The sequence below is a fragment of the Bifidobacterium sp. UTCIF-1 genome, assembly GCF_006408915.1.
GTDB lineage: Bacteria > Actinomycetota > Actinomycetes > Actinomycetales > Bifidobacteriaceae > Bifidobacterium > Bifidobacterium reuteri.
Genome location: NZ_JFAG01000009.1, coordinates 1 through 57671, shown reverse-complemented (window position 1 = coordinate 57671; position 57671 = coordinate 1). Strand labels below are relative to the sequence as shown.

At 60.6% G+C, this 57671-nt stretch carries 43 protein-coding genes, 1 tRNA gene and 3 pseudogenes; 39 read left to right on the top strand and 8 right to left on the bottom strand.

Features of this window, described 5'->3' with window-relative positions; all coding sequences use genetic code 11:
- Nucleotides 1-293: 293 nt before the first annotated feature.
- A complete protein-coding gene (locus tag BW09_RS05190; protein WP_081886456.1) occupies nt 294-1109 on the bottom strand; it encodes a TetR/AcrR family transcriptional regulator in 816 nt (271 codons plus the stop codon).
- A 354-nt stretch (nt 1110-1463) separates the two neighbouring features.
- Between BW09_RS05190 and BW09_RS05185 the strand changes: the two genes are divergently transcribed.
- The 9 genes from BW09_RS05185 (at nt 1464) to BW09_RS05145 (ending at nt 10848) form a co-directional block, all read left to right on the top strand.
- The gene (locus tag BW09_RS05185) at nt 1464-2165 is read left to right on the top strand and encodes a DUF4064 domain-containing protein (protein WP_140463239.1); all 702 of its coding nucleotides are present in this window, start codon (nt 1464-1466) and stop codon (nt 2163-2165) included.
- A 111-nt stretch (nt 2166-2276) separates the two neighbouring features.
- Nucleotides 2277-2753 (top strand): tetratricopeptide repeat protein, encoded by a 477-nt coding sequence (locus BW09_RS05180; RefSeq protein WP_241451193.1) that lies wholly within the window; start codon nt 2277-2279, stop codon nt 2751-2753.
- A 39-nt stretch (nt 2754-2792) separates the two neighbouring features.
- A complete protein-coding gene (locus tag BW09_RS05175; protein ID WP_044089329.1) occupies nt 2793-3209 on the top strand; it encodes a hypothetical protein in 417 nt (138 codons plus the stop codon).
- A 194-nt stretch (nt 3210-3403) separates the two neighbouring features.
- Complete coding sequence (locus BW09_RS05170; protein ID WP_258184996.1) at nt 3404-4480, top strand: SPFH domain-containing protein; 1077 nt, start codon at nt 3404-3406, stop codon at nt 4478-4480.
- An 8-nt stretch (nt 4481-4488) separates the two neighbouring features.
- The gene (locus BW09_RS05165) at nt 4489-5199 is read left to right on the top strand and encodes a hypothetical protein (protein ID WP_044089415.1); all 711 of its coding nucleotides are present in this window, start codon (nt 4489-4491) and stop codon (nt 5197-5199) included.
- 119 nt (nt 5200-5318) lie between these two features.
- Nucleotides 5319-6623, top strand: coding sequence for a signal recognition particle-docking protein FtsY (gene ftsY / locus BW09_RS05160; RefSeq protein ID WP_181161757.1), 1305 nt, complete (start codon nt 5319-5321; stop codon nt 6621-6623).
- 509 nt (nt 6624-7132) lie between these two features.
- Complete coding sequence (locus tag BW09_RS05155; RefSeq protein WP_140464788.1) at nt 7133-8428, top strand: ammonium transporter; 1296 nt, start codon at nt 7133-7135, stop codon at nt 8426-8428.
- A gap of 1 nt (nt 8429) precedes the next feature.
- Nucleotides 8430-8768, top strand: coding sequence for a P-II family nitrogen regulator (locus BW09_RS05150; protein WP_003828096.1), 339 nt, complete (start codon nt 8430-8432; stop codon nt 8766-8768).
- A 253-nt stretch (nt 8769-9021) separates the two neighbouring features.
- Nucleotides 9022-10848 carry a nucleotidyltransferase domain-containing protein gene (locus BW09_RS05145; RefSeq protein ID WP_140464786.1) on the top strand — a complete coding sequence of 609 codons (1827 nt, stop codon included), beginning with the start codon at nt 9022-9024 and terminating at the stop codon, nt 10846-10848.
- A 76-nt stretch (nt 10849-10924) separates the two neighbouring features.
- On the opposite strand, the gene BW09_RS05140 is transcribed toward BW09_RS05145, so the two are convergent.
- Complete coding sequence (locus BW09_RS05140) at nt 10925-12274, bottom strand: MATE family efflux transporter (RefSeq protein ID WP_140463272.1); 1350 nt, start codon at nt 12272-12274, stop codon at nt 10925-10927.
- A 306-nt stretch (nt 12275-12580) separates the two neighbouring features.
- On the opposite strand from BW09_RS05140, the gene dnaB reads away from it, so the two are divergent.
- The 5 genes from dnaB (at nt 12581) to BW09_RS05115 (ending at nt 18882) form a co-directional block, all read left to right on the top strand.
- Entirely contained in the window at nt 12581-14011 is a 1431-nt protein-coding gene (gene dnaB, locus BW09_RS05135) for a replicative DNA helicase (protein WP_044089337.1), read from the top strand.
- A gap of 266 nt (nt 14012-14277) precedes the next feature.
- Entirely contained in the window at nt 14278-15675 is a 1398-nt protein-coding gene (locus tag BW09_RS05130; RefSeq protein ID WP_140463275.1) for a Mur ligase family protein, read from the top strand.
- 115 nt (nt 15676-15790) lie between these two features.
- Entirely contained in the window at nt 15791-16543 is a 753-nt protein-coding gene (locus BW09_RS05125; protein WP_044089338.1) for a type 1 glutamine amidotransferase, read from the top strand.
- 141 nt (nt 16544-16684) lie between these two features.
- Entirely contained in the window at nt 16685-16960 is a 276-nt protein-coding gene (locus tag BW09_RS05120) for a phasin family protein (RefSeq protein WP_140463246.1), read from the top strand.
- Nucleotides 16961-17181: 221 nt separating this feature from the next.
- Nucleotides 17182-18882 carry an AarF/ABC1/UbiB kinase family protein gene (locus tag BW09_RS05115; RefSeq protein WP_140463277.1) on the top strand — a complete coding sequence of 567 codons (1701 nt, stop codon included), beginning with the start codon at nt 17182-17184 and terminating at the stop codon, nt 18880-18882.
- Nucleotides 18883-18910: 28 nt separating this feature from the next.
- On the opposite strand, the gene BW09_RS05110 is transcribed toward BW09_RS05115, so the two are convergent.
- Entirely contained in the window at nt 18911-19963 is a 1053-nt protein-coding gene (locus tag BW09_RS05110; protein WP_140463248.1) for a LacI family DNA-binding transcriptional regulator, read from the bottom strand.
- Nucleotides 19964-20143: 180 nt separating this feature from the next.
- Here BW09_RS05110 and BW09_RS05105 point away from each other — a divergent pair, with 180 nt between their 5' ends.
- The 3 genes from BW09_RS05105 (at nt 20144) to BW09_RS05095 (ending at nt 25086) form a co-directional block, all read left to right on the top strand.
- A complete protein-coding gene (locus tag BW09_RS05105) occupies nt 20144-22141 on the top strand; it encodes a glycoside hydrolase family 127 protein (protein ID WP_140463250.1) in 1998 nt (665 codons plus the stop codon).
- Nucleotides 22142-22365: 224 nt separating this feature from the next.
- Entirely contained in the window at nt 22366-23787 is a 1422-nt protein-coding gene (locus BW09_RS05100; protein WP_140463252.1) for an MFS transporter, read from the top strand.
- Between the two features lie 441 nt (nt 23788-24228).
- Nucleotides 24229-25086 carry a YggS family pyridoxal phosphate-dependent enzyme gene (locus BW09_RS05095; RefSeq protein ID WP_140463254.1) on the top strand — a complete coding sequence of 286 codons (858 nt, stop codon included), beginning with the start codon at nt 24229-24231 and terminating at the stop codon, nt 25084-25086.
- 104 nt (nt 25087-25190) lie between these two features.
- On the opposite strand, the gene BW09_RS05090 is transcribed toward BW09_RS05095, so the two are convergent.
- Entirely contained in the window at nt 25191-26204 is a 1014-nt protein-coding gene (locus BW09_RS05090; RefSeq protein ID WP_044089345.1) for a ribose-phosphate diphosphokinase, read from the bottom strand.
- Between the two features lie 254 nt (nt 26205-26458).
- Here BW09_RS05090 and rpsF point away from each other — a divergent pair, with 254 nt between their 5' ends.
- The 6 genes from rpsF to BW09_RS05060 all read left to right on the top strand — a co-directional run bounded on the left by rpsF (nt 26459) and on the right by BW09_RS05060 (nt 29857).
- Nucleotides 26459-26752 (top strand): 30S ribosomal protein S6, encoded by a 294-nt coding sequence (gene rpsF / locus BW09_RS05085; RefSeq protein ID WP_140463256.1) that lies wholly within the window; start codon nt 26459-26461, stop codon nt 26750-26752.
- Between the two features lie 49 nt (nt 26753-26801).
- Entirely contained in the window at nt 26802-27515 is a 714-nt protein-coding gene (locus tag BW09_RS05080) for a single-stranded DNA-binding protein (RefSeq protein ID WP_140463258.1), read from the top strand.
- A 188-nt stretch (nt 27516-27703) separates the two neighbouring features.
- Nucleotides 27704-27952 carry a 30S ribosomal protein S18 gene (gene rpsR / locus BW09_RS05075; RefSeq protein ID WP_044089348.1) on the top strand — a complete coding sequence of 83 codons (249 nt, stop codon included), beginning with the start codon at nt 27704-27706 and terminating at the stop codon, nt 27950-27952.
- Nucleotides 27953-27971: 19 nt separating this feature from the next.
- Nucleotides 27972-28418, top strand: coding sequence for a 50S ribosomal protein L9 (rplI, locus tag BW09_RS05070; protein WP_044089349.1), 447 nt, complete (start codon nt 27972-27974; stop codon nt 28416-28418).
- A gap of 418 nt (nt 28419-28836) precedes the next feature.
- Nucleotides 28837-28910, top strand: a tRNA-Lys gene (locus BW09_RS05065).
- Nucleotides 28911-29125: 215 nt separating this feature from the next.
- Nucleotides 29126-29857 carry an MIP/aquaporin family protein gene (locus BW09_RS05060; protein ID WP_044089350.1) on the top strand — a complete coding sequence of 244 codons (732 nt, stop codon included), beginning with the start codon at nt 29126-29128 and terminating at the stop codon, nt 29855-29857.
- 223 nt (nt 29858-30080) lie between these two features.
- Here BW09_RS05060 and BW09_RS05055 read toward each other — a convergent pair whose 3' ends face one another.
- Nucleotides 30081-32714, bottom strand: coding sequence for an HAD-IC family P-type ATPase (locus BW09_RS05055; protein WP_140463260.1), 2634 nt, complete (start codon nt 32712-32714; stop codon nt 30081-30083).
- 109 nt (nt 32715-32823) lie between these two features.
- Here BW09_RS05055 and BW09_RS05050 point away from each other — a divergent pair, with 109 nt between their 5' ends.
- The 4 genes from BW09_RS05050 (at nt 32824) to BW09_RS05035 (ending at nt 36421) form a co-directional block, all read left to right on the top strand.
- On the top strand, nt 32824-33105 hold the full coding sequence (locus BW09_RS05050; protein ID WP_044089352.1) for a metal-sensitive transcriptional regulator: 282 nt from the start codon (nt 32824-32826) through the stop codon (nt 33103-33105).
- A 118-nt stretch (nt 33106-33223) separates the two neighbouring features.
- On the top strand, nt 33224-34660 hold the full coding sequence (rmuC, locus tag BW09_RS05045; RefSeq protein ID WP_181161762.1) for a DNA recombination protein RmuC: 1437 nt from the start codon (nt 33224-33226) through the stop codon (nt 34658-34660).
- 136 nt (nt 34661-34796) lie between these two features.
- On the top strand, nt 34797-35426 hold the full coding sequence (locus tag BW09_RS05040) for an orotate phosphoribosyltransferase (protein ID WP_181161758.1): 630 nt from the start codon (nt 34797-34799) through the stop codon (nt 35424-35426).
- A gap of 2 nt (nt 35427-35428) precedes the next feature.
- Nucleotides 35429-36421: a TrmH family RNA methyltransferase gene (locus BW09_RS05035; protein ID WP_140463262.1), complete on the top strand. Its 993-nt coding sequence runs from the start codon at nt 35429-35431 to the stop codon at nt 36419-36421.
- Between the two features lie 254 nt (nt 36422-36675).
- Here BW09_RS05035 and BW09_RS05030 read toward each other — a convergent pair whose 3' ends face one another.
- Complete coding sequence (locus BW09_RS05030; protein WP_140463264.1) at nt 36676-37644, bottom strand: hypothetical protein; 969 nt, start codon at nt 37642-37644, stop codon at nt 36676-36678.
- A 1089-nt stretch (nt 37645-38733) separates the two neighbouring features.
- Here BW09_RS05030 and gatC point away from each other — a divergent pair.
- From gatC to rho, 10 genes and pseudogenes are all read left to right on the top strand, one after another.
- Nucleotides 38734-39033, top strand: a complete 300-nt coding sequence (gene gatC / locus BW09_RS05025) for an Asp-tRNA(Asn)/Glu-tRNA(Gln) amidotransferase subunit GatC (protein WP_044089358.1) — start codon at nt 38734-38736, stop codon at nt 39031-39033.
- Nucleotides 39034-39038: 5 nt separating this feature from the next.
- The gene (gene gatA, locus BW09_RS05020) at nt 39039-40589 is read left to right on the top strand and encodes an Asp-tRNA(Asn)/Glu-tRNA(Gln) amidotransferase subunit GatA (protein WP_044089359.1); all 1551 of its coding nucleotides are present in this window, start codon (nt 39039-39041) and stop codon (nt 40587-40589) included.
- Between the two features lie 30 nt (nt 40590-40619).
- Nucleotides 40620-42119 carry an Asp-tRNA(Asn)/Glu-tRNA(Gln) amidotransferase subunit GatB gene (gatB, locus tag BW09_RS05015; protein ID WP_044089360.1) on the top strand — a complete coding sequence of 500 codons (1500 nt, stop codon included), beginning with the start codon at nt 40620-40622 and terminating at the stop codon, nt 42117-42119.
- 185 nt (nt 42120-42304) lie between these two features.
- A pseudogene (locus BW09_RS05010) lies at nt 42305-43105 on the top strand (GNAT family N-acetyltransferase); the annotation flags it as partial.
- Between the two features lie 171 nt (nt 43106-43276).
- Nucleotides 43277-43399 (top strand): annotated as a pseudogene (locus BW09_RS11315) (N-acetyltransferase); the annotation flags it as partial.
- 7 nt (nt 43400-43406) lie between these two features.
- Entirely contained in the window at nt 43407-43721 is a 315-nt protein-coding gene (locus BW09_RS05005) for a DUF2469 domain-containing protein (protein ID WP_044089362.1), read from the top strand.
- Nucleotides 43722-44121: 400 nt separating this feature from the next.
- Nucleotides 44122-45774 (top strand): annotated as a pseudogene (locus BW09_RS11100) (histidine-type phosphatase); the annotation flags it as partial.
- A 309-nt stretch (nt 45775-46083) separates the two neighbouring features.
- The gene (locus BW09_RS11095) at nt 46084-47208 is read left to right on the top strand and encodes a phosphatase PAP2 family protein (protein WP_140464798.1); all 1125 of its coding nucleotides are present in this window, start codon (nt 46084-46086) and stop codon (nt 47206-47208) included.
- Nucleotides 47209-47532: 324 nt separating this feature from the next.
- On the top strand, nt 47533-49146 hold the full coding sequence (locus tag BW09_RS04990) for an NAD(P)/FAD-dependent oxidoreductase (protein ID WP_044089364.1): 1614 nt from the start codon (nt 47533-47535) through the stop codon (nt 49144-49146).
- Between the two features lie 375 nt (nt 49147-49521).
- Nucleotides 49522-51627 carry a transcription termination factor Rho gene (gene rho, locus BW09_RS04985; protein ID WP_140463266.1) on the top strand — a complete coding sequence of 702 codons (2106 nt, stop codon included), beginning with the start codon at nt 49522-49524 and terminating at the stop codon, nt 51625-51627.
- A gap of 131 nt (nt 51628-51758) precedes the next feature.
- On the opposite strand, the gene BW09_RS04980 is transcribed toward rho, so the two are convergent.
- On the bottom strand, nt 51759-52376 hold the full coding sequence (locus tag BW09_RS04980; RefSeq protein ID WP_044089366.1) for a hypothetical protein: 618 nt from the start codon (nt 52374-52376) through the stop codon (nt 51759-51761).
- A gap of 107 nt (nt 52377-52483) precedes the next feature.
- Nucleotides 52484-54538, bottom strand: coding sequence for a P-loop NTPase fold protein (locus tag BW09_RS04975; RefSeq protein WP_181161760.1), 2055 nt, complete (start codon nt 54536-54538; stop codon nt 52484-52486).
- 284 nt (nt 54539-54822) lie between these two features.
- On the opposite strand from BW09_RS04975, the gene BW09_RS04970 reads away from it, so the two are divergent.
- Together BW09_RS04970 and BW09_RS04965 are read left to right on the top strand one after the other, a co-directional pair.
- Nucleotides 54823-55212, top strand: coding sequence for a chorismate mutase (locus BW09_RS04970; protein ID WP_140463269.1), 390 nt, complete (start codon nt 54823-54825; stop codon nt 55210-55212).
- 203 nt (nt 55213-55415) lie between these two features.
- Complete coding sequence (locus BW09_RS04965; RefSeq protein ID WP_044089370.1) at nt 55416-57470, top strand: hypothetical protein; 2055 nt, start codon at nt 55416-55418, stop codon at nt 57468-57470.
- Nucleotides 57471-57671 lie beyond the last annotated feature (201 nt).

Here is a 57671-nt window from a genome sequence, read left to right as displayed (position 1 = left end):
CGGCAACGGTCCCGCAATCACGGACGCGCTCCGCGCGGCATCCTGCTGGCTCGCCTGTTGGCTCGCACGTTGCCTACAAACAGCTCCGCTGTTTGCTTCACGGCAACGTCCTGACAAGGGGAGCCGGAAAGAGATACAAGCAACGAACTTCTGACGCAGGATACTAGGTTGGTCAGGATTGGCCACGGCTGGTCAGCTCTAACAGGACCGGGGCTCGGCGATGGCCAGTAACTGCGGCGGCTTGTCGGACAGTGTGAATGTGTCGCTTGGCTGTCCGGCGTCCTACTCGCGTCCTACTCGGTGATGTTCTCGCCGGCCGGATTGCCGTTCATGGCATCGGTCTCGTTGCTCGCGCTGGCGTCGTCAACGTCGGTGCCCGTGCTGCTGACGGTGTCAATGACACTGTCAGCGCTGTCACACGATATCGCCGGCAGCTCGCGCTGGCTACCGCGTTGCCTCCGCTGCGCTTCACGCTCGGCCTCACGCTGCGCCTCGCGTTGTGCCCGCGCGCCCTCGAACAGCAGCTGCGGCTTGGAATTGAGCCGGCTCAGACCGTGCCACGCCAAGTCCACGATGTACGCTGCGAGCTGTTCCTTGCTTACCTTCGGCCGGTCTGCCCAGTACTGGCCGGTGAATACGGTCATGCCCACCAGCATCTGCGCGTAGTACGGCACGCCCTTGACGGACAGCTTCTGTCGCTTGAAGGTGTCGGAGAGGATGTCCTCGACCCTCAGTGAGATATCGCCCAGCAACGAGTTGAACGATCCGGACGGGTCGGTGCTGGGGGAGTCGCGCACCAGCACCTGGAAGCCCTCCGCGTTCTCCTCGATGTAGGTGAGCAACGCCAGCGCGGTCCGTTCCACGATGCGGCGCGGGTGGATGTCCGGATTATCCAGCGCCTCGGTGAGCGTGGTGGTCAGCGCGCGCATCTCGCGGTCCACGATTACCGCGTAAAGACCCTCCTTGCCGCCGAAATGCTCGTAGACAATAGGCTTGGAAACCTTGGCGTGCGCGGCGATCTCCTCGACGCTCACCGCCTCGAACCCTTTGGCGGCGAACAGGGAACGGCCTACTGCGATGAGCTGTTCGCGTCGCTGCAGCGACGTCATACGTGAGGAATGTGCCATAGCGTTCAGCTTAGCCGGTGGGCGGGCCGGTTGGAATCGGCGGTGCCGGTGGGAGTGAAATTGGTTGCGGGTGACTTACCTCGGCTTATACGCAGCTGCCCATACGAAGTGGCTCATACGCAGCTGCCCATATGTAAAAAGATGGACAAAGTGCGTTTTCTGTCATATATGAGTGGCAAAATCATCATCGACAGGCATAGTGCCTGTTTCTCAGGAAGGAGGCTGATATGACCGTTGCATATACCCGCTCGGTGATGTCAACTATGCGTGGGGGGGGGTCTCTCCTGAGCTAGTGGTGTTCGTCAGCCTTCTGAGAGTCCGAAGAAGGTAAATACCATGGCGAATACGTACAAAGACGATATTGCGTCTCTCGATAACGATTACTCTGTCGGTGTCCAGAAGGCATATGATGCCGCGAAACAGCAGCTTGCGCAGGTGAATACTGCCAATCTTGAAGGCACTGACCGTGCGCTTCCGCAGGATCTGGGCAATAAGCTGGATTCGACGTTCACTCAGTTCGCGCAGGCCAAGCAGCAGAAGAGCGCTGAAATCACTCCGAAGAAAGAGGCTCTGAAGAAGCGTCATCTGATCTTCCTGCTGGTGCAGCTCGCGCTGATCGTACTGGGTCTTATCATCGCTTTCAAGGCCGGCGGCGACAGCGCGGGCATGTTCGGATGGCTGATGCTGATCGCCGGAATCGTCTGCCACTTCATCTTCTCCTCCATGGACAAGAAGGCCGCCGCCGCGCTGGCTCAGGAATGGCGCTCGCTGTTCGGTGCGTATCAGGCGACGTTCGGCCACAAGGAGACTCTGCACCAGTCCGCCAGCGGACTGTACAAGGACATCGACGACCTGTACCTGCGCAGCCTGGATCCGCAGCAGCGTGGCTTCGAGATGCAGAACCGCCAGCTACAGAAGCAGATGGAGGCGCAGAACGAGCAGCATGAGCAGGCCATGGCCATGCAGGCTGCCCAGATGAAGCAGATGCAGAGCATGATTGACGAGCAGCGCAACACGAACGCGATGCTGCGCGGCTAATCAAATATGGTATCGGTGAATGATCAGATGGAATGCCCCGGTTGCGGGGCTTCCGTCGCTTTACGGGATGAAGTGTGCGCCTTCTGCGGTAGAAAGCTCACATTCACTTCCTTGAATTTCAAGGAAGTGCGAAAAGCCACGTACAAGGAGTCGGCGAAATTCCTGGACGCATACAAGGGCGCGTTGAAGAATTCCCCCGACAACCCCGAAGTACTGGCTTCGTTGGGCTATGTGCTTCTGGACCGAGGGCAGTATGCAGAGGCGGCCGACACGCTCGATAAGGCCGCGGCCAACGGAGCGGACAATCCGGACGTGCTGTTCCGAGCGGCGCTCGCCAGATACAAGACGAAACGACCATTCCAAATCACGCTGCGTGAGGCGGAGAAGATCATCGCCTGCATCGATTCGGCGATCGCCATGGAACCTCATCCTGAATATCTGTTCGTTAAGGCGGAGCTCATCAAACAGTTATTTGAACGGCGTTTCGTCCGGTACCGGGAACGCTCATCCGATGTGTTGGCTCAAGCGAACTCGTCCGGTTTGTCGGCCAGCGACCGGGCGGATTTGGAATCATTGCTCAACGGGTGAAGCAACGAGTCGCCGCATAGGCATGGAGAGAAATGGATTATGGCAGTTTATAGCTTTCAGGAAATGATACGATGCCGCAAGGAAATGGCGATGAAAGCCTGCGGCATCTTTGATGAAGAGGAAGTCGGGCGCATCGACCCGATTTCATACGCCGAAAAATCCGGTGATCATTTCTTCGTCACCGTCTGGATGTTCGGTAACAAGAAGATCTACTCGGCGATGATGGAGATACTTCCCGGGAATTGGCCCGATCCGGAGAGCGGATACGGGAGGGCGTTCTTCGATGTCTACCGTTTCAAAAACATCAATGACATTCGAGTGGATGATTACGGCTGCGTCATCACATTGAACACGGGAAAGAAGCTCGAGCTGAACTCGAACTGTTTGGAAGGCAAGGATGCCTTCGCGTTCTCGGCGCATGGCCTTGTCAGCCTTTGGGACGAATACGACGACTGACAAGGCCGTGAACCAGGCCTCCCATACATGGGCTGGGCGGATACGCCCGTCCAGCCCATGACTACAAGAGTAATTCGGCGCTGAAAAGGAACATGGCGATGGCACTATTCGGTAAAAATCCTAATGAAATCAATTACGTAGGTGGGGAAAAACACTTTGCCGATGTCATAAAAAACAGGTCGGCAAATGACACATTGATCTTCCGCAATCCCGAAGAGGATTTCAATCATGGCTCCACTCTGGTGGTGCAACCCGGCGAACAGGCGATATTCGTCAATGAGGGCAATATCGAGCAGGTGTTCGATCAGGGCACGTATACGTTGACCACCTCCAATTACCCCTTCATTTCACGGTTGCGTAACGCGCTTTCCGGGGGAATCTCCACATTCAACTGCGTGGTGTATTTCGTCCGCATCGCTACGAGCCGTGAAATCATGTGGGGCACCGATACGCCGATCAAAGTCATGGACAAGGCGTATGGCGATCAGTTCACTGGCGTCGGCGTGGAAACCGAGGTCGGGGCTCGGGGTTCGTACAGGGTCAAGGTTTCAGATGCGGGACTGTTCCTGACCACTCTCATTGGCGGCAACTATGACCTGACCGATCAGGAGAGTCTCCGTGATTTCTTCAGGAACCAGTTCCTGAGCCATATTCTGGCATTCCTGACTCGTGAACTGACCAATTGGAACCAGCCGCTGATCAGCGCTCCGGCCAACGTGATCGCGTACTCCCAGTCGATTCAGAAGGAACTCGAGCCGGTTGCGGGCGAGTATGGTCTGGAGATGCTGAACTTCAACATCTCCGGAATGAAGATCTTCGACAATGAGGAGAGGCGGCAGGCTCAGGCTCTGGCGACGAAGAACCGCGAACAGTACTTCGGGCAGATGGCTGCGGGCGCAGGTGCCGCTGCGGCGGCGGTCGGCCAGCAGCAGGCGTATCAGACGCTGGGCACCAATTACCAGCAGGCGCAGGTGCTGGAGGCGATGAATCAGGCCGCAGCGAATCCGGGTGGCGAGAGCGGTGCGCTGATGGGCGCCGGCATGGGGCTGACCATGGGCGCCGGATTGGGGCAGATGATTCCCGGGCTTATGGGACAGACCCTGCAGGCCGCGGCTGCGGCACCGGGGGCGTCCGGCACCGCAGCTCAGCCGTCCGCGAGCAAGGGCGACCCCATGGAACGTCTGTCGAAATTGAAGCAAATGTCGGATGCCGGACTCATCAGCACCGAGGAATATGAGTCCAAGAAGGCAGAAATCCTCAAGGAGCTGTGAACACGACCATGACACGTTATCTTTCTTCGATCATCGCGACGGTATTCTTTGCGGTGGCGATTGCGGCGTTCGGCTTCCAGCTGGCTGTTTTCGAGTTCGCACCCATTGCCCAGTACGTCGTGCTGTCGTTCATGCTGGTGTTCACCGTCCTCATCTGGGTTGCCGACGCGCAAGCGAGCCGTCAAATGGTGGGGCGCGACCTGTACCACCGCATCATAGCCGAGAACGGTCTGTTCCCCATCGTCGGATACCTCGTGCAGTGCGTGTTCGCGCTGTTGTATGGTCTCGCATGGAACACGGTGCTTAACCCGGTGGCCACCGGATTGCGGCTCGTTTTGCCGAAGGGCTTGTTCCTCCCTCTGATCGTCGAACTGGTTATTACCGCCGTGGTCGTGGTGTTCTGGCTGGGCAACGTCCGGGCGAACGATCACACCGCGCTGCAGCACGTCGAACATGAAGCGAAGATTTCCAGCAAGGAGCAGCTCAAAGGGCAGGTGCTGCTACTCAAGCAGCGTGTCGGCTCCGCTGATTCGAGCAAGGCCGAGACAATGCGTTTCATCGAGCAGAAAGTCTCCGCGCTCCCATTGAATCCCTCCGCGTCGGCGCTGCCGTTATACCAGCAGGCGATTCAGCTGATTATCGCCGCGAACCAGACACCGGGAGAGGTGACGCTGGAGACGCTGGAGAACATCAAGCGCGCCGTCGCCATGGTGCGCTGAGCCTATCCGCATTTCGTTACTTCAGGCCGTGGCGCTGATAAGAACGCCGCGGCCTTCTTTGATGTGTGCGCATGATGTGTGCGGAAAGCAATACCAAGGCGTGCGTAGACTTGGCAGGTATGGATACGAATACTTTGCTCGCCATTGTTGGCGTGATTGTGGTGGCGGTCGTACTGATCGCCCTGAGCATCTGGCTGTCCAAGTCCCGCAAACGTGACCTCGATCGCGCGATGGGTCAGCAAGCCCCGGATGACAAGCGGACCCGTGACGCCAAGGCCGCGGCGGATGCTCGTTTGGCTGCTGAAGCGGAGGCCGAGGCTGCGGCATCCGCGCAGTCCGGCCAGAAACCGGCGTCTCATGCCTCCGGTGCGGATGATGGATCCGCTGCGTCTGCCGGTGCTGCTGCCTCAGAGGTCACCGCGGAATCCGCGACTGCGACGCAACCTAAGCCCGCCGCGCACGCTTCCGCCCCAGTCGCACCTAAAACCGAATCCCCGGAATCCATCGGTTCCCGACTGACACGATTGAAGGCGAAGCTCGCCAAGTCCGACAACCCGTTCGGTAAGGCGCTGTTCAACATCCTGACCAAGGACAATCTGTCCGAATCCGACTGGGAGGACGTCGAGGACACGCTGCTGCTGGCCGACGTTGGCGCGGACGCCTCCGCCCAGCTGGTCGACGATCTGCGTACGGACGCCCGTGTCAACGGCCGATCTGACCCGGAAGAGGTGCGTGCCACCCTCAAGGAGAAGCTGCTCGATCTGGTCGGCCGCGACACTGATCGTCGCCTCAACGCCGAAAAACCGGGCGCGGACAAGCCGTCCGTCATCATCATGGTCGGCGTGAACGGCACCGGTAAGACCACCACCGCAGGCAAGCTGGCGCGTCTGTTCGTGGCGGAGGGCAAGAACGTGGTGCTCGGCGCGGCCGACACCTTCCGCGCCGCCGCCGCCGACCAGCTCGAGACCTGGGGAGCCCGCGTGAACGTGCCGGTCGTCCGTTCGGACAAGGACGGCGCAGACCCCGCCTCGGTGGCGTTCGAGGCTGCAGGCAAGGCCAAGGAATCCCAAGCGGACGTGCTTATCATCGACACCGCGGGCCGACTCCAGAACAAGGCCAATCTCATGGACGAGCTCGGCAAGATCCGGCGCGTCACCGAAAAACAGCTGCCGGTCGCCGAAGTGTTGCTCGTGCTCGACGCCACCACCGGCCAGAACGGCATGGCCCAGGCCAAGGTGTTCGCCGAGGCCATCGGCATCACCGGCGTGGTGCTCTCCAAGCTGGACGGTTCGGCCAAGGGTGGCATCGTGATCTCCGTGCAGAAGGAGCTCGGCGTGCCGGTCAAGCTCGTCGGCCTCGGCGAAGGCCCGGACGACCTCGCCCCGTTCGATCCGGAAGGCTTCGTGGACGGCATCCTCGCTTAGTGGATCGTCTTCTTCGGGTCTCTCCCCCAGTCAGCTACGCTGACAGCCCCCTCATCAGAGGGGGCCATAGCCGTACGGACGCGCTGCGCGCGCGGTTTGCTGGCTCGTCTGTAGGCAACGTTCCGTCAGAGGGGGCGATAGCACGGCGCATGTCATTTGAACGATTACGAGAGACGCTGCCAGTGTGACTGACGGTCTTGCGTCCACGTTGTGAACGCTCGGGAGCGGCATCCGATGACAAACCAAGCCCTGAATCATGTTCGTAACATGGTTCAGGGCCTTTTCATACGCCTAGGAATAACGCCGAAATCCAGTCGCCGAGCATGGCGGAAACCCCCAGTCATGCTTAACAATCGCGTAACGTGCCGTAACGAAACCAAAATGCATCCGGCTTTTACTGACAAACTGTTAGCCCCCACAAGGGGGACGGCATGTAGTGGAATACAGACGCCGACCGTCCGGCTTGAAACCCGGCTCTCGACGCCATGAACAAAGAGAGGGAGGTAGACATGGAAGCGCTTGATTCCGGAAACACCGCATGGATCCTTACATCCGCGTCCCTGGTTTTCCTCATGACGCCGGGTGTGGCGTTCTTCTATGGCGGCATGGTTCGTGCCAAGGCCGTTCTGAATATGCTGATGCTTGAGGCGGCCGCACTGTCGGTCACCATGATTATCTGGACCCTGTGGGGTTGGTCCATCGCCTACGCCGGCAATGACATCGGCGGCATCTTCGGCGACCCGGCCAGCGGATTCCTGCTCAAGGATTCCATGGTGGCCCAGGATGGCGTGTTCACCACCACCGGCCTCAATGCCAACAACTACCCGGTGTCCGTGGACGTCGCCTTCCAGGTGGCCTTCGCCATGATCACCGTCGGCCTGATCTGCGGTGCCATCGCCGAGCGTGTCAAGTACAGCACCTGGATGATTTTCGTGGCCCTGTGGATCACCTTCGACTACGCTCCTATGGCTCACATGGTGTGGAATGACGGTCTGCTGTCCGCTGACGGCGCGATTTCCAAGGCCATCGGCGCCGCCGCCCACGATTTCGCAGGTGGTACTGTCGTCCACATCAACGCCGCAGTCGCCGCCCTGATCATCGTGCTCATCATCGGCAAGCGCAAGGGCTTCGGCACCCAGCCGTTCCGTCCGCACAACGTGCCGTTCGTGATGCTCGGCGCCTTCCTCCTGTGGTTCGGCTGGTTCGGCTTCAACGCCGGTTCCGCCTTCGCAGCCAACGGCACCGCCGGCTATGCCTGGGTCTCCACCTCGGCCGCAACCGCCGCCGCCATGCTCTCCTGGGGCTTCACTGAGAAGATTCGCTCTGGCCACTACACCGCCATGGGCGCTGCCTCCGGTATGGTCGCCGGCCTGGTCGGCATCACGCCGGCCGCCGATGTGGTCTCCCCGTTGTGGGCCATCGTGCTCGGCGCGATCGTCGGCATCCTGACCTGCCTCGCCTGCGGTCTGAAGTTCAAGTTCGGTTACGACGACTCCCTCGATGTGGTCGGCGTGCACGGCGTCGGCGGTTTCACCGGCACCCTGCTCATCGGCTTCTTCGGTGAAGGCACCGGCCTGCTGGCCGGCGGCGACTGGAAGCAGCTCGTCGTGCAGCTGGTCATCGCCCTCGTCGCCATCCTCTACTCCGCAGTGATCACCGCGATCATCGCCTTCGCTCTGGAGAAGACCATCGGCTGGCGTGTCACCGAAGCTCAGGAAGTCAGCGGCATCGACCTTGTCGATCAGGGCGAACGCGCTTACGATTTTGCTGGTACTGCCAGCTCCGTTCTCAAGGAGGTGAAGTGAGATGAAGCTGATCACCGCTATCATCCAGCCCCATAAGCTCGACGACGTCAAGGAAGCTCTCGCAGCTGCCGGCGTGCACGGTCTGACCGTGTCCGAAGCCAATGGCTACGGCCGTCAGCGCGGCCACACCGAGGTCTACCGCGGTGCCGAATACACGGTGGATCTGATTCCGAAGATCCGCATCGAGGTCCTGGCCGATGACGCCGACGCCGAGACGCTGGTCGGTGTGATCGTCAAGTCCGCCGGCTCCGGCACCATCGGCGACGGCAAGGTGTGGGTCGCCCCACTGGATTCCGTGACCCGCGTGCGTACCGGTGAGACCGGTTCCGCCGCCATCTGATAAGTCGTCCGGGCTTCCGGTGGTATGCAGGAGTTCGGACTATCGATAAGACAAGGTCCCCGCACGTTGCGATTGTCGCCGTGCGGGGACTGTCATATGTGGGTTGTTTCCCATTCGGACATGGGGATAACTCGTGGGTACTGCTGCAACTGCGTTACAAGGGGCTGTTTGGCCGCTGCGGGAAGGTGTTCCGAAAAGCCTGAAACAGCCCCTCGTAACGCAGAAGCGCACATCTGAAGAAAGATCTGAGGCAATGACTTCGGCAGTAGATGGTTTGAAGCAACGATTTATGGCGATGAGCCAGCCGGATGACGACGGTGTCTACCGGAACGGCCCGGCAAAGCGTGCAGCACGCACCGAACTGGCCATGCAGTGCCTCACGCAGCTGTGGGATGAGGCGTGCGCGGCCGTCTCGTTCACCGTGCCGGTGGCCGGCATCGGCTTCGCGGCGGTCGGTTCGCTGGCACGTGGTCAGATTGGTCCCAGCTCCGACTTGGATCTGGTCATCATCTATGAGCCGCGCGCCGTGAACGACCAGCAGCTCAACGAGCTGGCCAACAAACTCTGGTATCCGCTCTGGGACAGCGGCCTCGACCTTGACCATTCCATTCGTACCCGTACCCAGTGCGAGGAGGTCACCGACCATGACCTGCCGGCTGCGATGGGATGGTTGGATGTCAAGCCCATCGCCGGCGACACCGAGCTTATCCGCACCACGGCTGCGTCCATCCTCGAGCGTTGGCGCAAGGCGGCACGCAAACGCCTGCCCGAACTGCTGGACTCCGCCAAATCACGCCTTGACGAGTTCGCAAGGCTGCAGTACGTCAACCAACCGGACATCAAGGAGGCGCGTGGCGGTCTGCGCGATTCGGTGCTGATCTCCGCCCTGGCCACATCATGGCTGGCCGATCGTCCGCACGGCAGCTATGACGAAGCCGTGGAGCGTCTGCTTGACGTGCGCGACTGCATCCATCTGGTAGCCAACAAGGACACCAATCTGCTGCTCACCCCGTATCAGGCCAAGGTGGCCGCCATGCTCGGCCTTGCCGACCCGACATGGCCGGAAGACGAACGTGCCGCCTATTCGATTGACGATCTGCAGACGCTGCTCGCCCGGCTCGGTCGCCGCATCTCCTTTGCGCTGGATTCCACCGCATCCCGCGCCGAGCATTCGCTGACCCACGAGAAGCCTCGGTTCGCGTTCTTCCAGATGTTCTCCCAGCGTGCCGGCGGCAAACGCGAGGCCCCGCAGTTCGACATCGTGGCCCCCGGCATCGCCAAGCACGAAGGCGAATTGGTGCTCGCCCCCGGCGTCGAACCAGCCAAGGACGCCAAACTGGCGTTGCGCATGGCTGTGGCCTCGGGCGAATTCGGCCTGCCCATCAATCCGTCCACGCTGGTCAATCTCAAGAAATGTCCGATTCGTGACAACCAATGGGACGCTGAATCCCGTGAACTGTTCGTACGGCTGCTCGCCTGCGGGCCGGAGCTCATGAATGTGTGGGAAAGCATCGACTTCGTGGACATCCCGGGCCGATGGATGCCGGAATGGCTGGGCATCCGCAACCGTCCGTCCGCATCGGCCGCCCACCGGTACACCATCGACCGCCATATGGTCGAGGTCACCTCGCGCATCACGCGTGACACCCCGTCCGGCGGCCGTTACGATGACGAGCATTATCAGACGCTGCTGCTCGCCGCCATCACGCACGACATCGGCAAACGCGCGTTCGTGGCCGACCACGCGGCCGAAGGGGCCCGCCATGTTCCGGTGATCCTCAAACGTATGGGGTATGCGCAGAACATCATCGACTGGGCCACGATTCTGGTCCGCGAGCACCTGACGCTTTCCGAATACGCCACCGGCAAGGACCCCAATGACCCCGCAACGGCGGCCGAACTGACCGACCGCCTGCACCATGACAAGCTGCTGCTGGATATGCTCTTCGACCTGACCCGGGCTGATGGCTCATCCCTCGGTGCCACCGCCGGCGAGTCAATCACCAAGAAATACGGATGGTCCAAGTGGCGCGAGCAGATCGTGCACACCATGTACGCCTCCGTGCGCGCCGCCATGTAGCAATCCGAGCCTCCTCTGACGAGGGGCTCCCGGCGCAGCCGGGTGGGGGGAGAGAAGACAGTCGTAATTGTTGTGACTACCGCATCCACCCATCACCTCGCACGCGCAGCCCATTGAACAGTCCGCGCCCGCCCATCAGCACCATGTTGAACGCGGTCCACAGCACAGCGGTGCGCAGCAGATCGTTCGGCAGCTGCGGGGCCACGCCGCCGGCCACGATTGCAAGGACGGCGATGTACACCAGCGCCGTCAGTGTGCAGGTGCCCGCCAGATACCGATAATCGCGTGCTCCGATGAGGATGCCGTCAATCGCCATCATCCAGCCCTGCAGCGGGAAGAAGACGCCCATCGTGACCATGCCCACGGCCACCAGAATCTGGATGCTCGCGGTTGGGGAGAAGAAGCGTCCGGCAAACAAGCCAATCGCGGCGAATCCCACGCCGATGACCGCCCCGACCATCAGTCCCGCACGGCCGGTTGCGCGGGTAAGCGTCCGGGCCTGGTTCCGGTCGCCGGCGCCGAGCGCGGTGGCCACCAACGTCTGACCGGCGATGCCCACTGAATCCAGCATGTTCATCGCGAAGTTCCATGAGGAATTCACGGCCTGGAAGCCTGCCAGCACCGCAGTGCCCATGCGGGCCGCGCAGGCGACCGTGGCCACCATCGCCGCGCGAATCGCCAGCGTACGGATGAACAACGGTAGTCCGTCGCCGCCGGCGGCCGCGATACCTTGCAATCGGGGCTGCAGGCTCGCCCCGTCCGCCCGAGCCCACAGGATGGCCGGCACCACCAGAAACAGTCCCATATACCATTGCGCAATCAACGTGGCCACGCCCGAACCGGCGATACCCCAGCGGAACACGAACACGAAGAGCATATCAAGCGCGGTGTTCAGCACCGCGCCGCTCACCGCCGCGATCAGCGTGATGCGGACTTTCTGCAGTCCGCGGAAGATGCCGTTGGCGGCATACACCAGCAGCATGCCTGGTGCGCCCAGGACTATCGCGCGCGTGTAGGTCGTGGCCTGCGTCAGCACAGCGCCGCTGCCTCCAAGCGCCCGGCACAATGGCTCGGCAGCCGCAAACAGGCCGATCGCAAGTACCGTACCGATGCCCAATGCCAGCCATAGGCCGTCGATGCCGGCCTGCAGGCCCTCGCGTCGGCGGCCCGCGCCGAGCAGATGCGCCACTTGCGCCGTGGTGGAGTAGGCAAGGAAGATGCACAGGCCCACGGCGGTCAGGATGATGGTGGAGCCGATGGACAGGCCGGCCAGCGCGGCGTCGCCGATATGCCCCACGATCGCCGTGTCGATGAGGATGAACGTGGGCTCGGCGATGAGCTGGCCGAAGGTGGGCAGCGCCAGCGCGAGAATCCGTCGGTTCGTCTCGCGGGAGGATGGGGATTGGTGATGCACGTCCGCTTGCATATCATGCTTGACTACGTTGCGCAACCTGCCTCCTTCACGCCGAAAGGTTATCCCCAGACTATCCACCAAGTTATCCCCATTATGTGGATAACTCAGTGGATTATCCACCTAGTTATCCCCAAAATGTGGATAACTAATTTTTCTATCCACATTTGTGCCCCGCGCGTGTCGCGGCGCTGACTTCAGGGTGAATTCCATATGAACGGCTCGCGTACGGAGTGCTTACGGCGAGCTGATGGTTCGACGACGATTCGATGAACGGCTTGCTGACGGTTCATACACATCGAGCTCTTATACTTGGGGGCTATGGCAGAAGGAAGTGAACGTTCGTATCAGGATGGGTACGGCGGCGACCGCGCGCGCGGTGGCCAGGGCCCGACTACATCGGGCGACCCGATTTTCGACCGTGTCCCTCCGCATGACGACGATGCGGAGATGGCGGTGCTCGGCGGCATGCTGATGAGCAAGGACGCCATCGGCGAAGTCTCGCAGACCATCGACGTCAACGATTTCTATCAGCCCAAGCATCAGACGATTTATACGGCGATCATCGACCTGTTCTCCGCCAGTCAGCCGGTGGACGTGGTGCTGGTGGCCAATCAGCTGCTGGCGGACGGCAATCTGGACAAGGTGGGCGGCGCCGATTACCTGCACAGTCTGGTGGCTTCGGTGCCCACCGCCGCCAACGCCATGTATTATGCGGAGATCGTCCATCAGCGGGCGATTCTGCGCAATGTGATCGCCGCCGGCACCAAGATTGCGCAGCTGGGCTATTCCGCTGAGGGTTCGCAGGCTGAGGATGTGGTGAATCTCGCCCAATCCGAGGTCTATGAGATGTCGATGGGCAAGGTGCGGCAGGATTATTCCGCCATCGGCCCGGTGGTGCATGACGCCCTCGACCAGCTGGACAAGCTTCAGCAGGGCTTGGTGAACAAGGGTGTGCCGACCGGGTTCCGCGACATCGATGATGTGACGCAGGGCCTGCAGCCTGGACAGATGGTCGTCGTCGCGGGACGTCCGGCCATGGGCAAGTCCACGCTCGGCATCGATTTCGCGCGCGCGGCCTCCCTGCACCACAACATGACCACGATCGTCTTCAGCCTCGAGATGAGCAAGGTGGAGCTCGCCCAGCGCATCATCTCCGCCGAGACGAACATCCCGATGGCTGCGCTGCGCCGCGCGGACGACATCACGCCCGAGCGCTGGAACACGCTGAACCAGTTCTGGACCAAGATGCAGAACGCGCCGCTGTTCATCGACGACAGTCCGAATATGTCCCTGATGGAGATTCGTGCGAAGTGCCGCCGCCTCAAGCAGACCAATGACCTGAAGCTCGTGGTCATCGATTACCTGCAGCTCATGACCTCCGGCAAGGCCGTCGAATCCCGCCAGCAGGAGGTTTCCGAGTTCTCCCGCGCGCTGAAGCTGCTCGCCAAGGAGCTGGAGGTGCCGGTAGTGGCCCTGTCCCAGCTGAACCGTGGTCCCGAAATGCGCAACGACAAGAAGCCGCAGCTGTCCGACCTGCGTGAATCCGGTTCCATCGAACAGGACGCCGACGTGGTGTTCCTGGTGCACCGACCGGACTTCTATGATAAAGAGGACCGTCCGGGCGAGGCGGACATCATCATGGCCAAGCACCGTAATGGTCCGACCGAGACCTTCCATCTCGCCTTCCTCGGCGCCACGTCCAAGTTCAAGGACATGCCGCAGGACTACAACGCCAACCAGGGGGTGTGATCATGGCCGATGCCAAGCATGAGCCGGATGCAGTGCCGAGTACTGCTTCTGATGCGCCGCAGCATGGTGTGCAAGGCAGTGCACAGCATGTTTCACGAGATGTTCCACACGCTGAACAGCATGTTTCACATGCTGTTTCACATACTGTTGCGCATGATGGGACTTCTATCGGGGAACCGCAGGGGCAGATGAACTCGGATGAAGCGACTGTTCCGGACAAGGACGTGGCCGCCCACCCGGTGATTGGCCGTCGAGGCGCATCGCCTATGCCCCGCGCCCCGTGGTATGCGTTCGCCACGGTGCCGGTCGGCCGGTTCGTCCGATTCGCGTCCCGCGTCACCAAGCATGGCGGTTCGGCGCTTCCCGGAAGAATCGTGGAAAGCTTCGACCCCGGCTTCCTGACCCGTACTCTGGGCCAGCTGCCGCTGGGCGTGGTGCTGGTGTCCGGAACGAACGGCAAAACCACCACCACCCGTATGGTCGCCTCGATGCTCTCCGATCTGGGACTCAAAGTATTCACCAATCCCACCGGCTCGAATTTCGTGCGCGGCGTGGTCTCCGCACTGCTCACCGAAGTGACGCTCGGCGGCAAGCTGGATGCCGACATCGCCGTGCTGGAACTGGACGAGGCGTACGCGGTGCATTTCGTCAGGCAGGTCAAGCCGCGATACGCCCTGCTGCTCAACGTGATGCGTGACCAGCTCGACCGCTTTGGCGAAATCGACACCACTGCCAGGTTGTTGAGCTGCGTGGCCGAAGCGACCACCGGCACGGTGGTGCTCAACCGTGAGGACCCGCGCATCGCCGCGCTCGCAGCCAAGGCTCCGGCCGGCACCTCGGTGCGTTACTTCGGCTTGGCGGACGGTCTCAAGCACTACTTCCCCTCCGACGACGACATGGCCACCACCGTCAGCGTGGAAGACGGCTCCACCTCCCGGCCCCCTCTGACAAAAGAACTGTCAGCGCAGCTGACTGGGGGAGAGAAGGACGCCGACGTGACGCTCGCCGCTGTGGGCGACCATCAGGCCACCTTCCACATGGACGGGCGGGATTACGCCACCGCAGTCCGGCTCGAAGGCGTCTACAACCTGTACAACGCAGCCGCCGCGCTCGCCGTGGTGCGCGCGGTGATGCGCGATGCAGCAGCGGCGCGCAAAGCCTTGGCTGCGGCCAACGCCTGCTCGGTCAGCGCCGACGAGCTCATCGCCGCGGTCGCCCGCGTCACGCCGGCGTTCGGCCGCGGCGAGGTCATCGATGTCAACGGCTCGCCGGTCGAACTGCTGCTGGTCAAGAATCCGATGGGATTCCGCCTCTCGCTCGCCAGCTTCGACCCGTCGCATGCCGACACGATGATCGCCATCAACGACGAATACGCGGACGGTCGCGATATGAGCTGGCTGTGGGATGTGGACTTCACCTCATTGCGCGCGTCCGGCGTCGCCATGGTTTCCGGCGTGCGCGCCTGGGACATGGCGCTGCGCCTCGGCTACGACCAGGTGCCGGTCGCCGCCACGGATCCCGACCTCGAACAGGCGGTCAGCGCATTCGTGACCGCCAACCCCGGTGTCCGCAAGCACATCTACTGCACGTACACCGCCATGCTCAAGACCCGTGCGATATTGGGCCGCATCGCCGATGTACGCGACGCCGGCGTAGGCAAATAAACCTAGTCAAATAACCGTAGGCAAAACCGGATGCGCACAACCTGCACTGGCTGGCGGGAGCGCAGTGCATGCCTCACAACAAGCCGCTCATCAGACAAGACAAGGAGGAATCGACATGGCCAAGACCATCGATGTGATGTCCCTGTATCCGAAAGACATGAACATCTACGGCGATTCCGGCAACGTGCTCACCATTCGTCGCCGTCTGGAACTCTACGGCTATGAGCCGGTCATCCACCAATACAACCAGGGTGACGACTGGCCCAATCACGTGGACCTCATTCTGGGCGGCGGCGGACAGGACACCGGGCAGAAGAAGATCATCGACGACCTCTACCGGCGCGCCAACCTATTGCGCGCACTCGCAGTGGAAGGTACGCCGATGCTGATGATCTGCGGCATGTACCAGCTGTTCGGCGAGTATTTCGAAACCGTGGACGGTACGAGGCTCGACGGCATCGGCATCATCGGCGCATACACTGTCGGCCAGGATGCGCGCATGATTGGCAATCTGGTGGAGCATTCCGAACAGTTCGGTGACGTGATCGGCTACGAAAACCATTCCGGTCAGACCTTCCTGAGGCCAGGCGTCAAGCCGTTGGGCACTGTTGATGCCGACGGCCGGGGCAACAACGGCAAGGACCACACCGAAGGTGCCCGCGTACACAACGTGATCGGCACCTACATGCATGGCTCGCTGCTGCCCAAGAACCCTGCCGTCAGCGATTTTCTGATCGGTGCCGCCGTGTCACGCCGCTACGGTTCGTTCGATACCGCCGACCAGACGAAGGAACAGGCGGCAGCGCTCGCCGAACTCGACAGGACTGCCGCGCACGCGCGCGAATCTGCCGCCGCCCGTCCGCGCTGATCGACCGCGCTGATCGTCCGCGCTCCGCCGCCTTAGGCGAAATCATCCGCTAAGCCTAACGTCATCGGCTCGCGATTGCGCTAGGCTTAGCAGTAAGAGACGGGGCAGCAGGCCGCGTCGAGCCTCGAAGGAGGGGTTATTATGGCTGATTTCGATTTGGGCGATGGTGTCCGCAAGGTCCTGTTGGCTGGCATCGGTGCCTTGGCTACGGGATATGAGAAGGGCAGCGCCATTGTTGACGATCTGGTCAAGAAAGGCGAGCTGACCGTGGAACAGGGCAAGTCCCTGAACACCGAACTCAAGCGCAAGGTCGGCGAGGCTTTGGTCAACGACGCCAACAAGGACACCGCCAAGGCCGATGCCGCACCGGCCGAGGAGCCGGCTGCGGATGCCGCCGACGACTCCAACAAGGACTGAACTAAGGACTGATCGTTTTCGTGGCTGACAAGACAACGGAACAGGCGGTGCGGCGCGACGCAAGCGGCACCTCGGCGCAACATCCCTCTGAACACGCTCGTTCGGGCGCTGCGGATGGTGGCCTCGGAGCCGGTGCCGCAACGTCTGCCCCAACGTCTTCCTCCCAGTCGCAGGCTGCCGCCGGCACCGCTCATAGCACGAACGACGACAAGCCGAATGATATTCCCGACCGTCCGACCGCGGCATACGCGCAATGGGCCGCGACGAATACCGAAACCATTGGGATTTTCGGTCCCCGGCGCGATGATTTCTCCGAGCGCTATCATCTGACCCGTCGCAGCAAAGCCAAACGTCTGGCGCAAATCGTGCGTATCGTCAACCAATTCGATGCGCTCAAGGGGCTGACTCCGGTCAAGATGCGTCTGATGTTCGAGGCGCTCGGCCCCACTTTCGTTAAAGTCGGCCAGATTCTCTCGATGCGTTCGGAGATTTTGCCGCAGAGCTTCTGCGACGAACTCGCCAAACTGCGTGCGGACGCCGACCCCATGCCATACGCCACGGTATTGGACGTATTGTCCGAAGAGTATGGACGACCGGCCAATGAGGTCTTCGCGCACATCGATCTGAAACCGCTGGGCTCGGCGTCCCTCGCCCAAGTGCATCGCGCCACCTTGCGTACCGGCGAGGACGTGGCCGTCAAAGTGCAGCGCCCGGGCGTGCGCGAGACCATGGCGCAGGACGTGTCCATCATGCGCTCCATCGCCAAAGTCGCCACCAAGGTGATTCGCACCTCGCAGATCGTCGATCTTCAGGGTGTGGTCGAGGAGCTGTGGGACACCTTCGAATCGGAGACGGACTTCCTTGTCGAGGCGCGCAATCTGGCCGAATTCAAGCGATACGCCTCGCGGTTCAAATACATGGACTGCCCGACTCCGTATCCGGACCTGTGCACCGAGCATGTGGTGGTCATGGATTATGTGGACGGCATCTCCGTTTCACACTCCGGCGAACTGGTGGCCGCCGGCTATGATCTCAAGGACATCGGCACCAAGCTCGTAGACAATTACGCCACGCAGATCCTCGATGAAGGCTTCTTCCATGCTGATCCGCACCCGGGCAACATCATCATCCGCGGCGGACAGATCGTGCTCATCGACCTCGGCATGACCGGTCGATTGGACGCCAAGACCCGTGCGGTGATGAAGGACATGATCTTCGCCGTCGCCAAACAGGATTCCCCCCAGCTTGCCGACGGCCTGCTGCGATTCGCCGGAGCCGAGGCGGATACGGCTGATTATCCCGCGTTGCTCGCCGATCTCGACGTCATCGTCAAGGAATACGGCACCGTGGATCTAAAGGACCTCGATCTGGCCGCTTTCCTGACCGCGCTCACCTCGCTCGCGCAGCGTCACGGCATCGAAGTGCCCAGCAGCATCACCACGGTGGGGCGTGCGTTGGTCACGCTCGAGGGGCTGCTTGACGAATTCATCCCCGATGTGAACATGATTGAGATCATCTCCCGGCACATCGTCACGTCGAAAACCACCGTCGAAGCAGCCGAAGACGAGCTGAAGACGCTGGGTCTGGAGAGCCATGAGGCGCTCCACAGCGCGCTGGGCGCGATGAGCGAGCTCAACGTGGCGGCGCGCATGCTGACGCGCGGCCAGTTGCGCATGAACATGGAGCTGGTGGGTTCGCAGGAGCCGTTCCAGCTGCTCTCCGATATGGTGAACCGACTCACGATGGCATTGATTGTGGTCGGCCTGTTCATCGGCTCGTCCATCGTCTATTACGCCGGCATGAAGCCCATCATTTTCGGCATCCCAATCGTGGGCTTCATGGGATACGTCACCGCGTTCGTGCTCGGCGTTTGGATCGTGATTGACATCTACCTCAAGGGCCGCAAGACGAAGAAGCGGTAGGGTAGTCGGGCGGCGTGCTGCGCCGGATTCATGAGATCTGACGTTCGTAGACGCGGCCGGTGCTTTCCAGCGCGGTGCGTCGTTTCGCCTCGGTGGACTCGCGGACGATCATCGGACATTCTATCGTTGTGACGCCGTGGTGCGGCCGGCCCGCCAATGCATCGAGAATGAACTGCGCGGCGGTCTTGCCCAGCATCGTGATGTTGTTGTCGAATGTGGTCAAGGTCGGATGCGCATTCGAGGCGAACACGAACCAATTGTCGTGGCCGATGATGGCGACGTCTCGCGGGATGCGTTTGCCTATGGCCAACAGTCCGCGTGCTGCTCCGCGCGCGATTTCGTCGCTCAGGCAGTAGATTGCATCCAGATGAGGATACCGTTCGACCAATAATCGCGCCGCCCGCTCGCCCCACTCCTCGCTCCAGGCGTCGAACAGTATCGCCACCGGCTGGAAATCATAGAGGATGAACGTCCGTTGCGCGCCCAGCACCCGGTCTTTCGCCGCCTGGAAATCCTCCGGGCCGGCGATGATGGCGATGTATCGCCGCCCGATACTGAGCAGGTATTCGATGGCCTGCGCGCCGGCACCGATATTGTCACAGATGATGCTGCAATCCCGTGGGTCGCGGGAAGGATCATAGGCATAGATGACCGGCAGACCCATCGTGGTGCGTGGGTCAAGCGGCGGCCGTGAATTCGTGGTGTCGCCGACAACGATCAAGCCGTCCACGCCGTGCGCCGCAAGCCGGTCGATATGGCTTTTCTCCAGCGCTGGTCGTCCATGCGAACTCATGAGCAGGGCGGCGTGATTCGATGCGCCGAGCGTGTTTTCGGCACCGGTAAGCATGGGCAGGGCGAAACGGCCGTTGTAATCGGATGTGATCAATCCGATCAGCCCCGAGCGGCGAGTGGCGTGGTGCGGTTTGCTGGATTTGCTGTAGCCGAGTTTTTTGGCGGCCTCGATGACGTCACGCTGGGTGCTGGCCGATACGCGGTCCGTGTTGTTCAGCGCTTTGGATGCGGTGGCGACGGACACATTGGCCAGTCTGGCAACATCGGCGAGGGTTGGTTTGCGGCTCATAGTCCATACGGTAAGCGAAAAATTTCGCATTCGCAAGACCTGTGAATCAGCCGAACGGCATGCGCATACCATCAACAATTGCAAGCGGTGAGAGTGCGGAGATAGCCGGCATAGCAGCCTGTTTCCGCGCGTGAAGACAATGCAATACAGCCAGCACCTACAATGTGGAAAGGACGAACCATGAGCCAGCACGTCACGGTTACTTCACCGTTCTGGAAGCGGTACCGTGAGAACGTCGCCAAGGAAGTGATCCCCTATCAGTGGGCGGTCATCAACGACGAGCAGAAGATCGACATCCCGCGCGACCCCTCCGGCGCCAAGCAGGACATCGACTACCACTACAGCCGTGCCGTGCGCAACCTGCGCATCGCCGCAGGCGACGAGGAAGGCGAGTTCAAGGGCTTCGTCTTCCAGGATTCCGACGTGTACAAGTGGCTTGAGGAAGCCGCCTACTCCCTCGCCTACGAGCCGGATGAGCAGCTCAAGGACCTGTGCGACAAGCTGGTCGACCTCATTGCCCGCGCCCAGCAGGACGACGGCTACCTCGACACTCCGTACATCATCAAGTCCGGCGCGTTCGAGAACCGTGAGCGCTTCTCCCAGATCCAGCAGTCCCATGAGATGTACGTGATGGGCCACTACATCGAGGCCGCCGTGGCCTACTTCGAGGTCACCGGCAACCAGCAGGCCCTCGAGGTCGCCGAGAAGATGGCCGCCTGCCTGGACGCCAACTTCGGTGAAGAGGACGGCAAGATCCCCGGTGCCGACGGCCACCCGGAGATCGAGTTGGCGCTCTCCCGTCTCTACGAGGTCACCAAGGAGGAGAAGTACCTCAAGCTCGCCAAGTTCTTCATCGACGTGCGCGGCAAGGACCCGAGCTTCTACGACAAGCAGAACGAGAAGATTGGCGATGGCTCCACCGACATCTTCCCGCAGATGCGTGGCTGGACCCACGAATACACCCAGACCGCCCGTCCGATTCGCCAGCAGCAGACCGCAGAAGGCCACGCCGTGCGCGTCGGCTACATGCTCACCGGTGTCGCCCACGTGGCCCGCCTGACCGGCGACAAGGAGCTTGAGGAGACCGCCAAGCGTCTGTGGCACAACATCGTCACCAAGCGCATGTACATCACCGGCGGCGTTGGCTCCACCCACGTCGGCGAGGCCTTCACCTACGACTACGACCTGCCGAACGACACCATGTACGGCGAGACCTGCGCCTCCGTGGCCATGAGCTTCCTGGCCAAGCAGATGCTCGAACTGGAGACCAAGGGCGAATACGCGGACGTGCTTGAGAAGGAGCTGTTCAACGGCTCCATCGCGGGCATCGCGCTCGACGGCAAGCACTTCTACTACGTGAACGCCCTCGAGGCCGACCCCGAGGCCACCGACCACAACCCGGACCGCTACCACGTGCTCATGCACCGCGCCGAATGGTTCGGCTGCGCCTGCTGCCCGGCCAACATCGCCCGTCTTATCGCCTCGGTGGACCGTTACCTGTATACCGTGCACGAGGACAAGCGCGAGATCATCGCCCACCAGTTCATCGCGAACGACGCTGAATTCTTCGACGGCGTGAAGGTCTCCCAGAAGTCCAACTTCCCGTGGGATGGCCACATCGAGTTCACCGTGGACGTGCCGGAAGGCGTCGAGCCGGTGAAGTTCCTGGTGCGCATTCCGTCCTGGTCTGCCACCCAGCACGAGCTCAAGGTCAACGGCGAGGACGCCCGCCGTCTGCCGATCGAGGATGGCTTCGTGACCATCGAAGTCACCTCCGGCCAGACCCAGATCACCCTTGATCTGGACATGTCCGTCAAGTTCATGCGCTCCAAGACCCTGGTGCGTCACGACATCGGCAAGATCGCCGTGATGCGCGGACCTATCGTGTTCTGCGCCGAAGAGGCCGACAACTCCGCTCCGCTGTGGAACTACCACATCGGCAGCCACGATGCTGGTCGCGCCCGCGCCGAATACCACTTCGGCGAGCTTGACGGCGTGGAGGTCATCACCATCCCGGCCACCAAGCGCACGCATGACGAGGAGGACTTCCCGCTGTTCGCGGACGTCGAGGAGCATCCGGTCGGGGAGAAGTCCTACGACCTCAAGCTCATCCCGTACTACGCATGGGCCAACCGCGAGGTCGGCCAGATGCAGGTCTGGTTCGACTCCGACTTCTGATTCGAGCCTGTTCGCGCTCGGCCTGGTTACTCAATCAGGCCGGGGTCGCATCCATAAGATTTCGGCGACGGGAATCCTCAGACGAAGATGAGCAGAGGTACGCCAGCTACTGATCCGCCGAGTGCTTCGTCTGGCCCGCCGCCGTCCGTGTCGCCCCACTGAAGGGACGGCACGGAATTGCAACACTGTTGTACCAAGCAACACATCAAAGAAGAAGGAAAACAATGAGTGCAGCAACTCAGGACGCTTCCGCAGTGAAGCTCTCGGTCAAGGAGAAGATCGCCTACTCCTTCACCGATATGGCAGGCAACCTGCTGTATGTGACCATTTCGTCATACATCATGTACTTCTACACCAACGTGTTCCACATCCCGGCCGCCGGTGCGCTGGGCGCCGGCACCATCCTGCTGGTGGCCCGCTTCGCCGACGCCATCTCCGCCGTGGTGTGGGGCTCCATCGTGGACCACACCAACACCAAGTGGGGCCAGAGCCGTCCGTGGTTCCTCTGGCTGTGCGTGCCGTTCGCGATCACCGTGTGGATCGCTTTCACCGCTCCGAGCCTGCCTGACGGCGCTCCGAAGTTCTGGTACGCCCTGATCACCTACATTCTGGCCGCCGGCGCCGTGTACACCGGTATCCAGACGCCTATCACCGCCATCCTGCCGAACCTCACCTCCAACCCGACCGAGCGCAACAATGCCAACTCCTTCCGTATGGCCGGTGGCCAGATCGGCTCCTTCATCACCTCGTCCTTCACCATCCCGCTGGTTGGCTGGTTCGGCGTCCAGTTCGGTGGCGGCGACAAGACCGGCTTCATGATCGTCACCGCTATCTGGGGCGTCGTGGCCATCATCCTGCTGCTCTTCTCCTTCAAGAACCTCAACGAGCGCAACTACCACCCGGAACTCAACAAGCCGATTCCGCTGAGCGACTCCCTCAAGGCCGCCAAGGGCAACTGGCCGTGGATCATCCTGGTCGTCGCCTTCGTGATTTACTGGGTCGCCCAGTCCACCCGTAACGGCGTGTCCACCTACTACGCCCAGTACGTACTCGAAAACCGCAACCTGACCTCCATCTTCAACGGCGTTCAGGTGATTGGTCTGCTCGGTACCATCGCCATGCCGATCATCGCGAACAAGACCAAGAACAAGACCCTGACCATGATCATCGGTCTGGTCATCGGTGGTCTCGGCCAGGCCCTGATGCCGCTCGCCGGCCACAACGTGCCGCTGCTGGTCATCTTCTGGACCATCGGTGTGCTCGGTGCCGCCATCGCCATCGGTATGCCGTTCGGCATGCTCGCCGACACCGTCGACTACGGCGAATGGAAGACCGGCATCCACGCCGCAGGCTTCCTGACCGCCGTCGGCTCCGCCTTCTGCATCCAGGTCGGCTCCGGCTTCGGCGCCTTCCTGCCGCTGGAGATCATGGGTGCCGCTGGTTACGATGCCAACCTTGAGCAGCAGCCGCAGTCCGCGCTCGACGCCATCAGCTTCTGCTTCATCTGGCTGCCGGTGATCGTCTACATCATCGTCGGCGTAATCATGTGCTTCTACCGCAAGTACGAGAAGATGGAGCCGATGATCAAGGCCGAGCTGGCCGAGCGTCACGCCAAGGCTCTCGCCGAGGCCGGCCAGAACGCCTGATAGCGATTCTGCCACGCCACTGATTATGTTGCGATAATCAGTTTCCTCTCAATATCGATATGCGTCCGGTGACTACGGTTGCCGGGCGCATATCGTTTTTGCGTTGCTGCGCCAGGAGCCAGTCTCGTATTTGCCTGAGTGGTCTGAGTGGTGTTGGCCCCCTCTGACGAGACGTTGCCGTGAAGCAAACAGCGGAGCTGTTTGTAGGCAACGTGCGAGCCGACAGGCGAGCCAGCTGGATGCCGCGCGGAGCGCGTCCGTACTTGCAGGACGAGCTGTCAGCGAAGCTGACTGGGGGAGAGAAAAAGCTGAATTGCTCAACCAATTGCGAGACAGACCGCTAGGTGACGGTTACGGAGTCGGACTACGTTCGGTACTATTCGGTACAGCACACTTTGGCGTAGCATGCTTTGTGATAGGGGGTATGGGTTGACTGCATATATGGATCACAAGGATCTGACGAACGAGATCATCGATGCCACGCGCGCGCAGGAGATCGCGGACGGTGTGCACCGGGTGATGGATGGCATCGCGCAGGCGGAATCGGTTGCGGGGCGTTCAGCTGGCTCGGTCAAGCTGTTGGCCGCCACCAAAACCCGCGATATCGGCGAGATTCTGGCTGCTATCGATGCCGGGGTTCGCATGATCGGCGAGAACAGGCCGCAGGAGGTTGCAGTCAAGGCGCCCGGTCTTGCGAAGCTGCTGGCCGAGCGCGGGTTTGACTTGGGCGTGGTGGACACTACTGCTTCTTCTGCCAGTACGGACGCCGATGCTGCGGGTGCCGCCTCGGATTCGCGCACTGCCGAACGGGAATCGATCCCGTTCCACCTCATCGGCCAACTGCAGGCCAACAAGATCGGCAAGGTCCTGCCGGTGGTGAACACCATAGAGTCCGTGGATTCGATTGAACTGGCGGAGAAGATCGCCCGACGTGCCACCATGCGCGGCATCACGGTCGGCGTGCTGCTGGAAGTGAACGAGTCCGGCGAGGAGTCGAAATCCGGCTGCGCGCCGAGCCATGCCATCGATCTGGCCAAGCGGATCGGAGCGATGGGAGGCTTGGAATTGCAGGGGTTGATGACCATCGGGGCCCATGTGGATGACGAGCATGTGATCCGCGCGGGATTCGCCCACCTGCGTCGCACGCGTGACCAGATTCTCGCGTCCGGTGCGGAGGGTACGGCGAACTGTCGGGAGCTGTCCATGGGCATGACCCACGATATGGCTCTCGCCATCGAGGAAGGCTCGACCATAGTGAGAGTCGGCACCGCCATCTTCGGCGAACGTGCGTTCATCTGAGTATGGATGCATGCATATGCGAAAGGCCTGTCAAGCGACTGCTATCGTTTGACAGGGCTTTGTCATATCGAGTCTTATCGGTGCGCCGTGGCACCGATCGCCGATTACGCGTAGATGTTGCGCGGGCGCATATCCTCGGGCAGTCCCTCGAGCAGCGTCGCCACAGAGCCTTCTTCGAATACCGAACGAATGCCGGCGGCCAGCAGCGGCGCCACGGACAGCACCGTCATGTTCGGCAGGCGCTTGGATTCGGGGATTGGCACCGTATCCATGAACACTATTTCCTTGGCGCCGCACTTCTGCAGGCGCTCTACAGCCGGGCCGGAGAGCAGGCCGTGCGTGGCCACCAGAGTGACCGACTTTGCGCCGGATTCGTTCAGCGTGCGTACCGCTTCGCAGATGGTGCCGGCGGTATCGACCATATCGTCGATCACCACGCAATCGCGGTCGTGCACGTCACCGATGATGCCATGTGCCTCGGCGTGGTTCGGTCGGGTGATGTCGCGCTGCTTATGGATGAAGGCGAGCGGCAGATTGCCGAGTTTTGCAGCCCACTGTTCGGACACCTTGATACGGCCCGCGTCCGGGGAGACGATGGTCGCATTGCTCAGGTCGATGGCGGAGCGCACATAATCGAGCAGTACCGGCATGGCGGTCAGATGGTCGACCGGGCCGTCGAAGAATCCCTGTTCCTGTGCGGCATGCAGGTCGACGGTCATGATGCGGTCGGCGCCGGCGGTGCGGAAGAGGTCGAAGATCAGGCGGGCGGTGATGGGCTCGCGGCCGCGATGCTTCTTGTCCTGGCGTGAATAGCCGAGGAATGGCGCGACTACGGTGATTGATCGGGCGGAAGCGCGTTTCAGCGCATCAATCATGATGAGCTGCTCCATGATCCACTTGTTGATATCGCCCGAGTGGCACTGCAGAACAAACACATCCGCGCCGCGCACCGGCTCGGAGAAGCGCACGTACATCTCGCCGTTGGCGAAGTCGTATGCTGTGGTGTCAAGAATCGTGGTGTCCAAGCATTCGGCCACCTTTTCAGCCAGCTCGGGGTAGGCGCGGCCCGTGACCAGAACGAGTCGTTTATCCGGAGTGCCTTCAAGAATCGCCGACATGCCTTCGCATCCTTTTGTCTTGTAGTGAATTTCAGCCTCATCCAGTGTACAAGCACCCCTGAGCGTGCAGCTCCGCGATGTGGCGAATGCGTTGAGAGGTTTTGCGCGAGAATGGATCGCCGTCTGTCTTGCCGTGGCCGTACCATGTACAAGTTGCCCGAAAGAGGTGCGTGCATGCGTGCCTTGAGGGTGCAAGCGTATACACACTCCTGCCGCGGAACGTCCGCGGCCGAATAGTCCGAAGGAGGTGGGTGATGTCTGCGCATAAGTACGAACTGATGTTCATCGCCGATCCTGAGCTGGATGAGCGCGGTCTGAAGAAGCTGACCGAGCAGTATCTGGAGCTCATCACCAAGGAAGGCGGTTCTTACGATGAGCCCGATTACTGGGGCCGTCGCAAGCTCGCCTATGAGATTGCCGGCAAGACCGAAGGCAACTATGTCGTCGTGAAGTACACCGCCGAGCCCGCTCTCAGCGCCGAGCTCGATCGTGTGCTGAACCTCAACGAATCCGTGGTCCGTACGAAGATCCTTCGTAAGGACGCCTGAGTTTAGCGTGTAGTCAGCTGTTCCAGCTGGTAAGTCAAGAAGGCAAAGCATGGCAGGCGAAACCATTATCACCGTGGTCGGCAACCTCACCCGTGATCCTGAGCTGCGTACAATCGGCAGCGGATCGACGGTGGTGAACTTCACTATCGCCGCGTCCACTCGCACGTTCAACCGCAATACGAATCAGTGGGAGGATGGCGACACGCTGTTCATGAACTGCTCGGCATGGGATGGTCGCGCTTCGTCGCTGGCTTCCAACATCGCCGGCAGCCTGTCCAAGGGCATGCGTGTGATCGCGCAGGGTCGTCTGACCCAGCGGTCATATCAGGCCCAGGATGGCAGCCAGCGTACGGTTGTCGAGTTGCGTGTCGATGAGATCGGCCCCGCGCTGTCGCGTGCCACCGCTCAGGTGACCCGTCAGACCAGCCAGGGTGGATTCCAGGGCCGTTCCGGCGGATTCCAGGGCGGTCAGCAGTCCGGCCAGGGCGCCGCGCAAGGCGGTGGCTATGGCAACCAGGGTGGCCAGGGTGCCTCGAATGGCGGGTACAACGGTGGCCAGTCAGGTTACGGACAGGGTGGCCAGAGTGGTTACAACGGTGGCTATCAAGGTGGTGCTGGGTACACCCAGCAGCCGGCCCAATCCGCACCTGCTTCTGCTCCTGCAGTGGATCCATGGAGCTCCGGTTCTTCGCAGTCCGGCAGCTTCTCGACGTTCGGCGCTTCTTCCGATTTCGGCGGCGACGATTCCGAGCCGGAATTCTGATTTCCGCTTCCCTGCACAAATGGACTGTCCGTGTGGATTCTGCGCGACGGTCCGACACGGTCTGACGCAGGCCGAGCATAGTCTGCGCCGCATAAGTACCGTTGACAACGGTACTGGTGGCCATATTGCATAACTGCATAACCAGCTGAACAGCAGCAATCAAATCATAGATTTTTAAGGAGAACATCATGTCCCGTAAGAGGCCGCAACCGCCGGTCAAGCCGTTCAAGAAGAAGCCGAATCCGCTGAAGGCTGCCAAGATTTCCGAGATCGATTACAAGGACGTCGCGCTGCTGCGCAAGTTCATTTCCGATCGCGGCAAAATCCGTTCCCGTCGCATCACCGGTGTGACCGTCCAGGAGCAGCGCGAGCTCGCCAAGGCTATCAAGAACGCCCGCGAGATGGCTCTGCTGCCGTACGCCACTTCCGGTCGCTGAGTTAGGAAGGCTTTGAACAATGGCTGAAACTAAGGTTATTCTCACCAAGACCGTGGCTCACCTGGGTCACCCGGGCGACGTCGTCAGCGTGAAGGCCGGCTACGCTCGCAACTTCCTGTTCCCGCAGAAGCTGGCGTTCGCTTGGACCAAGGGCGCTGAGGCTCAGATCACCGCTATGAAGCGCGCTCGTCTGGCCAAGGCCGTCGCCACCCGTGAGGACGCTGTGGCTGCCAAGGCTGCCATCGAGGGCACTACCGTCGAGATCGCCGCCAAGGTTTCCGAGTCCGGCAAGCTGTTCGGTGGCATCTCCAACGAGGCCATCGCGATTGCTCTGTCCGACAAGGCTTCGGTGAACCCGAAGGCCATCGAGGTCGAGACCATCAAGACCACCGGCGATTTCCCCGCCAAGGTGGCCCTCCACCCGGAGATCACCGCTTCCTTCTTCGTGAAGGTCGTGGCCGAGTGAACCATTCCGGCGTCACGCTGGAATCTTTCAGGCTAAGAGTCTGAGCTTAAGCATCGAAAGCCCCGTGCCTGCGCGTATCGCGCGGTGCGGGGCTTTCTTTTTTGGGCGGCATGCATATAGTATGCGCCAGAATGTGACAGCAGAGGTCGACGAGCTGCACCGACGAGCTGCACCGACGAGCTGCACCGACGAGCTGCGTCGCATCGCCGATCTGCAGGGAACGCGCGTATATATATATGTGATGATTGTGTGAAGTCGTTGAATTGACGGGTATGACGTGAAGTGCTCGGAATGCCTGTGGGCGTCGGACGGTATTTTCAAATCGTTGGAATTACAGGCGACACGCCGTAGGTTGCATCTGATTAGAATCCGAGTATATTTATCACCTGTTGCAAGGAACACTTCAACATCTAACCAAGCCCCTGTAGCTCAGTTGGTTAGAGCAGCTGACTCTTAATCAGCGTGTCCAGGGTTCGAATCCCTGCGGGGGCACAGACAAGCCGGAATCGAAAGATTCCGGCTTTTTTTGTTATTGCATCGTCATGGCTTTCGCCCAATGATTTCGTCAGGGGGCGATGTGTACAATCGCCTCGTTTGCTTTCGCGTCCAGCGTAAACGTGTCGGTGGATCCGCGAACGGATTTCAAATCATACCGAAGGCCGTGGGGTAGTTGTGCCTGCTTCACGGCAGAGAGAAAAGAAGAAGCAGTGGAATACTCCCTCTTTACCAAGTTGGCTGCCGAGTTCTTCGGCACCGCCATTCTGATGATTTTCGGCAATGGCTCTGTTGCCAATGTCGAGCTCAAGAACACCAAGGGCCACCATGCCGGTTGGCTGAATATCGCCATGGGCTATGGTTTTGGCGTGATGTTCCCGGTGCTGATGTTCGGCGCGGTGTCCGGTGCGCACATCAATCCGGCCATGACCATCGCCCAGGCCGTCAACGGCATGTTCCCATGGAATGAGGTGTTGCCGTACATCATCGCGCAGCTGCTCGGCGCCGCTCTGGGCCAGTTCATCGTCTATCTGACTTACTATCCGCACTACAAGGAGACCGAGGATGCCGATGCCATCTTCGCCACCTTCTGCACCACCGATGCGGACGACAAGAAGGTCAACTACTTCCTTAACGAGATGTTCGGTACGCTGGTGCTCGTTTTCGGCGCGCTGTGCTGCCTGATGGATCCGTGGGGCGAGAAGGATCCGGCCGCTGCGGCAATCGTCGTCGGCTTCATCGTGTGGGGTCTTGTGACCTCCATGGGCGGTCCGACCGGCCCCGGCCTGAACCCGGCCCGTGACTTGATGCCGCGAGTGTTGCATGCCATCCTGCCGATCCCGAGCAAGGGCTCTTCCCGCTGGAACGAGGCCTGGATTCCGGTGGTGGCTCCAATCGTGGGCGCAATCGTCGGCGCGTGGCTGTTCGTGGTCTTCTTCAACTGACAGTTGTTCCGGACTGCTGTTGGGCAGTTGCTCACAGTTGTTCAAACGGCTGTTGGGACAGTTGTTCATAGTTGTTTCGGACGGCTGCTCACATGTAAGAGGGCTCCAACCCGTTCACACGGGATGGAGCCCTCTTGTGGTATTGAACCTCTATTGAATCCTTATCAAGCCTCGTGTGGTCTTGAACCGCTTCTTGAAGCTCTTCCGGTGTCGGAAGAAGAAGTTACTTCTCTAGGAAGATCTGCGGGGCCTTGTCGAAGTTCTTGGCGCAGTGCTCACCGCAGAAGTAATAGGTTGTGCCGTCGTACTCGCGCGTGATGGCGTCGGCGCTCACCGCCACAGTCATGCCGCATACAGGATCGGTGGCGGTTTCGCCCTCGGTCGGGGCGGCGTGGTGCATGTGCATGTTCATATCCATTGGGTTCTCCTTGATGGTGTGTTCTGTATGGTGTGTCGGTTCGGACAAGTGTGTGAATTCGGTATGGCTGTCAATGATGATAGTGGGCTCTTGGTTGCCGGGCTTGAAACCATTCGCAACGGAGGATGCTGCTGCTGGCTCTGAATCGCCCGCGCTTCTATTGGTGGGGCTTTCGGCAATAGAAGCCATATGAAGCCGGTTTGCGTTCAGTACCAGGCAGACGGAGCTCAAAGCCATGGCCAAGCCTGCAATCATCGGACTCAACAGCCATCCAGTGAACGGGTATAGTATGCCCGCCGCAATCGGAATACCGATGAGGTTGTATCCAAAAGCCCATCCCAGATTCTCGCGAATGTTGCGCATCGTGGCTTCGGAGAGGTTGATGGTTTTCAGCACGCCTCTCAGGTCTCCGCTCATCAGGGTAACGTCAGCCGATTGCATGGCCACGTCCGTGCCGGTGCCGATGGCGATGCCGAGGTCGGCCTGGGCCAGTGCCGGTGCGTCGTTGATGCCATCGCCGACCATGGCAATCAGATTGGACTCCGCCTTTTTCTGGGTTGCGTTGGCGCTGCTCGGTGCAGTTGTGCCATGATGCTCGGTTGTGGAGTGTGCGTTGTCGCGTTCCATCTGCAGTTGTTTGATCCAATGGGCTTTGCCATCAGGCTTGACCTCGCAGATCACGGTATCGATTCCGACCTCGCGTGCGATACGGCTGGCTACGTCGGCTTTGTCGCCGGACAGCATCACCGTACGAATGCCGCGCGCGCGTAATGCCGCAATCGCTTCGGCTGAACCGTCTTTGATGGTGTCCTGCTCGTAGCTTGGCTTGTTCCAATCGGCGTCGGCATCGACTACGCCGCGTGTGATGGTGCCGGTTTTGTCGAAGACCACAGTGCCGATGCGGCGTGCCTGTTCCAAAGCTTTGGCGGACGTGACCAGAACGCCATTGGTGGCGCCCAGGCCAAGAGCCACGGTAACGGAAAGAGGCGTCGCCAAACCCAGTGCACACGGGCAAGCGATAATGAGGACGCTGACTGCCGTAACCAGCGCATGGGCCAGCTGCGGGCTTGGCCCCACGGAGATCCAAATTGCAAACGTCCAAATCGCGATAATCATCACCGCTGGCACGAAATACCGTGCGATACGGTCTGCCATCTGCTGAACCGGAGCCTTGGTGGCCTGTGCGCGTGCAACCATCGCGGTGATCTGCGAAAGCACGGTATCGGCACCCACCTGCGTGGCACGCATGACGCAGTCGCCTTTCATGACTACGGTGGCACCGGTAAGCAAAGCGCCGGTTGTTTTTGCGACGGGTTTGGATTCGCCGGTGATCATCGATTCGTCTACCATGACTTCGCCGGCCACGATAGTGCCGTCCGTCGGTATGCGTTCACCGTTACGTACCACCAGCAAGTCGCCGATGGCTATTGCGTCGGAACTGATATCGGTGCTGTTCTCGGGGATGAGCCACTGGGCGGCCGCACTGTTACTGAAGTCAATGCCGTCATGGAGCTTGTGGGCGACACGTGGACGCAGACGAATCAGCGATTGCACGGCCTTTCCGGTGCCTTCGCGGGCTTTGTTCTCCAGCAGCCGACCGAGGAGCACCAAGGTGATGACCACTCCGACGGATTCGAAATACGGTTCACGTGACCCTTCAGGGAAGACCCACGGAGCAATGCATGTGACCAGGCTGTATACGTACGCGGCGCTGGTGCCCAAGGACACCAGCGAGTTCATGTCTGGTGAGCGATGCGCCAAGGCTGGGAAACCGACACTATGGATCGGGTGTCCGCAATAAAACATCACTGGAGTGATCAATATGGCCTGCAGCCAAGGGTTCACCATCCAATGCGGTACCAATTCCGGGTCAGCCATATGCAACATCGTGGTGGCGAAGACGGGAATGGTCAGTATCGCGCCCACGATGACCAGTTTGGTGAAGGACTTGATTTCGTTGCGTCGCTCCTGGGACTCGCGCTGTTCTGCGGATGCGGCGTCGTTGGGCGTGTTGGATGCCGCGGTGGACTGGAGGCTTGCGAGCGTGACGTCCGATTCGCCTTCCACGTGCAACGATCCGTGCACCATGTTCATGCCGCAGGCGAATGGATAGTCTCCGGCAGGCAGTGCCGGAAGTTGCACGTCTGTGCGGGTGTTCCCCGGAAGCATGGCGTCAAGTCCCAGATCGCCGAACACCACATGCGAGGTGCATTCGCCGGTTTCTTGGCGGTCGAAGGTCAGGTTGATGGGCATGCCGGCTTTCATGTTCACCACAGAAGGAGAGTATCCGCCTTTGACGGTAATCGTCGCGTGCTGCTTGCCGTCGGTGACGATGCCTGTTTCACCCTGCTGCGCGGCAAAGAAAAACCGCAGGGTCGCCCAAGTTGCAGCGGCTGCAACCAGCAGGGCGGCCACCAACGCAAAAATGTTGAACCCCATGTTCGTTCCTCCTGCTCCTGTCTTACTCAGCTCACATTGTATACCCAATACCCCTATAAGGTATATAATCGGATGTGTTCAGCTGACGGGGAAAGAAAGGGCGGAAGACATGCGTGGGTATAGCGGTGACAAAGCAAAGATCGTGGCCCGTCTTCGCCGTGTCGAGGGACAGGTGCGCGCGATTGAGCAGATGGTGGAAGACGACAAATACTGCATTGACATCCTTACGCAAATCTCTGCGTCGAATTCCGCGCTGAAGTCTGTGGCGCTGCTGCTGCTGGACGATCATCTCAGCCATTGCGTGCGCCAGGCCTCCGTCGAAGGCGGTGTTGTGGCCGAGGAGAAAATGGCAGAGGCGTCCCAGGCCATTGCGCGTCTTGTGAAGTCGTAGCATCGTTTCCGCTCCTTTGCCGTCGGGGTGCATGTGGTTCCTGTGGTTCCATTGTGCACGCAGATTTTTGGTAGGGAAAAAATTTTCCCTGTCTGAAAAGCGATGCAATACTGGAAGCATGTTTGAACAAACGGGAAACGTGATTCTGGTAATCGCGGTATTGGTGATTGGTGCAGGGCTTGGACTCCTTGCAGGTTTCGTGTTCGGCCGCCACAAAGGTCAAGAAATGGCTCGTGGCGTCAAAACGCAGGAGCTGGAGGAGTCCAGGGCTCTGCTGCAGGCCGCCCGCAATGAGGCGGCTGATTTGCGCTCCGCCAATGCTGCAGCGCAGGCACAGATTGAGGGACTCAATCAGCAGCTTGCTTTTGTGAAGTCGCAGTTGACGCAGGCCCAGCAGGCGGAGCAGATCCGAATCCAGCGTGAGCGTGAGCGTGCCGCCGCTGAGGTCGAAGAACGCCGTCGAGCCGAGGCCAAGGCTGCTGAAGAAAAGCGTCTGGCGGCTCTCGAGGCAGCCGAGGTCAAACGGCGTGAGCAAGAGGCTCGGCTCAAAGAGCAGAGCAAGGTGCTGGAGGCGTTGGCTCCAGTGGCCAAGAACCTCGATGCGTTGCAGACCAAGGTCACGCAGATTGAGGAAGGTCGTAAACAGGAGATGGGCGCGCTGGGCGTTCAGCTCAAAGGGCTCAACGAACAGCAGGCTCGTCTGGATAAGGAGACCAGTTCCCTGTCTGCTGCGCTGCGGAACAACAAAGTGCGCGGCGCTTGGGGCGAGGCGCAGCTGAAGAACATCGTGGAATCGGCAGGCCTGCTTGAGCATGTGGATTTCGATACTCAGGTCGTGGTCACCGGTGCTGATGGACGTACGCTGCGCCCGGATATGATCGTGCATTTGCCTGGCGGCAAAACCATTCCCATCGACGCGAAAGTGCCATATGCCGATTATCAAAGGGCTTGCGAGATTCCTGAGACGGCGGGGCCGGAAGATCTGGCCCGGCGCAACGATTTGCTGCGGTCACATGCCAAGGCGTTGCGTGAGCATGTGCGTGCGTTGGGGGAGAAGGCCTACTGGAATGCCTTTGATGTCGCCCCGGATTTTGTGGTGGCGTTCATCCCGAATGAGGCGTTGCTGCAGGCGGCTCTTGAAGCCGATCCCACGCTGATGGATGATGCGTTCTCACGTAAGGTTGCATTGACATCGCCGGTCACGCTTTGGGCGGTGCTGAAATCCGTGGCCTATGCGTGGCAGCAGCAGTCCTTGACCGATGACGCGAAGCAACTGTTCGATCTGTCCCGCGAATTGTATGAGCGCTTCGCTGTGCTGGGAGATTACGCCATCAAACTGGGTTCGCAGATTACCAAGACCGTCAACGCATATAACAAGTTCGCATCCAGTCTGGAACGTCGGGTACTGCCTACGGCTCGTAAACTGCAGAAGCTCGAACCCACCAAGGTGATTGAAGAGACTCCTCTTATCGATTCGGACAAGGGAAATGTAGCCGAGTTGACGGCTCCCGAAGTGGTTCCGTCTGATGATGAATCCGATGGAACAGCGCAGTAGAGCATGAACGCTGCATGAGGGAAACAGCGCAGAATGGGCTGGTGCCGGTTTCATGAAATCGGCACCAGCCCATCTTGACTGAGCGCGGGAGGCACATGAAGCATATGCTGACCGCCGCAGGAGATAGGCTTGCACTATGACTGAATCAGGATTCCGCCCTACCGGCACGCCGGACCTTGCCGGTGCGACGAACAATGCCGACTTCTCACGATTGGAACCGCGTGAGCTGCTCGCCACCTTGCTGAAGCAGCATGTGGTGGGACGTCCCTTCTCCGAGCTGTCGGCAGTGACGTTCGATCATCATGCGGCACCTGTCATGGGACATGTGCTCATTGACGCGCTTGAAGACGCCGGATATTCGGTCGATGATTTCGATGCAGTCGGCGCCTTGACCGCCGCGGCAGTGCCTATGGTATCCGCCATGATTCAGGCGGCGGCATCACGAGGCGAGGATCTGGACGGGTTCGTAATGGACTTCGTCTACCCGTCCATCAAGGGACCGTCTATTGAAGGCCGTCGCGTGGTCCTTCTGGATGCCTGGTTGTCCGAGAAATCATATGTGCAGACCAGCTCGCTGGTCACGTTGCGCAACGGCAATGAGCTCGGCCTTGATTTCGGTATCATCGACCAACTGGGTGGATCGGTGGTGGCCATCGCCTCACTCGTGGGCGGCGGGGCGAAGAGCATCAACGTCGTTAATCCGACTACCGGCGACAGCAAGGAATTGCCCTTCGTCCAGGTGTTCGACGAATCCGAACTTCGCTGACCATGCACGCGCCAAACCAGATTTCCCTAGCTGCCAAGGCATCCGGCGAGCCGGAATTCCGCGAAATCGGACTCGGACCGTGGTCTGAAACGCACCCCGGTGAGCCGCGGCCCGACAATCCCGCATCCCCGAACTACAGTCGCCTCTTCGATACGGAACTTCTGGATGAAGGTGACCGGCGTAATGTGCTCGACCGATACCGCTATTGGTCCATGCAAGCCATCAAGGATGATCTCGATGCTCGCGGCCGTCATGATTTCGAAGTGGCGGTAGAGAACTGGACCCATGATTTCAATATCGGGTCCATGGTGCGTACTGCCAATGCCTTCCAAGCCAGACGCGTGCATATCGTCGGTCCGCACAAGTGGAACCGCAAAGGCGCGCTGATGACCGAACTGTACCAACATGTCGAGCATCATCCATCCATCGCCGAGCTGGTGGAATGCTGGCGCAATCGCATCGCCGGTGAGATTGCATGCGAACGTGCGCGAGCCGCTGCTGCGGCAATTCATATCCGCGAATTGGCCGGCACAGCATCAGCGCCGTTGCAGAGCGAGCTCGCGTCAGCAACTTCCGACAACCGTGTCGCATATGACGAAGCGCAATCGTTCCAATCATCCGCAATCGCAGATGCTTTCCGCGAAGGATGCGCATCCGCGCAATCCACACAATCCGCCACACAATCCGCCACGCAGAGAGCAATGTCCGAGCTGGCGGCCGCCGACAATCGCATCAAAGAACTCGAAGCCGCCCGCATCATCGCGCTCGACATCATTCCCGGAGCGGTGCCGATGGAAACCTACCGGTTCCCCAAGCGTTGCCTGCTGCTGTTCGGCGCGGAAGGACCGGGTCTGAGCCAAAAAGCCCTCGATCTGGCCGACGATGTGGTCTACATCTCCCAGTTCGGTTCGGTGCGTTCCATCAATGCAGGTGCTGCCGCGGCCGTGGCCATGCACGCATGGATCGCCCAGCATGCCGCTCCGGCATCCGTCTAATAGCGTGGTCTCTGAGCGCGGGCATTGAAAGTATCTTGCAGACAACTCTGCAGAATCCAACAAGCCAAATTACTGGATTCCTCAGTGGTCGCAATCCGGACTGATGCTCTTGCTCATAGAATGCACTGGCACGGGTCAGTGGCCTCGCTGTTGCCCCCGGAAGCGAATATGAATAATGACTGGTGTCATACTGCGCAACACCACCCAGCTGTACCGCACCGCATTGTCCCTCGCCGCACTGATTGCTGGCCCCATTACCCTGGTCCCATTGCTGTCGCGGCCTGAGGTATGCCCGCCGCCCGCAACTTATTGATCAGTGGATGCTGTGCCATTGCATCCTCATAAGAGAATCGAACTATGGTGTCGACGCCGGCTCGGTAAAGTCCTGTTTCGCGTTCCTTCTCCGCATGAACCGCGCCGCGAATGCCTTTTCGGTCATTCATACCCGGATCGACATACTTGGCATAGCCGTCGAATTCCCCCACGACAGTACGCCCAGTGGGCAGCCGCCAGAGGTAATCCACTCGATACAAATCACCGGTTTGGGGGTCGATGATTTCCTGCTGAAGCTCAGGAACTGCGAGCCCTCTTTCGATGATCGCCGCCCGCCCAAGCGATTCGCCGCCGTTTTCGCTTGCGGGGTTGGTGTAATGCAGCAAGCGGAATATTGGCGTGCAGTCGCGTCGCATGGTGCTGCAGATATTCAGGATGTCGGCAATGGTGACTCCTTTACGCAATGCCGAATCGATGACAGGCAACGCGAAGCGGAATTCGGTGGACAGTCCGCAATCCACCACGGTTCTGGCTTTGCTGGTGACAGGCAGCTCGCCGATACGCACCGGTGTGCAATCCGATGCGAATATGCGTTTCACATGCGTGGTGCTGGCATTATTCCCCTGTGTTGTCGCAGTGATGGTGACGGAGTCGGCATGAAGGTGCCATTGATGGTCAAAACCATGGATGGCCGCTGCGGTGATTCCGGCGAACACCCAATCCGGATGCTTGAGATGGAGGGTTCGTGCCCGATGCCTTGTACGTTCATCCGGGTGTAGCGAAGCCCAGTAGTCCGGTCTGGCATACATGTTGGGGAATACTCTTTCCAGCTCCTGAGCTTGTGCGCGACGGGCCAGAGCTGAGCGGTGGGCTTTGGTTGTTCCGTACGCGCAGCGCTGTTCTGATTCGGCCTGGGCGATGAGAGTGGCCACTTCCTTGTGATGTTTCATGGTTCGACGGTATATCTGCGGTCGAGGTGGTGTCTATGTGTTTCAGACAATGTGGTCCGAGCTCCAGCTGATGAACGCGCGATGGTGGTTTCCCGCATGATTCCGCCAAATTGTACTGATATGGGTTCGTTGCCGGAACGGGGGATGTGGATAACTGGCTAGAGCTTGACGAAGTGTATGCGTTCATTCGTTCGATTGGATTGCAGCCGTGGCCGTGTCTGGAGGTCATGCCTGTTATTTGCATGGCGTAGATGGCAGGTGCGAATCATCGGTTGGGCCGAGGTTTTGCTTCGCTGAGAAGCTGTGAGTGGGGTGGATTAGCGGTTGGGCCGTGGTTTTGCTTTGCTGGGACGCTGTGAGCGGGGTGGATTATGGGTTTGGCCGAGAATATGCCTCGCTGGGACGCTGTGAGCGGGGTGGATTATGGGTTGGGCCGAGGATTTGCCCCGTTGACGGGCGGTGAGTGGGGTGTTTCCTCGGTTGAGTCGTGAATCTGCTTCGCTGGTGAGTGGTAGGAGGGGCGTTTCCTTGACGCGGCCGAGGTTTTGCCTCGCTGGGGTGCTTTTAATGAGGCAGTTGCTCTATTGGGCCGAGAATATGCCTCGCTGAGAGGCTGTGAGTGGGCGGATCGGCGGTTGGGGCGAGGATTTGCTTCTCTGGGGAGCTGTGAGTGGGGCGGATTATGGGTTGGGGCGAGGTTTTGCTTCGGTGGTGGGCGGTGAGTGGGGTGGCTTGTGGGCTGGGCCGAGGTTTTGCCCCGGTAAGAGGCCGTTTTGAGGCCGTCAGGGGGCATCTGAGGCCGTCGGGGGCGTCTGAGGTCGGGGCAGGGGCGTCCAGCGGGGTGGAGTGCAGATTGGGCCGAGGATTTGCCCCGGTGAGAGAGCGGCAACGGGTTGCAGAGGGACGCATGAACGCATGAACGCATGAACACATGATGCGGCCTGGTTGTTGTGCATTTCCTTTCGCTTGATAGAAGATGACCGAATGAAGTGCGATGGAAGTCCGCTGAAGTGGCAATGGAAGTCCGACAGACGAAATGCGTATCTTCCTGATGGCCGCGTGTCACAAACCGCTCGTATAGTTGGGCGCATGCCAACATTTTCACGCGAAGAAATCGTGCATTTGGGCGATTTGGCCCGAATCGCGCTCACCGATGAGGAAATCACCCGTCTGCAGGGCGAGCTGAACGTCATTGCAGACTCCATCAACAAGGTTCAGGAGGTTGCCTCCGACGACGTCGAGCCCACCGCCAACCCGGTTCCGCTTGAGGCCTATCTGCGCCCGGACGTGGCCGAAACCCCGCTGACGCAGGAAGAGGCTCTTGCCGGTGGCCCGAAGACCGAGGCCGGCATGTTCGTGGCGCCGCGAATCCTGGGAAGCGAGGAGTGAACCTGATGAGCACCGTAACCAACGAAACCGCAAATCTCGTCAAGCTGTCCGCCGCCGAGCAGGCCGCCGCCGTCAAGAAAGGCGATGTGACCTCCCGCGAGCTCGTCGAAGCCCATCTCAAGGTGATCGAGGCCGCCGAACCGTCCATCAAGGCGTTCCTGAAGGTCTCCGCTGACGTGGCCCTCGAACAGGCTGACGCTTTCGACGCCAAGACCGCCGAAGAGAAGGCCGAACTGCCTGAACTCGCCGGCGTGCCGATCGCCATCAAGGACATGATCGTCACCAAGGGCATCGAGACCACCGCCGCATCCAAGATTCTCGAAGGCTGGGTGCCGCCGTATGACGCCACCGTCATCGAGAAGCTCAAGGCTGCTGGCATGCCGATTCTCGGCAAGACCAACCTGGACGAGTTCGCCCAGGGTTCCTCCACCGAGCACTCCGCCTACCAGACCACCCACAATCCGTGGGATACCGAGCGCGTGCCGGGTGGTTCCGGCGGTGGCTCCGCTTCCGCGGTCGCCGCGTTCGAGGCCCCGCTGGCCCTCGGCACCGACACCGGTGGCTCCATTCGTCAGCCCGGCGCCCTGACCGGCACCGTGGGCGTCAAGCCCACCTACGGCGGCGTCTCCCGCTTCGGCGCCATCGCCATGGCTTCCTCGCTCGACCAGATCGGCCCGGTCTCCCGCACCGTGCTTGACTCCGCCCTGCTGCAGGAAGTCATCGGCGGCCATGACCGCCGCGACTCCACCTCCATCCCCGAGGGCCCGCGTCCGATGGTCGCCGCCGCCCGCGAGGGTGCCAAGCGTGACCTCAAGGGGCTGAAGGTCGGTCTGATCAAGGAACTCGGCGGCGACGGTTTCCAGCCAGGCGTCGAAGCTCGTTTCAACGAGGCCGTGGACAAGCTCAAGGAGATGGGTGCCGAGGTCGTCGAGGTCTCCTGCCCGCATATCGGCTACTCTCTGGGTGCCTACTACATCATCATGCCGTCCGAGGTGAGCTCCAACCTGGCCCGCTACGATGGCATGCGCTACGGCCTGCGCGTCATGCCGCCGGCCGGCGTGCCGCAGACCGCCGCCAACATGATGGCCTACACCCGTGAGGCCGGCTTTGGCGACGAGGTCAAGCGCCGCATCATCCTCGGCACCTACGCCCTGTCCGCCGGCTACTACGACGCCTGGTACGGCTCGGCCCAGAAGGTCCGCACGCTGATTATCCAGGACTTCAAGAAGGCCTTCGAACAGGCCGATGTTCTGGTCTCCCCGACCTCTCCGTCGACCGCTTTCAAGTTCGGCGAGAAGATGGACGATCCGCTGGCCATGTACATGAACGACATCGCCACCATTCCGGCCAACCTCGCCGGTGTTCCGGCAATGTCCATTCCGGCCGGCCTGTCGGACGACGGCCTGCCCGTGGGCTTCCAGTTCATCGCCCCGCAGCAGCGCGACGAAGTGATGTACAAGCCCGCTGCCGCACTGGAGGCCGCGCTTGAGGATGACTGGAATGGTCCGATTTGGAAGGACCTCAAGGCTCCGTGGCTTGACGGCTTGGACAAGTGAGAAGCATCGGAAGGAAAGATAAGCAACATCATGGCTGAAAAACTGATGAAGTACGCCGATGCCACCAAGAAGTATGATGTGGTCTTCGGTCTGGAAACCCACGTTGAGCTCAGCACGAACACCAAGCTGTTCTGCCCGGCTCACATCGAGTTCGGTGGCGAGCCGAACACCCAGCTGACTCCGGTCTCCTTGGGGCTGCCGGGCTCGTTGCCGGTGGTCAACAAGGCCGCTGTGGACTACGCGATCAAGCTTGGTCTCGCACTGCACTGTGAAATCAACGAGTGGAGCCAGTTCGCCCGCAAGAACTACTTCTACCCGGACATGCCGCGCGACTACCAGATCTCCCAGTACGACAAGCCGACCAACGGCAACGGCTACCTGGATGTCGAGCTGGAGGACGGCACCGTCTTCCGTGTGCCGATCGAACGTGCGCACATCGAGGATGACGCCGGCAAGAACACCCACGTGGGCGGTGCCGACGGCCGCATCGAAGGCGCCGACCATTCCCTCGTGGACTACAACCGCGCCGGTGTGCCGCTGATCGAGATCGTCACCAAACCTATCGAGGGTGCGGGCGACCGCGCTCCGGAGATCGCCGGTGCCTACATGCGTGCCATCCGCGACATCGTACGCGCGTTGAACATCAGCCACGCCCGTATGGAGCAGGGCAACATGCGCGCCGACGTCAACGTTTCGCTGCGCCCGTCCGCCGACGCCCCGTATGGCACCCGTTCCGAAACCAAGAACGTGAACTCGTTCCGCGGCATCGAGAAGACCATCCAGTACGAGATCCGCCGTCAGGCCGCCCGCCTCGACGAGGGCAAGGACATCCTGCAGGAGACCCGCCACTGGGATGAGGCTACGCAGACCACCGCAGGCGGACGCGTCAAGTCCGATGCGGACGACTACCGCTACTTCCCGGACCCGGATCTGGTCATGCTCCACATCACCAAGGAGCACATCGAGGAGATCAAGGCTCAGATGCCGGAGATGCCGCGCGAACGCCGCAACCGTCTCAAGACCGAATGGGGTCTGACGGATCTGCAGATGCGCGACATCCTGAACGCCGACGCACTTGACCTGATTGAAGAGACCGTCAAGGCCGGTGCCAAGGCCGCAGGCGCCCGCAAGTGGTGGCTGGGTGAGCTGTCCCGCGCCGCCAACGCCAAGGGCGTCTCCCTCGAGGAGCTGCCGATCACCCCGGCCGACGTGGCCGAGGTTGAGAAGCTCATCGCCAGCGGCAAGCTCAACGACAAGCTCGCCAAGCAGACCGTCGAAGGCGTACTCAAGGGCGAAGGCACCCCGGATGAGGTCGTCAAGAAGCACGGCTACAAGATCGTCGAGGACAACGGCGCCATCGAGGCGGCCGTCGACGCGGCGTTCGAGGCGAACCCCGACGTGGTCGAGAAGCTCAAGAGCGGCAACATGAAGCCGATGGGCGTGATCATCGGTGCCGTGATGAAGGCCACGCGAGGCCAGGCCGATGCCAAGGCCGTCACCAAGGTGGTCATGGGCAAGATCAAGTCCTGAGCCGTTAAGCGGACAGCCGAAACAGGCTGTATGTACGTAACAGTCACATGGCTACGTACATACAGCCTGTTTTGTTACAAAACCTTCCAGTCCAGCATCTTTCCAGCGTTCACCCAGCAGAGTAGGATATGTTCGGCACTGAATCGAGAGCCGTTGTGAGTCGACAAACAGGGGACGAACACCAAATGACTGAGACCAACGAGACGTTGAGCATGGCAGTTGATGCGCAAGTCGCGCGGGACCTGCCTCACAGCATCGTCATTCCGCCTATCCAGGGCGAAATGGTGCATCTGCGTCCTGCCACGGTGGAGGATTTGCCTCGTCTTGACGAACTGGATGCTTTTTATGGAGCTTCCAAGATCACCGGTAAGGATGCGGCCACCGAACGCGCCATGATTCATACGTGGGTGCGTCGCTCTCAGGCATGGGAGGCTGGCAGGACTCCGGGGGAGTCCGGCGTGGGCGATCCGGAACTGCGTCGCACCATCGCTTGGGCTGTGGTCACCGACGCCGACCATGACGAGGACGGCAAGACGGACGCCGGTGCCACTGACAATGTGATCGGCATGATCTTCCTCATCGACATTGATGGCTGGTCCCGCTCCGCGCGCATTCAGATCGTACTTGGTCGCGACTATCGCGGACGTGGCTACTCGCGTGACGCCATGCCCCGTGTGATGACGTATGGTTTCGCCGCCGAGCCGGCCGGCTTGGGCATGCATCGTATCTGGGTCGCTGTGCCGGAGAAGAACACGCGTTCGATCTCCGTCTACCAGTCGTTGGGCTTCGTACCGTCCGGCACGTCGCGCGACGCCCTGTGGGACGCCGAAAACAACAAGTATCAGGATCTGATCGTCATGGACACGCTGGTGGATGAATACGATCCGATCCGATCGCTGGAAGCGTTCGGCATGCACCTCATCGAAAACAATCCCGGTGTGCAGGAGGCGCTCGCCGCACGTGAGCATTCCGTGGCGCTGCGTCAGAAGACCGCGTCCGAGCAGGCCGCTGCATCACAGGGGGGTCATCAGTTCGCTGAGGATGCCGAAAACCGGACCGGTGCTGATGCAGACACGGCCACCGCGTCTGCACGACAGCGTACGGTGGAGCAGCCTCAACATCGGCAGGCTGCGGGTGAAGCGTCGCATGAGAAGTCCCGCCTCAGCGCTGAAGAAGAGAGCAACTGGCCATATGGTCAGAACGAACGAAAGCCTTCGAAGGAAGCTTGGTGGCGCACGCTGGGGCGTGGCCGCAAGCGTGACACGGAAAGTGAGCGGTGATAGCAGCATGAGCGCCGAGGATCTCGACAATTACGAAACCGATGCCGAGCTCGCCCTGTACAAGGAATATCGTGACGTTATCAAGCTGTTCACCTATGTCGTGGAAACCGAACGTCGCTTCTATCTGGCGAACAAGGTCGATTTCAACGTTCGCTCCGCTGGGCAGGACGTGTATTTCGATGTGCAGTTGACTGACGCCTGGGTGTGGGATGTGTATCGCTCCAGCCGTTTCGTCAAGTCGGTGCGCATCGTGACCTTCAAGGACGTCAACGTCGAGGAAGTGCAGAAGACCGACATCGACATTCCCGACGACATCAATTAGTTTCAGGCAGTCGGCACCGTCAGCCTAGTGATCAATCTCACAATTGTCTGTGTGGCGTAGGCCCCCTCTGATGGACGTTGCCGTGAAGCAAACAGCGGAGCTGTTTGTAGGCAACGTGCGAGCCGACAGGCGAGCCAGCAGGCTGCGCGCGGAGCGCGTCCGTAATTGCAGGACGGGCTGTCAGCGAAGCTGACTGGGGGAGAGACAGAAGATGAAGTCCTCAATTACGTGAGACAGACCACCGGAGATGGCATTGACGGTGCGGGGAGGAATGTCAGGTTTGCCTTGCCTGTCATCCATTGTTCACCTGATACTCAGGGAAAATTCAGGCCGATAACGTATAGGACGCGTGTCTTGTTTGCCTGCGATTGATAAAACATGTCGCGTGAACGCACAGCATATTTTCCAGGGATGCAAGGCATCCATCGCATGCATCGCAGCTGCCGCCACATTGATGGCCGGTGGCGTCTTGAACACCCCCGCCGCCTCCGCATTGGAGATCGACGGCCAGTACTACAGCAGCAAGCAGCCGTATGTGGCTCCTGATGCCGAGACCACCGCGAACTACAGCAAGGCACCTGAAGGCTATGAGACGGTGTACACCGAATCGATGGCCCGCCACGGTTCACGTGGTCTGTCCAGCTACAAGTACGACGCCCTGCTGATGAAGATGGCGGAGGCTGCCGACAAGGACAATGGCTTCAAGTCCGACGCCATCAAGAATGAATTCGTCAAGAACCTGACGGCCATCACCGCAGCCAATGTGCAGAACGGCTACGGCATGCTCACCGGCCAAGGCGCCAATCAGCATCAGGGCATCGGCACGCGCGCCTACGAGCGCAACAAGGCGTTGTTCGACAAGGCCGCTCAGGACGGCGGCAAGATCGCCTACCAGTCCTCCGGCGAGGCCCGCGCCACCGAGTCCGGCGAGAACTTCGCCCGCGGATTCAACACCGCCTCGAACAACGAACTGGCCAACAGCACGGTGAACCCGGCCGATCCTGCCGGCACCGGCGAGGCCGCCGTGTTCGACAAGACGCCGAACACGCTGTACTTCCACAAGGCCGAGAACCCCGACGGCACCGAGAAGACCGGTGACGCCAAGAAGATCGCCGACGATTACCAGAACTTCGTGGAGAACGACCAGACCATCGCGGGTGCCGAGGAGACCATCTCCGAGAACGCCGATGTCATGACCGCCTCCCATGATCTGCTGTCCCAGATCTTCACCGACGACTTCCTCGCCAAGCTGGCCGACGGCACCTACAAGTGGTACAACACCGCCGACGGCACCAAGAACGGCGACGTCAACTGCGCTCCGGGCGCCGATCCGAGCAAGGATGCGGACGCCTGCGGCGAAGCCAAGAAGAAGATCGCCTCCGAATACGACGCCGCAATGGATCTGTACAATCTGTACATCATCGCTGCGGATATGCAGAACGAGAACACCGGAAGCCATACCTTCGACTTCAACCAGTACTTCCAAGGTCAGCAGGCCAGCGACGCGCGGCTGTTCGCGTGGGCGCTCGACGCTGAGGACTTCTACGAGAAGGGCCCGAGCTACACCGGTCAAGATGAGACCTACAAGATCGCCCAGCCGCTGCTGGACGACTTCTTCAACACCATCGACCAGCGTGTGAACGGCGGCTCCACCGTGGCGACCTTCCGGTTCGCCCACGCCGAGACCATCATGCCGTTCGCCGCGCTGCTCGGCCTGCCTGGTTCCACCCAGCAGGCTCCGGCCAGCACCACGGACGTCTACACCTATGACAACAACGAGTGGCGAGGCGAGTCCGTGACGCCGATGGCCGCCAACGTGCAGTGGGATGTGGCTGTCAAGCCGGGCAACGACCCAAAGACCGGCCGCGCCTACACGCCGCTGGTGCGCATGCTGTACAACGAGAAGGAGATCCCCTTCCGCTCCGAATGCACGCCGATCGCTGATGGCTCCACCTGGTACAAGCTCACCGAGCTGAAGAGCTGCCTCGAAGCCGGTCACCAGACCACCGGCGACAATGCCAAGCTGCAGGACGGCTCCAACCCGCTGGTCGGCCTCGTCTCCGAGTTCGGCACGTACTGGCAGGCCCCGCAGTTCAATGACGACGGCACGCTCAAGAGCGCCGGCAAGGTGCTCAACAAGCAGGTGCTCGCCGAGAACGACGAGAAGGTCGTGGCCATCAACAACAAGGCCGCCGAAGGCGCCACCGATGCCACGCCGAGTGAGCAGCAGCAGCGCGCGCTCTCCGACCGTGACGCCGACAAGGACGTGGCCACCGCCTTCAAGGACGGATTCGGCCCGGTGATCGGCGAATACTTCGCACAGGGATACAACGACGGCAGCCTGGACAAGGTGGCCGCGGTCATGAACAACAACGGCTGGTCCGGCAACCCCGCGAAGAATGTCAACCAGTCGCCCCGACCCTACGTCTCCGACCGCAGCACGTGGGCTCCCATCAAGGATGACGCCACCGGCCTCAACCAGAACACCGGCTCCAACGACCTCGCCGGGCTGCCCACCAGCCTGGACATCATCAAGGTCAACACCGATGCGGACGGCAAGGCTCTGGGCTCCGACGGCAAGCTTCATTCTCCGGACTATCCGAAGAACTCCTATGAAGGCTCCTTCCCGTCCGGCCACACGAACAAGGCCTACTCTCGTGGCGTGGTGCTCGCCGTCATGGTGCCGCAGCTCGCCCCCGAGATCCTGGCCCGCACCTCCGAAGCCGGCAACAACCGCATCGTCCTCGGCGTGCACTACCCGCTGGACGTGATGGCCGGCCGTATCGGCGGCCAGTCATCCGTCGCGGCCTACATGAACGCCAACGCCGATGAGGTGGCCGCCGCTTCCGAACAGCTCACCACCTACCTTGCCTCCCGTTGCAAGGCCGACGGCTTGGGCGACACGCTCGAGCAGTGCATCGACAACACAGGTGCCGCAGCCGACAAGGGCTACGCCAACGCCTTCACCGACGAGGTCTCCTCCAAGCCGGTCACCGACCGTGCCTCCGCTATCGCCGCCTACCAGGCGCGTATGACCTACGGCTTCACCCAGGTGACCGCTGGCGGCAAGGCCTTCACCGCTCCGGAAGGCGCCTCCGCACTGCTGCGTTACGCTTACCCGTCCCTCACGGACGAGCAGCGCAATGCCGTGCTCGCCAAGACGGCAATCGACTCCGGTTACCCGCTGGACGCCTCCTCCCAGGGCTGGCAGCGCATCGATCTGGCCACCGCGCTCAGCGCCAAGGTCACCCTGAACAAGGCCGGCGAGGTCATCGCCGTCGCCGCCGCGGACAAGCCCAGCGTCATCGTCTCCAACGAGACCGTGACACCCGGTGACACCGATCAGAACACCAAGCCGTCCACTCAGGATAAGGACAAGGGCTCCAAGATGCCGAACACCGGCGTCGCGGTCACCGGTGTCGCGGCCGCCATGGTGCTGCTGGCGCTCGCCGGCATCTCCCTGAGCCTGTGGAAGGTCCGCCGCTGATTGATGGGCGATAGGTGTCATGCCGCCGATGGTTGAGATGGATGGCATGACACCGATGCCTGTTGGCAAATGGTGAATAACTCACAAACCAATCGATGCGCCCGGTCTGCATATTATGGCAGGCCGGGCGCATCGATTAGTTGACGGCAATCGCTTGTGGGCGCCGATATCAGAGCGCGTGCTTTGTTTGATACTCCGCCCCATGTGGCATAATGCACTAGGCCCGTGTGACGGGAGAATTCTGTAAGCATTCGATCATCTTTCCGTGTGCGATTCCGGGGCGTTTAGTAGACTGTCTCTGATTTTGCGTTTATAAGGAGCATAATGAGCGAAAAGCAATCCGTGGTGATTATCGGTGGTGGTCCCGCCGGCTTGACTGCTGCATGGGAGCTCGTCAAGGATGGCGGTTCCGACAGATATGACGTGACTGTGCTTGAAGAGACCCACGAATTCGGTGGCATCTCCCGCACGGTGAAGCATAACGGCAACCGTATGGACATCGGCGGCCATCGCTTCTTCTCCAAGGACGACCGCATCATGGACTGGTGGAAGACCGTGCTGCCGTTGCAGGGCGCTCCCTCCTATGATGACAAGAAGCTCGGCCGGGAGCACGATATGGAGCCCGGCGGCCCGGATCCCGAGACGGAAGACAAGGTGATGCTCAAGCGTCACCGCGTGTCCCGCATCTATTGGAACCGCCGCTTCTTCGATTACCCGATTTCGCTGAGCCCCAACACCTTCAAGGCCATGGGATTTAAGCTCACGCTGGTTGCCGGCTTCAGCTACCTGAAGTCCATGTTCCACAAGCTTCCGGAAGACAATCTGGAGAACTTCTACATCAACCGTTTCGGTCGCAAGCTCTACTCCATGTTCTTCGAGGGATACACCGAGAAGCTCTGGGGCCGTCACCCCTCCCAGATCTCCGCTGACTGGGGCGCCCAGCGCGTCAAGGGCCTGAGCATTCTGGGCGTATTGAAGAACGCCTTCCAGAAGCTGCTGCCCAAGAAGCGCTCCAACGCCGAAGTCGAAACCTCGCTGATTGAGGAATTCTGGTATCCGAAGTACGGCCCCGGCCAGCTGTGGGAGACCGTGGAATCCAACTGCGAAGCCGCCGGCGTCAAGGTGCTCACCGACGCCAAGGTGGTCGAGGTGCGTCAGACCAACGGTGCCATCTCCTCCGTGGTGTATGAGGATTCCGAAGGCAACCGCACCGAGCTTGCCGGCGACCAGTTCATCTCCTCCATGCCCGTCAAGGATCTGGTCAACGCCATCGACGCGGCCGGTGCCGATCCCGAGGCCACCGGTTCCAAGGCGGCCCCAGCCGACATGACCGCCGTCGCCAATGGCCTTCCGTACCGTGATTTCGTGACCGTGGGCCTTCTGGTCAAGCACCTCAAGCTCAAGAACACCACCGACATCCCCACCCTCGGCAATCCTCCCATCGTTCCCGATTGCTGGATCTACGTCCAGGATCCGGGCTACAAGGTCGGCCGTCTCCAGATCTTCAACAACTGGAGCCCCTATCTGGTCAAGGACGTCGACGACACCGTCTGGATCGGCCTCGAATACTTCTGCGAGGAAGGCGACTCCTTCTGGAACATGTCCGAAGAAGACGTCACCAAGTTCGCCATCTCCGAACTCACCCGCATGCGCGTCATCAACGGCCCCGACGAGGTCCTCGACTCCCATCGTGAGCGCGTCCGGAAGGCGTACCCCGCCTACTTCGACACCTACGAGCACATGGACGAGCTCATCGAATACCTCGATGGTTTCGGCAACCTCTACTGTGTCGGCCGCAACGGCCAGCACCGCTACAACAACATGGACCACTCCATGGCCACCGCCATGGAAGCCGTCAGCAACATCAAGACCGGCAAGACGTCCAAGAAGAATGTGTGGTCTGTCAACACCGAAAAGTCCTACCACGAAGCAAAGTAAATAACGGAGCGTTAGCTGTGCCGAGCCGTTAAGCGGACAGCCCTGTGGGCTGCCCGTAGGCGAGGTGAGCGGCTTGCCGCGAAGGCCGCGTGCATCGCGGCTCCTCGGTCGCGGTACCTTTGTACAGCTTCCCTCGGTGCGCCTTGCTACCGCACGCGTTATTCACTTTGCTTACGCAAAGTGATCAGTGAACGTCATGAACGGCCTGCCGGATAATCCGGTGGGCCGTTTGCATTGGTCGTGCCAAGGTTGTACAGTGTTGCGAAGTTCGCAAGGGCGCCAGAGACGCAGCGAACATTCATGAGCGGTGCAACCGCAAATCACTCTTAACTCCGTAAGTGGGCATGAGCCTGTTCGGTATGGAAAGGGCAACCAGTGGCAAATAGCCAGAATCTAGAAGATATGAAGCTTCCTGAGCTCAAGGAGCTCGCCAAGCAGATGGGATTGCGCGGAACTTCAGCTATGAGGAAGCCCGAGCTTCTCGCCACCCTGCAGGCAGCTCGCAGTGGCGGGGAAGCGCCGGCTGGCGTCAGCGTCCGTCAGCCCAAGGCGGTCAAGGCATCGAAGCCTGTCGCCACTCCTGCAGCTGCCGCCGAGCAGCCCGCGGAACAGGTCGCCGCAGCACCACAGCACGTTCAGACCCAGCCGGATACCCAGCCAGCTGAGCCGAACATCACACTGCCTGAACCAGTCGCAGAAGCGGAATCCCATACGGAAACCAGCGTGGAATCCCATACGGAAACCAACGTGGAATCCCATGTGGAATCCCGTGGCGAGCGTCGCGTCCGCCGCAGGACCCAGGAGATGATGGATAGTGTCGAAGAGCCGCGTGGCCGTCGCAAGCGTATCGAGGATGATGGCGAATTCACTCGCCGCAAACCGCGTAAGCATGCGGATGCCGAGGTTGTGGCCGACGACCTGCTGGCCAGCCTCGATCTCGGCGGTACCTCGCCGGTGCCTGTCGAACGCCGGCGTCGTCGTGACGATGAGGAAGCGCCGCTGATCCGCCGTATTCGCGATGACGAGGACATGCAGGCCCGTCGTCGTCGAGTCGAACCGGATGACGAGAACGTGCGCGATCTCGATGACATTCTCGCCACGTTGCCGACGCAGAAGCATGACGAGCCGATGGACGACGAGGACACCGACGACAATCAGGATCGCGGTGAATTCACCCGCCGCAACCGTAACCGCGGTGATCGTGCTGATCGCGGCGGTGACCGCAACAATGATCGCGGTGGCGATCGCAATGACCGTCGCAACCGCCGGATGCGCGGCCGTGATCGTGACGTCATGCTTGACGACGACCGTCGTGAAGAGCCGCAGGAGGATCTGGTCCCGGTGGCCGGCATCATCGATGTGCTGGATTCCTACGCATTCGTGCGCACCTCCGGCTACCTGCCCGGTCCGAATGACGTCTACGTGTCCATGGGCCAGGTCAAGAAATACGGCCTCAGGAAGGGCGACGCCGTGCACGGTTCCATTCGTGCTCCACGTGAGGGCGACCGTCGCAATCAGCGTCAGAAGTTCGTGCCGTTGCAGGCCATCGATTCGATCAACGGCCAGAGCGTCGAGGAATCCCTGAAGCGCCCGCAGTTCTCCAAGCTCACCCCGCTCTATCCGCAGGAGCGTCTGAAGCAGGAAACCACGCCGAACAAGCTCACCGGACGCATCATGGATATCGTGGCGCCGATTGGCAAGGGCCAGCGTGGCCTTATCGTCTCCCCGCCGAAAGCCGGCAAGACCATCACCCTGCAGAACATCGCCAACGCGATCACCACCAACAACCCGGAAGTGCATCTGATGGTGGTGCTCGTGGACGAGCGTCCTGAGGAAGTCACCGATATGGAGCGTACGGTGCAGGGCGAGGTCATCTCCTCCACGTTCGACCGTCCTGCTTCCGACCATACGACGGTCGCCGAACTGGCCATCGAGCGCGCCAAGCGTCTGGTGGAACTCGGCCAGGACGTCGTCGTGCTGCTTGATTCCATGACCCGACTGGCCCGCGCCTACAACATCGCGGCCCCGGCCTCCGGCCGCATCCTTTCCGGTGGTGTCGACGCGCAGGCCCTGTATCCGCCGAAGAAGTTCTTCGGCGCCGCACGCAACATCGAAAACGGCGGCTCGCTGACCATCATCTCCTCGGCCTTGGTGGAGACCGGCTCCAAGATGGATGAGGTCATCTTCGAGGAGTTCAAGGGCACCGGCAATATGGAACTGCGGCTGTCCCGCGAGCTCGCGGACAAGCGACTGTTCCCGGCCATCGACATCAACGCTTCCGGCACCCGCCGCGAAGAGCTGATCACCGAGCCGAAGGAACTGCCGATCATCTACCGTCTGCGCCGACTGCTGGGCGGCATGGAACCCGAGCAGGCCTACCAGACGCTGGTGCCGCGACTGAAGAAGACCGCCACCAACCGCGACTTCCTTGCCGCCATCGTGCAGCAGGCCATCAACGGCAATGCCGTCAATGGCAATTGATTGAACTGATTGGATTCACCCGAGTCATGCCGCGCGCATGACTACGACTATGGCCCGGTTTCCACTGTGGGAGCCGGGCCATAGTCGTAGCAGAGTCATAGTCACGCGCTGAGCGCCCTTACACTGTGCCCCTATGCGTGCTTCGCGTAATACACCGTGTCGATGCCGGGCCCGCGGTCGTCAGGCAGCGTCTTGATCAGGGAGAAGCCCATTTCGCCAAGAATGTGCAGATGAGCGCCGTTCTTGCTCCATGTGCGCGTGGCCACCACGGTTCCCGCCACGTCGGGCAGCGTGAACAACGCGCGATACATGCGCTCGGTCAGATGCGCGCCGCGATACGCTTCAGCCACCAGAATAGTACTCACATACGTGCATACGCCGCCGTCCACGTACGCGCATGCGTAATCCGGGCGGTATGACATGAACCCTGCCAGCGTCTGATTGCCTGTGCTGTCGCCGGCCTCGGAATTGCTATCGTTATCGGCGTTAGTACCGGCATCAGCATCGGAGCCATCATCCACTGCCAGCAGGAACCGCTGCTCCAACAATGCCCGGTAGTAGTCGTCGATGGCATGGTCGGCGGCTGCCGCGTGCGGCGCCAAATCGGACTGAGTCGAGCTGTGGCGTGCGGACAGCGGCGGTACGAACTGCTCATCACCCCAGCGCAGCAGTGTCTTCAATTGCTTCAGTACTTCGGCGTTGCGCGGCGTCTCCTCCAGCGTCGGTACATAGTCGATCGAGACGGTCATGCGATTACCTCCTGTCTTCGGCAATGCCGTCAGCAGCGGACATCGCCGGTAACAAGTTATACAAGTGATGCGGTTGTTCCTGATGTCGGACCGAATGGCGACCTAGCTCAGCGCGGCTTGCGCGCGTGAATGTACAGACGGTTCGTATACGGATCCAGATGTTCGGCGCACAGACGCTTGAATTCGCGCTCCAGAGCCTCGTATTCGTTGTCGGACATCGCCTCGGTGCGGTAGAAGATCAGGCTCGCCACCGCGAATGCATTGGTGAGCACCAGCGGATTGGGGTCTTCGGATTCGACCTCCTCCACATCGATATGCTCGAATCCTATGGAATCCAGCATGCCCTCCATTTCGGTCTTGGTGGGGTAGAAGGCGGGGAAGGCCCATCCCTCAGGGAATTTGTCGTCAAATCCGAGATTGGCGATGGCCAGCCGCGCATTGGCGTGGAGCCCGCGATACGTGTCATGGCCGCCCTGATGCACAGCCAGCTCACCTCCCGGGCGCAGTGCGCGGAACAGTGCCGTATAGGTGCGCTTCGGGCGACGCGCCCAGTGCAACGCGGAATTCGAGAACACCAGATCATACCGCTCGCGTTTGGAGAGCTGTTCGGCATCCTCCACACGGAAATTGATGCGCCCACGGTAGGTGGATGCACGTGTGCTATCGGATGAGCCATGGGCGGCGTCCAATGCGGTCAGATGCTTGTCGTAATTCTCGTACGCCTTCTTGATCTGCCCTTCGGACAGATCGATGGCGCTGACGATCATATCCCGGTTCTCATCCCACATCTCAATGGTCGTGCGGCCATTGCCGCAGCCCACATCCAGCACGCGTCTGCCGGACAGCCAGGAGAAGTCGGTGTCGTCGATGAGCTTGATGCCCTGCTTGTGCTGGGTCTGCGAGGTCCTGTCATAGCGCTCGCCGTTGTACCGCACATGCGAGCTGGCGTTGTCGTGCCCGCCCATGATGTTCACCGTGCCGAACAGCGGATTGATGGGGACGCCCTTGTCAATGCATTCCTGATACAGGTCCGCGTAGATGGCAAGCAGCTGCCCCACGCGGTCGCGATTGCGCTGGCCCTGCGGGGAATCGTCGAACAAGGTGCTGAGCATCGGCCCCCAGTCGTCTACCGGCTGGATGGTCTGCGACAGCAGCGCGTATGTGGTGGGGAAAGCTTTGTGCATGGCGACCAACAGCAACAGCATCAGGCGGTATTCGGGGACTCCCGAACTGCGTCGCTCCATCTCCACCATGATCTGCAGCGAGTTGAGGATGTTCTTGATGGAACGCGGGTTCTTGTTGGTGGTGAGCAGGAAGATGTTCTCGATCTGCCGACTGAGCGAGGCATATTGCCATTCTTCGGGCAGCAGCCGCATGGCTTTGAGCCGTTCCGTGATCATCGGCATCACATCATATTGGGAGACGGGCACATTGAACGGCAGCTGGATGATCTTGTCGAAGAAATCCTGGGCCACGTTGCGTCCGTTGATGCGTTCACGGCCGTACTTCTGCGTGATGCCAAGCTTGACCACGTCGAAATCCACAGCCAGCACGAATACGCAGTTGCGAATATCGAACAGGTTCTTCATGGTCTCGAGCAATACCACGGCCATGCCGGGGTCCAGCCGGTCCAGATCGTCGACGAAGATGATGAACCCCTTGTCGGTCACGCCGTTGTCGGGCGCGGAGACTTCGGAATCGATGATCTGCTCCAGCGACTTCTTCACGTCGGAAACGCGCCCGGACCGTGCAGGACCGTCCAGTCCCACCGTGTTCCACAGGCGGTCGACGCTTTCGGTCTCCACATTGAGCATGTTGAGCGCCACGGTGGAGATGGTCCGGATCGAACGCTTGATGCCTTCCGCACGCTGGCTGTCCTGGCTGGATTTCGGCTTGTCGAAATGGTCGCTCAACTGTGAGACCAGGCTGATGAAGAGCTTCTTGGCGGCGTCCTCCTGATCGGATTCCAGGAACAGGTTCCATGTTTCCAGCCAGATCGCGTCGAACCGTGACGTATCCGGCAGTCGCCTGTCGCATAACTGTGATTCGATCATGCGCATGAACGAGGTTTTGCCGCTGCCCCATTCGCCTTGGATGGCCACGGTGAGCGGCGTGCTGCTGTTGCGGATGAAATTGCACAGGGAATCCACGTAGCTGCCCACACCGAACCGATCTTCATCGCTGGATGCGAGAGGAATGTCGCTGGCCAGATACTTCGTGGGCGCTTTACCCCCGTTGCCGGTTGACGCAGGCTGTGCCGCGAGGCGAACGTCGATCTGTGAGTGCAAAGGCTCTGGGGATGCGGAAGATGCAGAGGATGGTATGGAGGATACTCGCGTCATTGCCTTGCCCTTCTCTCGGTTGATGCTCTTATCATACGCACGCATCGGCGTGATGTGAGCAGGGCACTCGCGCGATGATACGGTTTGGGGGTATTCTCGAGAACATGAGCGAAACGAGCAGTGACTGGCAGAGGACCACCATAGATTCCGCCCAGGCGGCGGCCCATCCGGAAACCGCCAAGGCGGTGGCGCAGATTAAGGCGCTGCGCCAGTCCATCGACAACATTGATTCCGCTGTCATCTCCCTGTTGGCGGAACGGTTCAAAACCACGTCCCAGGTAGGGGTGCTCAAAGCCAGCGCTGGGTTCGCCCCGGAAGACATGAAACGTGAGGACTATCAGATCGAGCGTCTGCATCGCATCGCCATCGAAGCCGGTCTCGACCCGGAAATCGCTGAGAAGTATCGCGAATTTGTCGTGACCGAGGCCAAGAAACGTCATCAGCGCATCGCCGAGGCAGGCGGCGACCCGGGCGTATTGGACGTGTTCGCCTGAACCGTATGTTATGCATCCGTGCCGTGCTGCCTCATGCATGCATATCCTCTGTATTCCCTACATTCACACGCTGGTGGGGAACCAGCGGTGCAGTGTGAATCCCCATTGCAAGGTGTTCGTCGGTGAGAGGAATCCGCAGACGCGGCAATCGCAACGGATATGATATGAACGCATGCATTGACGTGTATGAACGGGGATAGGATATGAAGCTTGCCGCTGCGTTGGTCAGTTGTGCCCTGTGCGTGACTTCTACAGCCGGTGGTGTTCTGCTGAGCCGTCCGGCTGACGTGGATTACGGGCCGGTACTGGCGCAATCCGCGAGCCGATATGCCGTGTTCGATGAAGACGGCGAACCCACGCGCTGGTATGCGGTCGGCGGGCCTTCCGAGACGACGGGCGCATCGCCGGTGACGCGCATTCCCGCCGACTCAGACACCGCTCCGCAATTGCCGTGGACCATCGACGTCACATATTCGCTTGATGGGCCTAATCTGTCTGCCGCGGAGGTGGCCGGGACGTCCGGCCTTGTGGGCGTGCATATCACTGTGCGCCCATCGCATGCCTCCGACAACAGCGCCAACCGTACCGTCCCGATAATCGCGTTCACCATCCCCAGCCAAGTGTCGGATGATGTCTCCGCTTCGGACGGCGTGTCCGTCAGCACGCAGGGCGGCAATTCGCTGGTCGCGGCAGTGGGGCGCAGCGGCTCGGGACTTGAGCTCAGCTGTTATATGAACGCGAAGCGTTTTGCCATGAGCCCCATTGCGCTCGCTGTCGTGCCGGTCGATGTCTTGGATGGTGGTGCCGTCCAGCAGCCTGCTGACAATACCAATACTGCCGCCGGACAGCTCGCTGCCACGTCCTCGACCTTGGTGGATTCCCTGACCGACGCCGGTTCTGGTGCGCATCAGCAGCTCATCGACCAGCTCAAGGCCTTGCGCGCGAATGAACAACAATTGGCCCAGACGGTCACCGCCGAGCGGGAAGCCGCCCACCAGCGGACGTTCGAGGCATATATGGCCGCGTACGTCGGCTCCTATACCACGCATCTTTCCGGCTCCATCGGCACCTCCACCCAGCTGCCTGCATTGGTGGGCACTGCCGGTGAGCTGTCCGGCGATACGCCGCTGGCCCAAGCGGTGATCGACTTGGCTGATGCCGTCAACAATGTGAGCGCCGCGCATATGCATGCCGGCGCAGTGGATGCGCTCGATGAGGTGATTCGCCACATCCAGCAACAGGGGACGACCGGCTTGGTCGACGATCTGACCAAGGAAGCCGCCGAGGAAGCCACCAAAGGATCGCAGCAGTATTCGGCCGGCCAGAAGCAGCTGTCCGCCGCGATGATTCCCTATTCGATGAAATATACGGATGTATACACGTCCAAGTTGAGTGCACTGACCGGTGGCACGTCGGCGGGAGCTACGGCATATGCGCAACAGGCCATCGCCCAAACCAATGCCAGTGATGAGCTGAAGGATTCGAAGGCCAAGGTGGATGCCGCTATGGATGCGCTCGCCGCCGCCTGCGAGCATACCGGCAAGTCCCAGGCGCTGCGGCAGATACTGTTGCGCTTCTCCGACCAGTTCGCAAGCGGCGATGAAGCTGCTGGTGATTCGGTTGATTCGGATGGTTCAGGTGCCGACACCTTGGCCGGCGAATCGCAGGTGCTGGTTCATGGTCTCGCCGACGTGCAATCCCAGTCGTTCTACGGCCGGACCAAGGCGGCTGAAGCCAAGCGCAAGGCCGAGCGTGCGCGCCAGCAGGCGCAGGCCGCGCAACGGGAGCAATCGCAGGACACGCAGACCTCGCTGGTCGATGACACGATGTCCATGTCCGCCAGCGATGTGATGAGCTATGCCAACGGGTTGACTTCCGCCATTGGCGGAGGTTCCGGCAACGATGCCGGTAGCAGTGCCGATGGCGATGCCGCTGGGACTACCGCTGACACTGCCGCTTCGCAAGGTGCTGGACAATCCGCGCAGAGCGGTACAGATGCCAGCAGGAACGGCTCCGGTGTGAGTTCCGATTCACGAACGGATGCTGACGATGATGCCGCTCCGATCCTCTTCGGATTCGGGCAAGGCGGCACGTTGCTCACCCACGATTACAGCGTGCTCATCGGTGAGACCGTGGTTATCGGCGATGCCGGTCGGCTGATCGCGCAGGCGATTCCTCAATTGGGCTCGGATGTTCCTGCAAGCGCCCTGACCACTGACACTCCCGCATATCTCGTCGTGATGTCCAACCAGCGCTAGTGCCCTGTGTCAGGAATATGTGATGCATCATGGGGTGCGCCATAGGTCCGTGGGCTGTTTAGGGCTGTGTCACAGCTGTCTAGGGCTGTTTAGGTCTACTTAGGTCTTAGCGCACGAAATTCTCGGGGAGTGGGTAAATCTCGAGAATTCCATGCTCATACGGCAGGGGGAGCCCCATCGACATCGATCGATGGAACTCCC

Bases quoted from the DNA above. Each gene is read 5' to 3' on its own strand.
- BW09_RS05145 (WP_140464786.1), top strand. From the start codon at position 9,022: ATGACTTCGGCAGTAGATGGTTTGAAGCAACGATTTATGGCGATGAGC.
- ftsY (WP_181161757.1), top strand. From the start codon at position 5,319: ATGGATACGAATACTTTGCTCGCCATTGTTGGCGTGATTGTGGTGGCG.
- dnaB (WP_044089337.1), top strand. From the start codon at position 12,581: ATGGCAGAAGGAAGTGAACGTTCGTATCAGGATGGGTACGGCGGCGAC.
- BW09_RS05130 (WP_140463275.1), top strand. From the start codon at position 14,278: ATGCCCCGCGCCCCGTGGTATGCGTTCGCCACGGTGCCGGTCGGCCGG.
- BW09_RS05090 (WP_044089345.1), bottom strand. From the start codon at position 26,204: ATGTCGGCGATTCTTGAAGGCACTCCGGATAAACGACTCGTTCTGGTC.
- BW09_RS05040 (WP_181161758.1), top strand. From the start codon at position 34,797: ATGACTGAATCAGGATTCCGCCCTACCGGCACGCCGGACCTTGCCGGT.
- BW09_RS05105 (WP_140463250.1), top strand. From the start codon at position 20,144: ATGAGCCAGCACGTCACGGTTACTTCACCGTTCTGGAAGCGGTACCGT.
- BW09_RS05035 (WP_140463262.1), top strand. From the start codon at position 35,429: ATGCACGCGCCAAACCAGATTTCCCTAGCTGCCAAGGCATCCGGCGAG.
- BW09_RS05120 (WP_140463246.1), top strand. From the start codon at position 16,685: ATGGCTGATTTCGATTTGGGCGATGGTGTCCGCAAGGTCCTGTTGGCT.
- rpsR (WP_044089348.1), top strand. From the start codon at position 27,704: ATGTCCCGTAAGAGGCCGCAACCGCCGGTCAAGCCGTTCAAGAAGAAG.
- BW09_RS05050 (WP_044089352.1), top strand. From the start codon at position 32,824: ATGCGTGGGTATAGCGGTGACAAAGCAAAGATCGTGGCCCGTCTTCGC.
- rpsF (WP_140463256.1), top strand. From the start codon at position 26,459: ATGTCTGCGCATAAGTACGAACTGATGTTCATCGCCGATCCTGAGCTG.
- rmuC (WP_181161762.1), top strand. From the start codon at position 33,224: ATGTTTGAACAAACGGGAAACGTGATTCTGGTAATCGCGGTATTGGTG.
- BW09_RS05190 (WP_081886456.1), bottom strand. From the start codon at position 1,109: ATGACGTCGCTGCAGCGACGCGAACAGCTCATCGCAGTAGGCCGTTCC.
- gatA (WP_044089359.1), top strand. From the start codon at position 39,039: ATGAGCACCGTAACCAACGAAACCGCAAATCTCGTCAAGCTGTCCGCC.
- BW09_RS04980 (WP_044089366.1), bottom strand. From the start codon at position 52,376: ATGACCGTCTCGATCGACTATGTACCGACGCTGGAGGAGACGCCGCGC.
- BW09_RS11095 (WP_140464798.1), top strand. From the start codon at position 46,084: ATGAACAACAACGGCTGGTCCGGCAACCCCGCGAAGAATGTCAACCAG.
- gatB (WP_044089360.1), top strand. From the start codon at position 40,620: ATGGCTGAAAAACTGATGAAGTACGCCGATGCCACCAAGAAGTATGAT.
- BW09_RS05005 (WP_044089362.1), top strand. From the start codon at position 43,407: ATGAGCGCCGAGGATCTCGACAATTACGAAACCGATGCCGAGCTCGCC.
- BW09_RS05030 (WP_140463264.1), bottom strand. From the start codon at position 37,644: ATGAAACATCACAAGGAAGTGGCCACTCTCATCGCCCAGGCCGAATCA.
- BW09_RS05100 (WP_140463252.1), top strand. From the start codon at position 22,366: ATGAGTGCAGCAACTCAGGACGCTTCCGCAGTGAAGCTCTCGGTCAAG.
- gatC (WP_044089358.1), top strand. From the start codon at position 38,734: ATGCCAACATTTTCACGCGAAGAAATCGTGCATTTGGGCGATTTGGCC.
- BW09_RS05125 (WP_044089338.1), top strand. From the start codon at position 15,791: ATGGCCAAGACCATCGATGTGATGTCCCTGTATCCGAAAGACATGAAC.
- BW09_RS05185 (WP_140463239.1), top strand. From the start codon at position 1,464: ATGGCGAATACGTACAAAGACGATATTGCGTCTCTCGATAACGATTAC.
- BW09_RS05175 (WP_044089329.1), top strand. From the start codon at position 2,793: ATGGCAGTTTATAGCTTTCAGGAAATGATACGATGCCGCAAGGAAATG.
- BW09_RS05095 (WP_140463254.1), top strand. From the start codon at position 24,229: ATGGATCACAAGGATCTGACGAACGAGATCATCGATGCCACGCGCGCG.
- BW09_RS04965 (WP_044089370.1), top strand. From the start codon at position 55,416: ATGAAGCTTGCCGCTGCGTTGGTCAGTTGTGCCCTGTGCGTGACTTCT.
- BW09_RS04990 (WP_044089364.1), top strand. From the start codon at position 47,533: ATGAGCGAAAAGCAATCCGTGGTGATTATCGGTGGTGGTCCCGCCGGC.
- BW09_RS05150 (WP_003828096.1), top strand. From the start codon at position 8,430: ATGAAGCTGATCACCGCTATCATCCAGCCCCATAAGCTCGACGACGTC.
- BW09_RS05055 (WP_140463260.1), bottom strand. From the start codon at position 32,714: ATGGGGTTCAACATTTTTGCGTTGGTGGCCGCCCTGCTGGTTGCAGCC.
- BW09_RS05110 (WP_140463248.1), bottom strand. From the start codon at position 19,963: ATGAGCCGCAAACCAACCCTCGCCGATGTTGCCAGACTGGCCAATGTG.
- BW09_RS05155 (WP_140464788.1), top strand. From the start codon at position 7,133: ATGGAAGCGCTTGATTCCGGAAACACCGCATGGATCCTTACATCCGCG.
- BW09_RS05140 (WP_140463272.1), bottom strand. From the start codon at position 12,274: ATGCAAGCGGACGTGCATCACCAATCCCCATCCTCCCGCGAGACGAAC.
- BW09_RS04970 (WP_140463269.1), top strand. From the start codon at position 54,823: ATGAGCGAAACGAGCAGTGACTGGCAGAGGACCACCATAGATTCCGCC.
- BW09_RS05080 (WP_140463258.1), top strand. From the start codon at position 26,802: ATGGCAGGCGAAACCATTATCACCGTGGTCGGCAACCTCACCCGTGAT.
- BW09_RS05165 (WP_044089415.1), top strand. From the start codon at position 4,489: ATGACACGTTATCTTTCTTCGATCATCGCGACGGTATTCTTTGCGGTG.
- rplI (WP_044089349.1), top strand. From the start codon at position 27,972: ATGGCTGAAACTAAGGTTATTCTCACCAAGACCGTGGCTCACCTGGGT.